54 protein-coding genes and 3 pseudogenes (2 of these 57 running past the window's edge) are annotated in these 57671 nt (G+C 37.9%); 53 read left to right on the forward strand and 4 right to left on the reverse strand.

All coding sequences use genetic code 11. From position 1 onward, the window contains the following. The 6 genes and pseudogenes from glmS to HMPREF3237_RS03940 form a co-directional block, all read left to right on the forward strand. A protein-coding gene (gene glmS / locus HMPREF3237_RS03910; RefSeq protein WP_070888906.1) for a glutamine--fructose-6-phosphate transaminase (isomerizing) crosses the window boundary here: on the forward strand, positions 1 to 1120 show its 3' portion. Its footprint begins 692 nt before the window's first position; 1120 of the gene's 1812 nt are visible here — the last part of the coding sequence; its start codon lies off the left edge, out of view; its stop codon occupies positions 1118 to 1120. A 243-nt stretch (positions 1121 to 1363) separates the two neighbouring features. Then, positions 1364 to 3133, forward strand: a complete 1770-nt coding sequence (locus tag HMPREF3237_RS03915) for a PTS mannitol transporter subunit IIBC (RefSeq protein WP_070888907.1) — start codon at positions 1364 to 1366, stop codon at positions 3131 to 3133. Between the two features lie 23 nt (positions 3134 to 3156). Further along, positions 3157 to 5112, forward strand: a complete 1956-nt coding sequence (locus tag HMPREF3237_RS03920) for a BglG family transcription antiterminator (protein WP_070888908.1) — start codon at positions 3157 to 3159, stop codon at positions 5110 to 5112. Between the two features lies 1 nt (position 5113). Further along, a complete protein-coding gene (locus HMPREF3237_RS03925; protein ID WP_070888909.1) occupies positions 5114 to 5551 on the forward strand; it encodes a PTS mannitol transporter subunit IIA in 438 nt (145 codons plus the stop codon). Between the two features lie 61 nt (positions 5552 to 5612). After that, positions 5613 to 6749 carry a mannitol-1-phosphate 5-dehydrogenase gene (locus tag HMPREF3237_RS03930; protein WP_070888910.1) on the forward strand — a complete coding sequence of 379 codons (1137 nt, stop codon included), beginning with the start codon at positions 5613 to 5615 and terminating at the stop codon, positions 6747 to 6749. 87 nt (positions 6750 to 6836) lie between these two features. Continuing rightward, positions 6837 to 7886, forward strand: a pseudogene (locus tag HMPREF3237_RS03940) (isomerizing glutamine--fructose-6-phosphate transaminase); the annotation flags it as partial. 30 nt (positions 7887 to 7916) lie between these two features. Here HMPREF3237_RS03940 and HMPREF3237_RS03945 read toward each other — a convergent pair. Together HMPREF3237_RS03945 and HMPREF3237_RS03950 are read right to left on the reverse strand one after the other, a co-directional pair. Beyond that, positions 7917 to 9392: an AcpB/EbpR/MafR family transcriptional regulator gene (locus HMPREF3237_RS03945; protein ID WP_070888912.1), complete on the reverse strand. Its 1476-nt coding sequence runs from the start codon at positions 9390 to 9392 to the stop codon at positions 7917 to 7919. Positions 9393 to 9552: 160 nt separating this feature from the next. Next, entirely contained in the window at positions 9553 to 11037 is a 1485-nt protein-coding gene (locus tag HMPREF3237_RS03950; RefSeq protein WP_070888913.1) for a DUF1846 domain-containing protein, read from the reverse strand. Between the two features lie 150 nt (positions 11038 to 11187). Here HMPREF3237_RS03950 and HMPREF3237_RS03955 point away from each other — a divergent pair, with 150 nt between their 5' ends. The 36 genes and pseudogenes from HMPREF3237_RS03955 to HMPREF3237_RS08795 all read left to right on the forward strand — a co-directional run bounded on the left by HMPREF3237_RS03955 (position 11188) and on the right by HMPREF3237_RS08795 (position 49388). Beyond that, positions 11188 to 12798: a glycoside hydrolase family 13 protein gene (locus HMPREF3237_RS03955; protein WP_070888914.1), complete on the forward strand. Its 1611-nt coding sequence runs from the start codon at positions 11188 to 11190 to the stop codon at positions 12796 to 12798. Between the two features lie 167 nt (positions 12799 to 12965). Next, positions 12966 to 14933, forward strand: coding sequence for a peptide ABC transporter substrate-binding protein (locus HMPREF3237_RS03960; protein WP_070888915.1), 1968 nt, complete (start codon positions 12966 to 12968; stop codon positions 14931 to 14933). A 566-nt stretch (positions 14934 to 15499) separates the two neighbouring features. Further along, positions 15500 to 16948, forward strand: coding sequence for an LCP family glycopolymer transferase CpsA (locus HMPREF3237_RS03965; protein WP_006146355.1), 1449 nt, complete (start codon positions 15500 to 15502; stop codon positions 16946 to 16948). A 1-nt stretch (position 16949) separates the two neighbouring features. After that, positions 16950 to 17681 (forward strand): capsular polysaccharide biosynthesis protein Cps4B, encoded by a 732-nt coding sequence (gene cps4B / locus HMPREF3237_RS03970; protein ID WP_070888916.1) that lies wholly within the window; start codon positions 16950 to 16952, stop codon positions 17679 to 17681. An 8-nt stretch (positions 17682 to 17689) separates the two neighbouring features. After that, complete coding sequence (locus tag HMPREF3237_RS03975) at positions 17690 to 18382, forward strand: Wzz/FepE/Etk N-terminal domain-containing protein (RefSeq protein ID WP_070888917.1); 693 nt, start codon at positions 17690 to 17692, stop codon at positions 18380 to 18382. A 10-nt stretch (positions 18383 to 18392) separates the two neighbouring features. Next, positions 18393 to 19085 carry a tyrosine-protein kinase gene (locus HMPREF3237_RS03980; protein ID WP_070888918.1) on the forward strand — a complete coding sequence of 231 codons (693 nt, stop codon included), beginning with the start codon at positions 18393 to 18395 and terminating at the stop codon, positions 19083 to 19085. Between the two features lie 15 nt (positions 19086 to 19100). Next, entirely contained in the window at positions 19101 to 20471 is a 1371-nt protein-coding gene (locus HMPREF3237_RS03985) for a sugar transferase (protein WP_070888919.1), read from the forward strand. 30 nt (positions 20472 to 20501) lie between these two features. Continuing rightward, the gene (cps2T, locus tag HMPREF3237_RS03990) at positions 20502 to 21674 is read left to right on the forward strand and encodes a beta 1-4 rhamnosyltransferase Cps2T (RefSeq protein ID WP_070888920.1); all 1173 of its coding nucleotides are present in this window, start codon (positions 20502 to 20504) and stop codon (positions 21672 to 21674) included. A 2-nt stretch (positions 21675 to 21676) separates the two neighbouring features. Then, positions 21677 to 22825: a glycosyltransferase family 4 protein gene (locus tag HMPREF3237_RS03995; protein ID WP_006146361.1), complete on the forward strand. Its 1149-nt coding sequence runs from the start codon at positions 21677 to 21679 to the stop codon at positions 22823 to 22825. Position 22826: 1 nt separating this feature from the next. Continuing rightward, positions 22827 to 23468: a DUF1919 domain-containing protein gene (locus HMPREF3237_RS04000; protein WP_006146362.1), complete on the forward strand. Its 642-nt coding sequence runs from the start codon at positions 22827 to 22829 to the stop codon at positions 23466 to 23468. Further along, complete coding sequence (locus HMPREF3237_RS04005; protein WP_070888921.1) at positions 23465 to 24430, forward strand: DUF6625 family protein; 966 nt, start codon at positions 23465 to 23467, stop codon at positions 24428 to 24430. The genes HMPREF3237_RS04000 and HMPREF3237_RS04005 overlap by 4 nt, the downstream gene beginning before the upstream one ends. Further along, positions 24430 to 25500, forward strand: a complete 1071-nt coding sequence (locus tag HMPREF3237_RS04010; protein ID WP_070888922.1) for a glycosyltransferase family 2 protein — start codon at positions 24430 to 24432, stop codon at positions 25498 to 25500. Before HMPREF3237_RS04005 ends, HMPREF3237_RS04010 begins: the two co-directional genes overlap by 1 nt. 33 nt (positions 25501 to 25533) lie before the next feature. After that, positions 25534 to 26688 (forward strand): polysaccharide polymerase, encoded by a 1155-nt coding sequence (locus HMPREF3237_RS04015; protein WP_070888923.1) that lies wholly within the window; start codon positions 25534 to 25536, stop codon positions 26686 to 26688. After that, positions 26685 to 28097: a flippase gene (locus tag HMPREF3237_RS04020; RefSeq protein ID WP_070888924.1), complete on the forward strand. Its 1413-nt coding sequence runs from the start codon at positions 26685 to 26687 to the stop codon at positions 28095 to 28097. Before HMPREF3237_RS04015 ends, HMPREF3237_RS04020 begins: the two co-directional genes overlap by 4 nt. A gap of 11 nt (positions 28098 to 28108) precedes the next feature. After that, positions 28109 to 29209, forward strand: coding sequence for a UDP-galactopyranose mutase (gene glf / locus HMPREF3237_RS04025; protein ID WP_070888925.1), 1101 nt, complete (start codon positions 28109 to 28111; stop codon positions 29207 to 29209). Then, a complete protein-coding gene (locus HMPREF3237_RS04030) occupies positions 29206 to 30201 on the forward strand; it encodes a stealth family protein (protein WP_070888926.1) in 996 nt (331 codons plus the stop codon). Before glf ends, HMPREF3237_RS04030 begins: the two co-directional genes overlap by 4 nt. A gap of 10 nt (positions 30202 to 30211) precedes the next feature. Next, entirely contained in the window at positions 30212 to 31264 is a 1053-nt protein-coding gene (locus tag HMPREF3237_RS04035) for a glycosyltransferase (RefSeq protein WP_070888927.1), read from the forward strand. 115 nt (positions 31265 to 31379) lie between these two features. Beyond that, positions 31380 to 32249, forward strand: a complete 870-nt coding sequence (gene rfbA, locus HMPREF3237_RS04040) for a glucose-1-phosphate thymidylyltransferase RfbA (protein ID WP_070888928.1) — start codon at positions 31380 to 31382, stop codon at positions 32247 to 32249. Next, positions 32249 to 32842: a dTDP-4-dehydrorhamnose 3,5-epimerase family protein gene (locus tag HMPREF3237_RS04045; protein WP_006146371.1), complete on the forward strand. Its 594-nt coding sequence runs from the start codon at positions 32249 to 32251 to the stop codon at positions 32840 to 32842. The genes rfbA and HMPREF3237_RS04045 overlap by 1 nt, the downstream gene beginning before the upstream one ends. Positions 32843 to 32854: 12 nt before the next feature. Further along, positions 32855 to 33904 (forward strand): dTDP-glucose 4,6-dehydratase, encoded by a 1050-nt coding sequence (gene rfbB, locus HMPREF3237_RS04050; RefSeq protein ID WP_006146372.1) that lies wholly within the window; start codon positions 32855 to 32857, stop codon positions 33902 to 33904. Between the two features lie 75 nt (positions 33905 to 33979). Next, positions 33980 to 34834, forward strand: coding sequence for a dTDP-4-dehydrorhamnose reductase (rfbD, locus tag HMPREF3237_RS04055; protein WP_070888929.1), 855 nt, complete (start codon positions 33980 to 33982; stop codon positions 34832 to 34834). A gap of 561 nt (positions 34835 to 35395) precedes the next feature. After that, positions 35396 to 35710 carry a YdcP family protein gene (locus tag HMPREF3237_RS04060; RefSeq protein ID WP_000420682.1) on the forward strand — a complete coding sequence of 105 codons (315 nt, stop codon included), beginning with the start codon at positions 35396 to 35398 and terminating at the stop codon, positions 35708 to 35710. 15 nt (positions 35711 to 35725) lie between these two features. Then, complete coding sequence (locus HMPREF3237_RS04065; RefSeq protein WP_000985015.1) at positions 35726 to 36112, forward strand: YdcP family protein; 387 nt, start codon at positions 35726 to 35728, stop codon at positions 36110 to 36112. A 28-nt stretch (positions 36113 to 36140) separates the two neighbouring features. Continuing rightward, the gene (locus HMPREF3237_RS04070) at positions 36141 to 37526 is read left to right on the forward strand and encodes an FtsK/SpoIIIE domain-containing protein (protein WP_000813488.1); all 1386 of its coding nucleotides are present in this window, start codon (positions 36141 to 36143) and stop codon (positions 37524 to 37526) included. Between the two features lie 2 nt (positions 37527 to 37528). Continuing rightward, the gene (locus HMPREF3237_RS08785; protein ID WP_000879507.1) at positions 37529 to 37681 is read left to right on the forward strand and encodes a hypothetical protein; all 153 of its coding nucleotides are present in this window, start codon (positions 37529 to 37531) and stop codon (positions 37679 to 37681) included. Positions 37682 to 37703: 22 nt separating this feature from the next. Continuing rightward, positions 37704 to 38909 (forward strand): MobT family relaxase, encoded by a 1206-nt coding sequence (gene mobT, locus HMPREF3237_RS04075; protein WP_070888930.1) that lies wholly within the window; start codon positions 37704 to 37706, stop codon positions 38907 to 38909. 42 nt (positions 38910 to 38951) lie between these two features. After that, positions 38952 to 39173 carry a hypothetical protein gene (locus HMPREF3237_RS04080; protein WP_001009056.1) on the forward strand — a complete coding sequence of 74 codons (222 nt, stop codon included), beginning with the start codon at positions 38952 to 38954 and terminating at the stop codon, positions 39171 to 39173. 116 nt (positions 39174 to 39289) lie between these two features. Then, positions 39290 to 39787, forward strand: a complete 498-nt coding sequence (locus tag HMPREF3237_RS04085) for an antirestriction protein ArdA (RefSeq protein WP_000342539.1) — start codon at positions 39290 to 39292, stop codon at positions 39785 to 39787. An 88-nt stretch (positions 39788 to 39875) separates the two neighbouring features. Further along, positions 39876 to 40268, forward strand: coding sequence for a conjugal transfer protein (locus HMPREF3237_RS04090; RefSeq protein ID WP_000723888.1), 393 nt, complete (start codon positions 39876 to 39878; stop codon positions 40266 to 40268). Next, positions 40252 to 42699 (forward strand): conjugal transfer ATPase TcpF, encoded by a 2448-nt coding sequence (locus tag HMPREF3237_RS04095; protein WP_000331160.1) that lies wholly within the window; start codon positions 40252 to 40254, stop codon positions 42697 to 42699. Before HMPREF3237_RS04090 ends, HMPREF3237_RS04095 begins: the two co-directional genes overlap by 17 nt. A 2-nt stretch (positions 42700 to 42701) precedes the next feature. Next, positions 42702 to 44879, forward strand: coding sequence for a CD3337/EF1877 family mobilome membrane protein (locus HMPREF3237_RS04100; RefSeq protein WP_000804748.1), 2178 nt, complete (start codon positions 42702 to 42704; stop codon positions 44877 to 44879). After that, positions 44876 to 45877 carry a bifunctional lytic transglycosylase/C40 family peptidase gene (locus HMPREF3237_RS04105; RefSeq protein WP_070659532.1) on the forward strand — a complete coding sequence of 334 codons (1002 nt, stop codon included), beginning with the start codon at positions 44876 to 44878 and terminating at the stop codon, positions 45875 to 45877. The genes HMPREF3237_RS04100 and HMPREF3237_RS04105 overlap by 4 nt, the downstream gene beginning before the upstream one ends. Continuing rightward, positions 45874 to 46806 carry a conjugal transfer protein gene (locus tag HMPREF3237_RS04110; protein ID WP_001224319.1) on the forward strand — a complete coding sequence of 311 codons (933 nt, stop codon included), beginning with the start codon at positions 45874 to 45876 and terminating at the stop codon, positions 46804 to 46806. The genes HMPREF3237_RS04105 and HMPREF3237_RS04110 overlap by 4 nt, the downstream gene beginning before the upstream one ends. A gap of 313 nt (positions 46807 to 47119) precedes the next feature. Next, positions 47120 to 47167 (forward strand): annotated as a pseudogene (locus HMPREF3237_RS09150) (hypothetical protein); the annotation flags it as partial. Positions 47168 to 47182: 15 nt separating this feature from the next. Continuing rightward, complete coding sequence (gene tet(M), locus HMPREF3237_RS04115) at positions 47183 to 49102, forward strand: tetracycline resistance ribosomal protection protein Tet(M) (RefSeq protein ID WP_000691727.1); 1920 nt, start codon at positions 47183 to 47185, stop codon at positions 49100 to 49102. A gap of 118 nt (positions 49103 to 49220) precedes the next feature. Further along, positions 49221 to 49388, forward strand: coding sequence for a cysteine-rich KTR domain-containing protein (locus HMPREF3237_RS08795; RefSeq protein WP_000336323.1), 168 nt, complete (start codon positions 49221 to 49223; stop codon positions 49386 to 49388). A gap of 59 nt (positions 49389 to 49447) precedes the next feature. Here the strand turns inward: HMPREF3237_RS08795 and HMPREF3237_RS04120 are convergent, their stop codons facing one another. After that, entirely contained in the window at positions 49448 to 49801 is a 354-nt protein-coding gene (locus tag HMPREF3237_RS04120) for a helix-turn-helix transcriptional regulator (protein WP_001227347.1), read from the reverse strand. 504 nt (positions 49802 to 50305) lie between these two features. On the opposite strand from HMPREF3237_RS04120, the gene HMPREF3237_RS04125 reads away from it, so the two are divergent. Both HMPREF3237_RS04125 and HMPREF3237_RS04130 read left to right on the forward strand, forming a co-directional pair. Continuing rightward, a complete protein-coding gene (locus HMPREF3237_RS04125) occupies positions 50306 to 50728 on the forward strand; it encodes a sigma-70 family RNA polymerase sigma factor (RefSeq protein ID WP_000804885.1) in 423 nt (140 codons plus the stop codon). After that, positions 50725 to 50955 carry a helix-turn-helix domain-containing protein gene (locus HMPREF3237_RS04130; RefSeq protein WP_000857133.1) on the forward strand — a complete coding sequence of 77 codons (231 nt, stop codon included), beginning with the start codon at positions 50725 to 50727 and terminating at the stop codon, positions 50953 to 50955. Before HMPREF3237_RS04125 ends, HMPREF3237_RS04130 begins: the two co-directional genes overlap by 4 nt. 225 nt (positions 50956 to 51180) lie before the next feature. Here HMPREF3237_RS04130 and HMPREF3237_RS09075 read toward each other — a convergent pair whose 3' ends face one another. Further along, positions 51181 to 51432, reverse strand: coding sequence for a hypothetical protein (locus HMPREF3237_RS09075; protein ID WP_001845478.1), 252 nt, complete (start codon positions 51430 to 51432; stop codon positions 51181 to 51183). Here HMPREF3237_RS09075 and HMPREF3237_RS04135 point away from each other — a divergent pair. The 9 genes and pseudogenes from HMPREF3237_RS04135 to HMPREF3237_RS04170 form a co-directional block, all read left to right on the forward strand. Continuing rightward, positions 51416 to 51619 carry an excisionase gene (locus HMPREF3237_RS04135; protein WP_000814511.1) on the forward strand — a complete coding sequence of 68 codons (204 nt, stop codon included), beginning with the start codon at positions 51416 to 51418 and terminating at the stop codon, positions 51617 to 51619. The two genes, HMPREF3237_RS09075 and HMPREF3237_RS04135, sit on opposite strands and share 17 nt — an antisense overlap. Positions 51620 to 51700: 81 nt before the next feature. After that, entirely contained in the window at positions 51701 to 52918 is a 1218-nt protein-coding gene (locus HMPREF3237_RS04140) for a tyrosine-type recombinase/integrase (RefSeq protein WP_001291561.1), read from the forward strand. Positions 52919 to 53284: 366 nt separating this feature from the next. After that, a pseudogene (gene ftsA, locus HMPREF3237_RS04145) lies at positions 53285 to 54476 on the forward strand (cell division protein FtsA); the annotation flags it as partial. Further along, entirely contained in the window at positions 54467 to 54652 is a 186-nt protein-coding gene (locus tag HMPREF3237_RS09155; protein ID WP_373879054.1) for a hypothetical protein, read from the forward strand. The pseudogene ftsA and the gene HMPREF3237_RS09155, both read left to right, overlap by 10 nt. 16 nt (positions 54653 to 54668) lie before the next feature. Then, entirely contained in the window at positions 54669 to 55922 is a 1254-nt protein-coding gene (gene ftsZ / locus HMPREF3237_RS04150) for a cell division protein FtsZ (RefSeq protein ID WP_006146382.1), read from the forward strand. Positions 55923 to 55931: 9 nt separating this feature from the next. Further along, a complete protein-coding gene (locus HMPREF3237_RS04155) occupies positions 55932 to 56603 on the forward strand; it encodes a YggS family pyridoxal phosphate-dependent enzyme (RefSeq protein WP_070888932.1) in 672 nt (223 codons plus the stop codon). A gap of 9 nt (positions 56604 to 56612) precedes the next feature. After that, positions 56613 to 57158: a cell division protein SepF gene (locus tag HMPREF3237_RS04160; RefSeq protein ID WP_070888933.1), complete on the forward strand. Its 546-nt coding sequence runs from the start codon at positions 56613 to 56615 to the stop codon at positions 57156 to 57158. After that, positions 57158 to 57418, forward strand: coding sequence for a YggT family protein (locus HMPREF3237_RS04165; RefSeq protein WP_006146385.1), 261 nt, complete (start codon positions 57158 to 57160; stop codon positions 57416 to 57418). Before HMPREF3237_RS04160 ends, HMPREF3237_RS04165 begins: the two co-directional genes overlap by 1 nt. Continuing rightward, positions 57415 to 57671: the 5' portion of a YlmH family RNA-binding protein gene (locus HMPREF3237_RS04170; protein WP_070888934.1), read on the forward strand. Its footprint extends 529 nt past the window's final position; the window shows 257 of its 786 coding nt (coding positions 1-257); its start codon is at positions 57415 to 57417; its stop codon lies off the right edge, out of view. Before HMPREF3237_RS04165 ends, HMPREF3237_RS04170 begins: the two co-directional genes overlap by 4 nt.

Here is a 57671-nt window from a genome sequence, read left to right on the forward strand (position 1 = left end):
TGAAAGCTATACTGCTGAGCTAGATCTGTCCGATATCGGTAAGGGGACTTATCCATACTATATGCTCAAAGAAATCGATGAACAGCCAACTGTGATGCGTAAGCTAATCAACACATACTCTGATGAGAATCAACAGATGGTTGTGGATCCTGAGATTGTTAAAGCGGTTCAGGAGGCAGATCGAATTTATATCATTGCAGCTGGAACTTCTTATAATGCAGGTTATGCTTCTAAAACGATGCTAGAAGAATTAACTGATACGCCTGTGGAATTGGGTATTGCATCTGAATGGGGTTATGCCATGCCGCTACTGAGCAAAAAACCAATGTTTATTTTGCTTAGTCAGTCAGGTGAAACTGCTGATAGTCGTCAAGTTTTAGTTAAAGCTAATGAAATGGGAATTCCAAGCTTGACTGTGACTAATGTTCCAGGTTCTACTCTTTCTCGTGAAGCAACTTATACTATGTTACTGCACGCTGGTCCAGAAATTGCTGTAGCTTCAACTAAGGCTTATACAGGACAAGTAGCGACTCTAGCATTTCTTGCTAAAGCAGTTGGGGAAGCCAATGGTAATGAAAAAGCAAAAAAATTTGATTTAGTGCGTGAACTTTCAATTGTAGCTCAGTCTATTGAGTCTACTCTTTCTGAAAAAGAGTTAATTGAAGAGAAGGTTCGTGGGCTCTTGGAGACGACACGTAATGCTTTCTATATCGGGCGCGGTCAAGACTATTATGTAGTTATGGAAGCTAGCCTTAAACTTAAGGAAATTTCTTATATTCAATGTGAAGGTTTTGCGGCTGGAGAGCTCAAACATGGAACTATCTCTTTAATAGAAGATGGTACACCTGTTATTGCGTTGATTTCTGATAACCCAACCATTGCTTCTCATACTCGTGGTAATGTTTCTGAAGTATTAGCACGTGGTGCTAATATTCTGACTATTGTAGAAGAAGGAATAGAAAAAGAAGGGGATGATATTATTGTCAACAAAGTTCATCCGTATCTATCTAGTATTTCTATGGTTATTCCTACTCAATTGATTGCTTACTATGCTTCTCTACACCGTGGATTAGATGTAGACAAGCCGCGTAATTTGGCTAAGGCCGTTACAGTTGAATAATAAATAGATGAATAATAGGCGTAAGACTGGGAGGATTATCTCTTAGACTTTACAGCCTATTTTTTATAACTCATAATTTGAATTTTTGATGCGATTTTCGGTACATTTTGTTTACAATATGGTATAAAAAGAGAGATTTGTGACAAAAGTTGATTTTTTGGCACAAAATCTGTGACAAAGATTTAGTTTTAAACGCTTTCATTTTTGTATATACTAGATTCAAAGAAAAGGAGGAAAATCCTAATGGAAAAAAAAGTATCTTTGAAAGTTAGAGTTCAAAAACTGGGAACATCACTTTCAAACATGGTTATGCCCAATATTGGGGCTTTTATTGCTTGGGGAGTGTTAACTGCCCTCTTTATTCCTGATGGCTATCTACCAAATGAGCAATTGGCTGCTATTGTTAGTCCTATGTTGACTTATCTATTGCCGACTCTAATTGGTTACACGGGCGGTTATGTAATTCATGGACAACGTGGTGCCGTCGTAGGGGCTATTGCTACTGTTGGTGCGATCACAGGTTCTAGTGTTCCTATGTTTGTCGGAGCTATGGTAATGGGACCACTGGGAGGTTGGGCTATCAAGAAATTTGATGAGAAGTTCCAGGAAAAAATTCGTCCTGGCTTTGAAATGTTAGTTAATAACTTTTCAGCTGGTCTAGTTGGTTTTGCATTACTGCTTTTGGCTTTCTACGCAATCGGTCCAGTGGTATCGACTCTTACTGGAGCTGTTGGAAATGGTGTTGAGGCTATTGTCAATGCTAAACTCCTACCTTTGGCAAACATTATCATCGAACCAGCAAAGGTACTTTTCCTTAACAATGCTCTTAATCATGGAATCTTTACACCTCTAGGAGCTGAGCAAGTATCTCAAGCTGGTAAATCTGTTCTCTTCCTCTTAGAGGCTAATCCTGGACCAGGTCTAGGTATCCTCTTGGCTTACGCCTTGTTTGGTAAAGGTTCTGCGAAATCTTCTTCTTGGGGAGCAATGGTTATCCATTTCTTCGGTGGTATCCATGAAATATACTTCCCTTATGTTATGATGAAGCCAGCTCTTTTCCTAGCTGCGATTGCTGGAGGTGTGTCAGGTACCTTTACATTCCAATTTTTAGATGCTGGTCTTAAATCTCCAGCTTCTCCAGGATCTATCATTGCGATTATGGCTATGGCTCCAAAAGGTGTGTGGCCTCATCTTAATGTCCTGCTTGGGGTATTAGTGGGAGCAATTGTCTCCTTCCTTGTAGCAGCTCTTATCCTACGTGCAGATAAGTCGACTGATGATTCGTTAGAAGCTGCTCAAGCTGCTACTCAAGCCGCTAAGGCTAAATCTAAGGGGCAAGTAGTTCCAGTTGCTGTAGATACAAATATTTCAAGAGATTCAGTAGAGAAAATTATTTTCGCCTGTGATGCTGGCATGGGGAGTTCTGCAATGGGAGCAAGTATTCTTCGTGATAAGGTTAAAAAAGCAGGTCTGGAAATTCCGGTGTCTAATCAGGCTATCTCAAACCTAGTTGATACACCGAAAACATTAATTGTTACTCAGGAAGAATTGACACCAAGAGCTAAAGGCAAGAGTCCAAGTGCTATTCATATTTCTGTTGATAATTTCTTAGCATCACCTCGTTATGATGAAATTGTAGCTTCATTAACAGGAGCTTCCCCAGTAGCAGATATTGAAGGAGATATACCAACTTTAGCACCAGTAGATAGTCAGGAAATTGACCTTAACCATATTGATGCTGTAGTAGTTGCTTATGATAAAGCACAGGGATCTGCAACTATGGGCTGTGAAACGATTCGGGCTATCTTTAGAAACAAGAATATTCGTATTCCAGTGTCTACGGCCAAAATATCAGAATTAGGTGAATTCAATTCTAAAAACATATTGATTGTAACAACCATTGCTTTACAAGCAGAAGTACAGCAAGAAGCACCGAATTCTCAATTTCTTATTGTGGATAGTTTAGTAACAACACCAGAATATGATAAAATGGTTACTAGAATGTACAAATAGAACTAGAGGTTTCTAAATTACGAATGCTATTAACCAAACGAGAAGAACAATTATTGAAGGCTTTCCTACATGTAGGGAAGCTTTCAATGCAAGACATGACTGAAATCTTACAGGTCTCATCTAGAACAATTTATCGGACTTTATCAGATTTGACAGATAGCATAGAGCAATATGGGATTGAAATAGCGAAGAGTGGGAAATACTATGTTTTGACTGGCGAACTGGACGATCTACCGACAGAACTTGAAGTGTTAGTTGAGTATAGTCCCCAAGAAAGACAAGAGTTGATTACCTATCGCCTTCTGACTGAGAATGGTTTTGTCACCAATGAAGCCTTGCAAGAGTGCACGAAAGTCAGTAATGTAACTATTATTCAGGATATTTCAGATATTGATAAGCGTCTTTTAGACTTTGATTTGAAAATTGAACGACAGAAGGGTTATCGGATTTCTGGTGATTCAGTTAGTAAGAGAAGATTTTTAGCTATTTTACTGACAAACTGTATCTCTGTAGCAGATTTTTCAACTGGCAATTTTGGAATCTTTGATATTTTAGAAGCAGATAGAACTCGGCTGGCCAGTCAGATTGTTAATAAGCAACTGTTAGGTTTTCCGGATATAGATGCTAGAATGAAGATGTTTTTTGCGATCTTGTTATCTCTTATAGGTCAGGAACAAAACATTGAAAATTTGCCTAATACTAGTAAGCAAGCTTTGGAGATTTCTCAAAAAATTTTTCAAGCATACTCTAAGCAGACTGAGCAATTTTACAGTATTCAGGAAATTATCTATTTTGCGAGTATCTTGGATGAATTAATCATTAGACGTCAGGAAAATCCGCTCTTTACGGAAAAATTTGATGGTGAATTTTTCTACAATATTTCAAATTTGATTGATACGGTTTCCATGTACACCAAGATTGACTTTTTTAAAGATAAGGTTCTATTCAATTTCCTTTTCCATCATATTCGGCTCAGTTTAGGTGTCCCTATCCTTTTTCAGAGTGAAAATTTACCAGAATCTATCCAGCTTTTAGTTGAAAGAAATAAATTTCTTTATACAGTCATCAGTCTTTTGGTGAACGATATTTTTCCGAAATATCTTCACACAGTGTATGAGTATGGTATGATTGCACTACATTTTATCTCTAGCTTAGGCCGTAGTCCAGAGATATATCCAGTCCGTATTTTGCTTTTAACGGACGAACGTCGGGTTACTAGAGATTTATTAGTCAGTAAAATTAAGAGTGTTGCTCCTTTCGTAGAGTGGATAGACATTCAGTCTCTAGTAGATTATCACAGTATAGATCACAGTCAATATGATTATATTTTATCTACCAAGCCGCTGGCTAATAAAGAAATCGATGTAATTTCTAGTTTTCCAACTGTCAAAGAATTGCTTGAACTGCAGGAACAGCTTCAGTATGTACAGGCACATCGTACGATTGTCGCGCGTGATGCCATCGCTCCAGAGAAAAGTTATGACTTGCAAGATTATTTGATATCTAGCAGTCAGCTTTTGAGTCAATTTGAGCTTGTAAAATTAGAGAATGAGCAGTCATTTGAGCGTACGGTAGAACAAATCATCCAGTATCAGAAGAATGTGAGTGACTGTGATTATCTAACAAGAAAATTATTATCACACTTCCATAATAGTCCTATGGCTATTCCTAATACTGGTCTGGTGCTTTTACATAGTCAGTCTAGCAAGGTAACAACAAATAGTTTTACAATGTTTGAACTCAAACTACCTATCTCTGCATTGTCAATGAAACGAGAGCAAGAAGAGGTCAAAAGGTGTCTGCTGATGCTTATGTCTAAGGAGGCTAGCGAGGAAGTGAGAGATTTAATGACAGCTATCAGTCAGTCGATTATTGAAAATCATCTTTATACAGAGATTTACAAGACGGGAAATCAATCTATTATTTATCAGATGCTAAATACTATTTTTAACGAAAAAATTAAGAAATTGGAGGACTAATATGAAACTTGAAAAAAATTTGATTAAGCTTAATAAACAATTTTCTAACAAGGAGGAAGCTATCCGTTATTGTGGGGAAGTTCTTTATGAGGGTGGATATGTTAATGAAGACTATATTGAGGCCATGATAGAACGTGATAAAGAGCTATCTGTTTACATGGGTAACTTTATCGCCATACCGCATGGAACAGATGCAGCAAAAAAGGATGTCCTCAAGTCTGGTATTACAGTCGTTCAAGTCCCAAGAGGAGTTGATTTTGGGAATGAATCTAATCCTCAAGTAGCAACGGTTCTTTTTGGTATTGCTGGTATTGGTAATGAACACTTAGAAATCATTCAGAAAATTTCTATCTTCTGTGCAGATGTAGATAATGTTCTTAAATTAGCAGATGCTCAATCAGAAGAGGAAGTATTGCGCTTGCTTGATGATGTTGAATAATCAAATTTTTTCATTTGTCATCTAGTATATATGTCTCTCAAATAAGAAAAGGAGAAATTCAATGAAACATGCTGTTCATTTTGGTGCCGGAAATATCGGTCGAGGTTTTATAGGCGAAATTCTATTCAAAAATGGTTTTCATATTGACTTTGTGGATGTCAATAATCAGATAATTCATGCTCTAAATGAAAAGAGCAAGTATGAAATTGAAATTGCACAGGAAGGACAGCCCCGCATAGAGATAGCTAATGTGGCTGGCATTAATAGTAAGGAACATCCTGAGCAAGTTATTGAAGCAATTCAAAAGGCGGATATCATTACTACTGCAATCGGGCCTAATATACTCCCTTTTATTGCTGAACTTCTAGCTAAAGGAATCGAAGCTCGTCGGGTTGCAGGAAATACGCAAGCATTGGATGTTATGGCCTGTGAAAATATGATCGGTGGATCTCAATTTCTCTATCAAGAAGTTAAGAAATATTTAAGTCCTGAAGGTTTGACATTTGCTGAGAACTATATAGGCTTTCCAAATGCTGCAGTAGACAGGATTGTTCCAGCACAAAGTCACGAAGATCCTCTTTTTGTGGTGGTCGAGCCATTTAATGAATGGGTCGTGGAAACCAAGCGTCTTAAAAATCCAGATTTACGTTTAGAATATGTGCATTATGAAGAAGATTTAGAACCTTTTATTGAGCGAAAACTTTTTTCAGTTAATTCTGGACATGCAACTTCAGCTTACATTGGTGCACATTATGGTGCCAAGACAATATTGGAAGCTCTTCAGAATCCGGATATCAAGTCTCAGATTGAAGCCGTTTTGGCTGAAATTCGTAATCTCTTGATTGCCAAATGGAACTTTGATAAAAAAGAATTGGAGAATTATCACAAAGTTATTATAGAACGGTTTGAAAATCCTTTCATAGTGGATGATGTTAGTCGGGTAGCTCGTACTCCAATCCGAAAATTAGGTTATAATGAACGATTCATCCGGCCGATTCGTGAATTGAAAGAACGCGATTTGTCTTATGAAAACCTACTTAGAACAGTTGGCTATGTCTTTAACTATCGCGATGTAAATGATGAAGAAAGTGTTCGATTAGGTGAATTGCTGGCTAAACAATCAGTTAAAGATGTTGTTATACAAGTTACAGGTTTAGACGACCAAGAATTGATTGATCAAATTGTAGAGTATATTTAATCTTTTTCGAAAATCTCTTCAAACCACGTCAGCTTCACCTTGCTGTAAGTATGGTTACTGACTTCGTCAGTTCTATCCACAACCTCAAAACACTGTTTCGAGCAACCAACGGTGATGCGTAAGTTGATCCAAGCCTACACAGATGAAGCTGGTCAAGTTGTCGTAGATCCAGCTATCATCAAGGCTGTTCAAGACGCAGACCGCATCTACATCCTTGCAGCTGGAACATCTTACCACGCAGGATTTGCTTCTAAGAAGATGCTAGAAGAATTGACTGATACACCAGTTGAACTTGGAATCTCCTCTGAGTGGGGATATGATATACCACTTCTCAGCAAGAAACCTCTTTTCATCTTTATCAGTCAGTCTGGTGAAACAGCTGATAGCCGTCAAGTTTTGGTTAAGGCTAATGAAATGGGAATTCCAAGCTTGACAGTGACAAACGTGCCAGGATCAACCCTTTCACGTGAAGCCAACCATACTATGTTGCTTCACGCAGGTCCTGAAATTGCCGTAGCATCAACTAAGGCTTATACTGCCCAAATCGCAGCCCTTGCCTTCCTCACAAAAGCGGTTGGTGAAGCAAATGGCAATGAAAAAGCCAAAGCCTTTGACTTGGTTCATGAGTTATCTATCGTGGCTCAGTCTATCGAATCAACTCTTTCAGAAAAAGAATTGATTGATGCTAAAGTTCGTGACCTCCTTGAAACAACACGCAACGCCTTTTACATCGGACGTGGTCAAGACTACTACGTAGCCATGGAAGCAAGTCTCAAACTCAAAGAGATTTCTTACATTCAATGTGAAGGTTTTGCGGCTGGAGAACTCAAGCACGGAACGATTGCCTTGATTGAAGATGGGACACCTGTTTTAGCCCTCTTGTCAGACCCAATTCTTGCCAACCACACTCGCGGAAATATCCAAGAAGTGGCAGCGCGTGGTGCTAAGGTCCTTACTATCGCTGAGGAAAATGTTGCAAAAGATACAGACGATATCGTTCTTACGACCGTACACCCTTACCTCTCACCAATCTCAATGGTCGTACCAACGCAATTAGTCGCTTACTTTGCAACCCTTCACCGTGGACTTGATGTGGACAAACCACGTAACCTTGCTAAGTCTGTAACGGTAGAATAAAAAAAAGTCTAGTTAAACTAGACTTTTTTATTATAAATCTTGCATAGAAATCTTATTGAGTTCATTGACTACTTGCAGGATAGATAGTCTACTGATATTGATGACGAGCATGTCTTCGAGACCTTTGATATCAAAATTAGTGATGATAGCATCATACTCACAATCTAAAATTTCTTCAATATTTAGAGTTTCCTTATCCCAAGTTTCATACTGGATGTTGTTAGAAGTATGGAATTCGTAGAGGGATATCAAGAACTGTGGATGGGCAAAATCATACTCGCTGAGGACTAAGACTCTGACTTTCTTTTTATGTTCAAATAATTGATCTGTAAGGCCCTCGGCATGAGTAAATAGGGTGTAGATCAGGTGAGAAAGAGCAGGTGTCTTCTCCTTTTGTCCCATGATACTCTTGTATCGCACCATTTCAAAGGTAGCTGCTTCATAAAATTTGGGGAAGAATCTTTTAATCTTTCCAAGTGTATAATCCTTATTTTGTGAAATAATGGATTCGAAGTTGATTTCTCTTCGCTCAAGTAAAGCAGTGTTATGCAAGTTCCAAATTAAGGTGTCTGTGTTTGCAAATTGAACGCCAAATTTTCGAGTTAAGTTGTCTAGGATGTCTCTTGCGGCATGGTAGGAACGATCCACTTGTTCGTAAGATTGACGTGCAGTTAGGAAATCTTCAACTGTAAAGAAGATAGTAGGTTCTGCAAAGGGGCTAAAAATCTGATTGAGATTTTCAGGAGTAATTTCAATATTGAGCCCTTGAGCCAAATCTTGTAACTGTCGTTGGAAATAAGAAAGTTGGTCGTAGATTGGACTTAACCAAGAAGAACTTTGTTTTGGTAAACGAACAAGATAGCCTCTTTTCATTCGGTATAAATCGACCGTAGCCTGCGTTCTAATTTGGTAGAGATTTTGATATTTTGCAGGGAATTTTGCCAGACTAATAAAGAAGGAAACGAAGTTATCGATGTCTTTTTCTTTGACTTCTGTGAAAGGCCAGTCCAGAAAATTATATGTTTCGTGGAAATATTGGGAGAAGAAAAATCGAATATCTTTTTCGTCTCCAATGATAGAGATAGGTGTTACCTTCAGTTTAAAGCGGTAGGTTCCATCAAGTGTCTTATTGATATCCGCGACCTTTTTGCGTAAAGACGGAAGAGAGATATCCAGAGTTTCAGAAAGATGTTCATAGGTGAAGGGCCTATCCAAAAGGAAAAATGCCTTCAAAATTTGAAAATAATCAGATGTCTGTAAAAAATATTGGTAGATTCGCTCGATGCCATTATTTTGAACATTCACCATCATGATTCCTGCAGTTGAGTGCCTGATATCAAAGTCAGGAAAGACTTCGCGTAATTCTTTGATATCACTCTTGATGATTCGAGCATTGTAGCCAATGATTTTAGATAAGTCATCCAGATAAATCCAGTTAGGATTTTCAAATAAATATTCTAAAATCTTTAATTGCCTTTGCTCTTTTTGGCTGAGTAATTCTCTCATTATAAATAAACTCCTAAAGTACTATTTATTGGTATGATTAGAAAAAAGATAATTGGAGATTGTCAGAATGATTGAATAAAATACAGTCACCCCTTAAGAGAAATTTGAAATCTTTCGATGACGGATGATGTTTGACAAGAAGTTCCTACTAGCCTTTGATCTACTTACGATATAAACGATCGTATTGGTAGTATGGATCAAAGGTTACGTTAATTCCCAGTTTACGGAGGACGTTCTTATCTTCATCCGTTAAGATAATCGTAGAATGAGCTTCACTACCTTTAAGATTTCCGAGTTCTTTCATGGCACGAGCAGCATCAGGATTTTCCATAGCTGTGATTGCAAGAGCGATGAGAATCTCATTTGAATGAAGACGAGGATTGCGACTACCCAAGTGATTGATTTTCAAACCTTGGATTGGTTTCACCACTTCTGGTTCAATTAATTTTGTTTCGGCATCGATGTTAGCTGATTTCTTGATTGCATTGATCAAGGCAGCAGCTGTTGGACCAAAGAGTTCTGAGTTTTTACCGGTTACGATTTGGCCAGACGGCAATTCAAGGGCTAGAGCAGGTCCGCCTGTTTCTTCTGCTTTTTGACGTGCAGCAACAGCAACCTTACGGTCAGCTGGTGTGATGCCGAGGTCATTCATGAGAAGCTCGATTTTCTTGACAGCAGATTCAGCAACTTTTTCAGCCTTAAAGTCGAGTACGGTTTGATAGTAGCGACGGATAATTTCTTGTTTGGAAGCTTCTTTTGCAGCCTCGTCATCGATGATGGCAAAACCAACCATGTTAACACCCATATCTGTAGGCGAAGCATACGGAGACTCTCCCAAGATACGTTCAAGCATACGTTTGAGAACAGGGAAAATTTCGATATCACGGTTGTAATTGACAGTCGTTTTTTCGTACGTTTCCAAGTGGAATGGGTCAATCATATTGACATCATCAAGGTCCGCAGTAGCAGCTTCATAGGCCAAATTGACTGGGTGATGAAGTGGCAAATTCCAAACTGGGAAGGTTTCAAACTTAGCGTAACCAGACTTGATACCATTTAGTTGGTCGTGGTACATGTTAGACATACAGGTTGCCAACTTACCTGAACCAGGTCCAGGAGCAGTTACGACAATCAAGTTGCGACTCGTTTTGATATAGTCGTTTTTCCCCATACCTTGAGGAGAGATGATGTGGTCCATATCTGTCGGATATCCCTTGATTGGATAGTGGAGATAAGAATCAATCCCATTTTTTTCTAATTGGTTACGGAAGGCATCTGCTGCAGGCTGACCAGCATATTGAGTGATAACAACAGAACCAACAAAGATACCAAGTTCGTTAAATTTATCAATCAAACGAAACACTTCTTGGTCGTAAGAAATACCCAAGTCACCACGAGCCTTGGAGTGTTCGATATTGCTAGCGTTAATGGCAATAACAACCTCAACCTGTTCTTTCAACTCTTGCAAGAGTTTGATTTTGTTATCCGGCTCATATCCAGGAAGTACACGGGCGGCGTGGAAATCTTCCAACATCTTGCCCCCAAACTCCAAGTAGAGTTTACCATCAAATTGGTTGATACGCTCCAAAATATGGTCGCGTTGTAAATTTAGATATTTTTCAGAACTGAAAGCTTGTTTTTTCATTTTTTTACCTCTGTTTTCTATTATATAAAAAAAATAGAAGATAAGAAACTAGAGAGTCACAAAAGTAAGAAAAAAAGATAACGCAAACGCTTGCATAAATCATAAAAAAAGTCTATGATGGAGTAAAGTGAATTTAAAAGAGGTGAAAATATGCAAGAAAAATGGTGGCATAATGCAGTTGTCTATCAAGTCTACCCTAAAAGCTTCAAGGATAGTAATGGAGATGGAATTGGTGATTTACCTGGAATTACTAGCAAGTTAGACTATCTAGCTAAGCTAGGAATTACGGCAGTTTGGCTTTCTCCAGTTTATGATAGCCCTATGGATGACAATGGTTATGATATTGCCAATTATCAAGACATCGCTTCTATCTTTGGAACTATGGAAGATATGGATGAGCTCATTGCTGAAGCCAAAAAACGAGATATTCGAATCATTATGGATTTGGTGGTCAATCATACATCAGATGAGCACGCTTGGTTTATCGAAGCTTGTGAAAATCCTGATAGTCCTGAGCGAGACTACTATATCTGGCGGGATGAACCTAACGAACTTGAGTCTATTTTTAGTGGTTCTGCCTGGCAATATGACGAAAAGTCTGGTCAATACTATCTCCACTTTTTCAGTAAGAAGCAGCCAGACCTCAACTGGGAAAATGAAGAACTCCGACAAAAAATCTATGAGATGATGAACTTCTGGATTGATAGGGGAATCGGTGGTTTCCGTATGGACGTAATCGATATGATCGGAAAGATTCCGGATGAGAAAGTTGTAAATAATGGTCCCATGTTGCACCCTTATCTCAAGGAAATGAATCAAGCTACTTTCGGCGACAAAGACCTTTTGACAGTAGGGGAGACTTGGGGGGCAAATCCAGAAGAGGCCAAGAAATATTCGAATCCAGAAGGTCAAGAGTTGTCTATGGTCTTCCAGTTTGAACATATCTGTCTTCAGTATCAGGAAGGACAACCTAAGTGGCACTACCAAAAAGATCTGGATGTCTCTAAGTTGAAGACTATTTTTAATAAATGGCAAACAGAACTCGGAGTGGAAGATGGTTGGAATTCCCTCTTCTGGAACAACCATGACCTTCCACGCATTGTTTCCATTTGGGGGGATGAGGAGCAATACCGTGAAAAATCTGCCAAAGCGTATGCCATCTTGCTTCATCTCATGAGAGGGACGCCTTATATCTACCAAGGGGAAGAAATCGGGATGACCAATTTCCCGTTTGAAAGCTTGGATCAAGTAGAGGATATTGAATCCCTCAACTATGCGCGTGAAGCTCTTGAAAAAGGTGTTCCAATGGAAGCAATCATGGATAGCATTCGTGTGATTGGACGAGACAATGCCCGTACCCCAATGCAGTGGAATGGGACAAAAAATGCTGGTTTCTCAGATGGTCAACCTTGGCTTGCAGTCAATCCAAACTATACAAAGATAAATGTAGAAGAAGCTTTAGCAAATCCAGAATCAATCTTTTACACTTATCAAAAACTGGTAGAAATTCGTAAGGAAAATAGCTGGTTGATTCGTGCTGACTTTGAACTTCTTGATACGGCTGAAAAAGTCTTTGCTTATATCCGTAAGGATGGAGACCGTCGTTTCCTAGTTGTGGCCAATTTGTCCAACCAAAAGCAAGAGTTTGCAGTAGAAGAGTCTGTCAAGTCTAACTTGATTGAAAATACCTCAGTAGAAAAAGTTTTAGCTACACAGACCTTGGCTCCATGGGATGCCTTCTGTGTCGAACTAGCTGATTAAAACCAGAAACTCAAGTATCTAAGATGCTTGAGTTTTTTCTAAAATAAGTGTAGAAATTTCTTTAAAAAATATTAGTTTGAATTTTCTAAAAAATTCCATGAAAACCCTTGCTTTTATATAAAAATAGGGTATAATGGTGAAAAATAGTATTTTAAAGGAGAATACCGATGAAATCGAAAAAGTGGCTTGCAATAGCAGGGATAACGATGAGCGCAGCTCTACTTTTAGCGGCTTGTAACAAGGCTGAGAAAAAAGCAGATGCTCCGACAACATTTTCATACGTATATGCCATCGATCCGACAACATTGGACTATAGCATTACTAGTAAAAGTTCAACATCAGACGTCATCGCCAACTTGGTCGACGGACTCTTGGAAAATGACAAATACGGAAACTTGATTCCATCTCTTGCTGAAGACTGGTCGGTTTCACAAGACGGTTTGACCTACACTTACAAGCTACGTAAAGGTGTCAAATGGTATACTTCTGAAGGAGAAGAGTACGCTGAAGTCAAGGCCCAAGACTTTGTGACTGGCTTGAAGCATGCTGCAGATGGGAAATCAGATGGTTTAACACTTATCCAAGACTCTATCAAAGGTTTGGCAGAGTATGTTAGCGGTGAGACAAATGACTTCTCAACAGTTGGTGTCAAGGCAGTCGATGACTATACAGTTCAATACACCTTGAACAAGCCAGAAAGTTTTTGGAATTCTAAGGTAACAACAGCGACTATGCTCCCTGTTAATGAAGATTTCTTAAATTCTAAAGGGAAAGATTACGGTACGGTATCGCCATCAGGTATTCTCTATAATGGCCCATACATCTTGAAGAACTTTACTTCAAAATCAGTAATTGAGTACGAAAAGAACCCAAATTATTGGGATAAAGACAATGTTAAAATTGACCACGTCAAACTGACATTCTATGATGGATCTGACCAAGAATCATTGATTCGTAGCTTCGCATCAGGAGCATATACGACTGCACGTCTCTTCCCAACTAGCTCAAGCTTTGATTCAACCAAGAAAGAATACGGCGATAAAATTGTCTATAGCCCACAAGAAGCAACAAGCTATTACTTGACAGTAAACGTCAATCGTCAATCTTACAATAAAACGGCTAAGACAGACGAAACTCAAAAAACATCTACTAAAGAAGCACTTCTCAACAAAAACTTCCGTCAAGCCATCAATTTTGCTCTAGATCGTCATTCTTACTCTGCACAGATGAATGGTGAAGAAGGTGCGGATAAGATTATCCGTACTAGCCTTGTGCCTTATGACTATGTTCAAGTCGGAGAAAAAACCTTCGGTGAGCTGGCGCAAGAACAACTTGTGACTTACGGAGATCAGTGGAAAGATGTAGCCTTGACGGATGGCAAAGACACTCTTTATAACCCTACAAAAGCAAAAGCTGCCTTGGAAAAAGCGAAGTCAGAATTGCAAAGCAAGGGTGTAACCTTCCCAATTCATTTGGATGTTCCTGTAGAACAAACAGATGTGATTGCTGTCCAACAAACGAATTCATTGAAACAGTCTATCGAATCAGCATTAGGAACTGATAATGTGGTGATTGATGTTCTTCAGATGACAGATAATGAAAAGGAAAATATCACTTCTCAAGCCAAAGTTCCTTCCCAAAAAGACTATGACCTGAATGGAACTGGTTGGGGGCCTGACTATCAAGACCCGGCAACCTATCTCAATATCCTAGATGCTAAGAAGGGTTCTGCTCTTAAACACTTGGGTATTACAAAAGGTAAAGATCCAGAAGTCATGGCCAAAGTTGGGCTTGATGAGTACAAGAAACTCTTGGATGATGCCGCTTCAGAAACAAGCGACCTCAACAAACGCTATGAAAAATATGCCAAAGCACAGGCTTGGGTTTCAGATAGTTCACTTCTTATCCCAGTAGCTTCTTCAGGTGGTTCTCCGACTGTTAGTCGTACAGTGCCATTCTCAAAAGCATACTCTCAAGTTGGGATTAAGGGAGATCCATTTGTGTTCAAAGGATTAGAGTTGCAAAATGATGTCGTAACAACTAAAGAATACGAAGAAGCTCTTAAGAAATGGCAAAAAGAAAAATTAGAATCAAATGCCAAATACCAAAAAGAGTTAGCTGATCACGTTAAATAGTCTTTTATAATGAGTAAAGAAATCCTGCTTTTAAGTGGGATTTCTTTTTTTTAAGGTTACAAATAAGATTGCTAATATAAGGTTGGTCCAATATACTCAAAATTAAAAAAATCAAATGTATATGCATGGTTGGGTGATGGTTCCCGTCTGAATTGTGCCAAATGGTGATAAAGTTTCGATGACACGTATGGATACTGTTTACACATGCCTCCTCACTAATTTGGGTCAAAGAGGCTAAAAACAACTACAAGTAGATGATATTATAGATAGATGTCGTTACAAATTCTCAAGTTGCTGAGGTGAAAGTTAGATGGGAACAAGAACGTAAAAATTCTGTTGAGAAGAGTCAAAAAGAAATGGAAAGTTACGTTCGTTAAAAATAGAGCTTGCTAGGCTCTATTTTTAGTTGTTTTTTGTTTCAAATAAACAGAAAATAGGGAAAAATCGAGATAAATTTCTTATCCTTACATACATATTTAATAGTAAGCGCTTCCGTAGTAGATGTATATAGCCTTCGAGTATGGTTTGTGATATAATTAAATTAAAATATTTTATAGAGGTGTTCCGTGAGTAATAGGCGATTAAAAAAAAGTAAATCTGGTCAAATTCAGCAGAACTTGAACCTAGGTTTATTAGTTATTTATGTTGTTCTTGCTTCTTTTTTATTGTTTTTGATTTTTAGATATCAGATTTTATCGGTTAGTTATCTTAATATCATTTTGTCAGTAGTTTTAGTGCTTGTCGCTTTCTTGTCTCTGTTGCTAATTGTAAAGCGCAAGGCCAAGGTTTTCACTCTAATAATTCTACTACTCTCAGTCTTATTCAGTTCGGTAGCATTGATAGCCGTTAATCGATTTGTTAGTCTTGCAAACCAATTTAATGCAACCTCTAATTATTCAAGTTACACTATGAGTGTTGCGGTTCTAGCGGATAGTGAGATTAATAATGTTTCTCAACTTTCAAGTGTAACAGCTCCAACAGGAACAGATAATGAAAATATCCAAAAATTGCTCGATGATATTAAAACTACGCAAAGCAAGGAGTTGGCTGTAGAGCAGAGCTCGTCTTATTTAGCAGCCTACAAGAGTTTATTAGCTGGTGAGACTAAGGGCATTGTTTTGAATAGTGTCTTTGAAAATCTCATCGAGCAAGAATATCCGGATTATGCTAAAAAGATAAAAAAGATCTATACTAAAGATTTAACAAAGGCAGTTGAAGCACCTAAGACAACGACAGGTACTAGTTTTAATGTTTATATAAGCGGAATTGACACCTACGGTCCAATAAGTTCTGTATCGCGTTCAGATGTCAATATGATCATGACCGTTAATCAAGATACCAAGAAAATTCTCTTAACGACCACCCCTCGAGATGCATATGTTCCGATAGCTGATGGAGGAAATAATCAAAACGATAAGTTGACACACGCAGGTATTTACGGTGTAGATGCTTCTATCCATACTTTGGAAAATCTCTATGATATTGATTTGAATTACTATGCCCGCCTTAATTTCACCTCTTTCTTGAAATTGATTGACCTTCTTGGAGGTGTTGATGTTTATAATGACCAAGATTTCACCTCTCTACATGGTCAATATCATTTCCCTGTAGGGAATGTTCATCTAGATTCAGAACAGGCTTTAGGATTTGTTCGTGAACGTTACTCCTTGACAAATGGAGATGGGGACCGTGGCCGTAACCAACAAAAAGTGATAGCTGCTGTGATTCAAAAATTAACTTCTACAGAAGCTTTAAAGAATTTTGATAGTATCATCCAAAATTTACAGGATTCAATTCAGACCAATATGCCACCAGAAACAATGGTTAGTCTTGTTAATACCCAGTTGACAAGCGGAGGGAAGTATACCGTTACGAATCAAGACCTAAAAGGAACTGGGCGTATGGGACTTCCGTCCTATGCTATGCCAGATAGCAATCTTTATATGCTAGAAATTGATCCAACAAGTCTAGAAGCAGTTAAAACAGCCATAAGAAATACCTTAGAAGGAAAATAAGATGATTGACATCCATTCACACATAGTTTTTGATGTCGATGATGGGCCTAAAAGTTTAGAAGATAGTCGAGCGTTACTAAAAGAAGCTTATGCACAGGGAACTCGGACTATCGTTTCAACCTCTCATCGACGCAAGGGAATGTTTGAGACACCGGAAGATAAAATCGCTACTAATTTTAAAATTGTTCAGGAATTGTCTAAAGAAATAGCTCCTGACCTAACAATCTTATATGGTGCTGAAATTTATTTTACCAGTGATATTTTAGATAAATTAGAAAATCATATCATTCCAAAATTAAACGATACGCGTTATGCCTTGATTGAATTCAGTATGAGTACGCCTTATCGTGAAATCCACAGTGCTCTATCAAAAGTTCTCATGTTAGGCATCACTCCTGTGATAGCTCATATTGAACGCTATCATGCTTTGGAAAATGACGAAAAAAAAGTGAGAGAACTTATCAATATGGGTTGCTATACACAAATCAACAGTTCTAGTATTTTAAAGCCAAAACTGTTTGGGGATACCTATAAGTTTATGAAGAAACGTGCTCGTTACTTTTTAGATAGAGATTTAGTTCATGTCGTAGCGAGTGATATGCACAACTTAGAGGATAGACGACCTTATATGAAGGAAGCTTATGATTTGATAAGCAAAAATTATGGGAAAGAAAAAGCTCAGGAGCTTTTTGAGATAAATCCTTCAAAAATTATAGAAGATAAAATGATTTAGGAGAAATGATGAAAGAACAAGATAAAATTGAAATCGATGTAGTGCAGGTGTTAAAAGTTTTATGGAAACGTAAATTAATGATAGCATTGGTTGCGATCGCTACAGGCGTACTTGCTTTTGGATTTAGTTCCTTTATAGTAAAACCTCAGTTTACAAGTACGACAAGAATTTATGTAGTCAATCGCAACCAAGGAGATAAGCCAGGGTTATCTAATCAAGATTTGCAGGCTGGTTCTTACCTTGTAAAAGACTATCGAGAAATTATTCTATCCCAAGACGTTTTGGAAAAAGTAGTAACAGAGCAGAATTTAAAGTTTGATGCAAAAGCTCTTGCCAAAAAAATTCAGGTGACAGTTCCAGCAGATACTCGTATCGTGTCCATTTCAGTAAAAGATGGGAACCCTGAAGAAGCTAGTCGTATAGCGAATGGTCTTAGAGAAGTGGCTGCTCAAAAAATTATTTCTGTAACGAAAGTATCTGATGTAACTACATTGGAAGAAGCACGCCCTGCTCTATCACCTTCTTCTCCAAACATTCGTCGCAATACCATTTTGGGTGTTGGAGTTGGAGCGGGTATTGTCATTCTTTTAGCAATATCCGTCGAAGTTTTAGATGACCGAGTAAAACGTCCGGAAGATATTGAAGAAGTGATGCATATCTCGCTTTTGGGTGTGATTCCGAATTTAGAGAAATTAAAATAGAGGAGTAGATATGGCAAAGTTAGAATTATCAGTAAAACGCCAAGCATTTGTCAAAAAAGCAGAGGAATATTATAATGCTTTGCGTACGAATATCCAATTAAGTGGAGATAAGTTAAAAGTGATTGCAATTTCTTCAGTTAGACCTGGAGAAGGGAAGTCTACAACTTCAATCAATATTGCATGGGCTTTTGCGCGTGCTGGCTATAAAACACTCCTTGTTGATGCAGATATTCGAAATTCTGTTATGTCCGGAGATTTTATGTCAAGGGAAAAAATTACCGGATTAACTGACTACTTGTCGGGGACAAAGGACTTATCTCAGGGGTTGTGTGAAACAAATGTAGAAAATTTGTTTGTAATCCAATCTGGAGCCATTTCTCCTAATCCAACGGCTCTTCTTCAAAGTGATAAATTCGAAACAATGATAGAAACATTACGCAAATATTTTGATTATATTATCGTAGATACTGCTCCTATCGGAGTCGTTATTGATGCTGCAATCATTGCGCAAAAATGTGATGCTTCTATTTTAGTGACAGAAGCTTCAGTAACAAAACGTAGAGAAGTTCAAAAGGCTAAAACTCAATTAGAACAAACAGGAACACCATTCCTAGGTGTTATTCTGAATAAGTTCAATATTCATCTTGAAAAATATGGCTCCTATGGTTCCTATGGTTCTTATGGTGCTTATGGAAAAAAATAAGTTAGGGAGTAAAATATGGAAGGAAGGGGTTTCTATAACGTAACTCTTGCGTTTTTGCAGAGTATACTTGTGAGCGTATTAGCTTATATATTAATTTCTGTATCAGAAACAGAAATTGTAGCAAAAACTGTTTTTGTCCTGTATTTTCTTCATTTTGCAGCTTTTTTCCTCAGCGGTTATGGCGAAGATTTTTTCAAACGTAGTCAATCAGCAGAATTGATTGAAATTGTTAAGTACAATATTTTCTTTGCCCTGCTAATTAGTTTTTCTAGTTTCTTTTTAAAAGATCAATTTGTTATTTCAAGAAGAGGAATGATTTATTTCCTTTCTCTATATGGGGTGTTTAATTATATCCTCAGTTTTGTTATCAAAAAATATTGGGTACAATTTAACCATAATTTAAAAGGGAGCCGTAAAATTCTGCTGATAACAGCTACAACACGGATTGAAAAAGTGATTGATCGCCTCTTAAACGCAAATGATTTTTCTGGGAAACTTGTTGCAGTAATCGTTTTAGATGATCCAAGTTTTAAACACGATAAAGTTACTGTCGTCCCACGAGAGCAACTCATTCATTATGCGACTCATGAGGTGGTAGATGAAGTTTTTGTGAATCTACCTAGTGAGGATTATGACATCGGTGGTATTATTTCTCAGTTTGAAACTATGGGAATTGATGTAACGGTAAATCTAAATGCTTTTGATAAAAATTTAGGCAGAAATAAACGAATTCACGAGATGGCTGGTTTGAATGTAGTAACTTTTTCAACAAAAATCTACAAACCAAGTCATGTGATTGGGAAACGCATTCTTGATATTTGTGGGGCAATTGTAGGACTTATTATTTTCGGACTAGTAAGTATAGTACTTGTTCCTATAATTCGAAAAGATGGAGGCCTAGCGATTTTTTCTCAAACTCGCATTGGTAAAAATGGCCGTCATTTCACCTTTTATAAATTTAGGTCTATGAGAATAGATGCAGAAGAAATAAAACAACAATTGATGGATCAAAACACCATGCAAGGTGGTATGTTTAAAATGGACAATGATCCACGGGTGACAGAAATTGGTCGTTTTATTCGTAAGACAAGTATTGATGAGTTGCCACAATTTTGGAATGTTTTAATTGGAGATATGAGTTTGGTAGGAACTCGTCCTCCAACCGTTGATGAATACGAAAAATACACACCAGAACAAAAACGTCGTTTGAGTTTTAAGCCGGGAATCACAGGACTGTGGCAAATTAGTGGCCGCAGTGAGATTACTAACTTTGACGATGTTGTTAAACTAGATGTGGCTTATATTGATGGTTGGACAATCTGGAAAGATTTCGAAATTTTATTAAAAACAATTAAAGTAGTATTGATGAGAGATGGAGCAAAATGATTTCTTTTGCTCTATACAAATAGGAGCAAAATGAAGCAGTCAGTGTATATCATTGGTTCAAAAGGGATTCCTGCCAAATATGGTGGATTTGAAACTTTTGTCGAAAAATTAACAAAAAATCAGAAAGATACTAGCATTCAATACTATGTTGCTTGTATGCGGGAAAATTCAGCTAAGTCTGGAATTACGGATGACGAGTTTGAGTACAATGGGGCAATTTGTTTTAACATTGCTGTGCCCAATATTGGGCCCGCGCGTGCCATTGCATATGATATCGCGGCTCTCAATAAAGCCATTAAAATAGCCAAAGAAAACAAGGATCAATCTCCTATTTTTTATGTATTGGCTTGTCGGATTGGTCCTTTTATCTCAGGAATCAAAAAGGAAATCAAAACTATCGGCGGCACTCTCATGGTTAATCCGGATGGGCATGAATGGCTTCGTGCGAAGTGGAGTCTTCCAGTTCGTAAATACTGGAAGTTTTCTGAGCAACTGATGGTTAAACATGCTGATCTGTTGATCTGCGATAGCAAGAATATCGAGACTTATATTCAGAAGGATTACGCTAAGTATCAGCCGCAAACGACCTATATCGCCTATGGAACAGATACCAGCAAGTCTAGCTTGAATAAAGAAGACGAGAAGGTACGGACCTGGTATGCGGACAAGCAAGTCTCCGAAGGAGATTACTATCTTGTCGTGGGACGTTTTGTACCCGAAAATAACTATGAGGCCATGATTCGTGGATTTATGCAGTCAAACTCCAAAAAAGATTTTGTCCTGATCACCAATGTAGAGCACAACAAGTTTTATGAACAGTTGCGTAAAGATACTGGTTTTGACAAGGACCCTCGTGTGAAGTTTGTTGGAACTGTCTACGATCAAGAATTGCTCAAATACATCCGTGAGAATGCCTTTGCTTACTTCCACGGTCATGAAGTAGGTGGTACGAATCCGTCCCTTCTTGAGGCTCTTGAGTCTACTAAGCTCAATCTCTTGCTGGATGTCGGTTTTAACCGTGAAGTCGGTGAAGATGGTGCTCTTTATTGGGAAAAAGACCAACTGGCATCAGTCATTGATCAGGCTGAACAATTAGACACTCAAGCAATCGAAGCTCTTAATCAAAAATCTAGTCAACGTATTGCCCAAGCTTTCACATGGGAAAAAATTGTCACAGACTACGAAAAAGTATTTAAAGGATAGAAATGCAGAAAATTTTATATCTCCATGCGGGTGCTGAAATGTATGGCGCTGACAAGGTTTTGTTGGAGCTCATTAAGGGCTTGGATAAAGATGCCTTTGAAGCGCATGTTATTTTACCAAATGATGGTGTTTTAGTGGCTGCTTTAGAAAATGTCGGTGCCAAAGTGAAAGTCATCGACTATCCAATCTTGCGACGGAAGTATTTTAATCCTAAGGGAATCCTGGAGTATTTTGGCTCCTATAACCGTTACTCCAAACAAATTGCTCAGTATGCTAAGGAGAATGGCATTAGCCTTATTCACAACAACACGACTGCTGTGCTTGAGGGAATTTATCTCAAACGGAAGTTGAAACTTCCTTTGATTTGGCATGTCCATGAGATTATTGTCAAACCAAAAGCAATTTCTGATTTCATCAACTTTTTAATGGGGCGCTATGCGGATACAATTGTGACAGTTTCAAATGCTGTGGCTAACCACGTCAAGCAGTCTCGCTTTGTAAAAAATGAACAAGTTCAAGTCATCTATAATGGTGTTGATAATGCTGTCTATCATGAGATAGATGCTGGCGCGGTCCGTGAGCAGTTTGGAGTTGCTCAGGATGTCTTGGTGATCGGTATGGTTGGTCGAGTGAATGCCTGGAAAGGTCAAGGCGACTTTTTAGAAGCTGTGACGCCAATTTTACAAGCCAATCCAAAAGCAGTAGCCTTTCTAGCAGGTAGTGCTTTTGAGGGGGAAGAGTGGCGCGTGGATGAGTTGGAAAAAGCTATTTCAGACTCACTAGTAGCTGGACAGATTAAGCGAATCGACTATTATAGCCAGACGACAGAACTCTATAATATGTTTGACATCTTTGTCTTGCCGAGTACCAACCCAGACCCACTGCCAACAGTCGTCCTAGAAGCCATGGCTTGTGGCAAACCCGTAGTTGGCTACCGTCATGGTGGTGTTTGTGAAATGGTGCAGGAAGGTGAAAATGGCCTTCTCGCTACTCCAAACCAGCCTGCAGAATTGTCGAAAGCGATTCAAGAATTGGCTGATAACACCGAGAAGCGAGAAAAATTTGGCACGGCCTCTGTCAAACGTCAAAAAGAACTCTTTTCATTACAAAGTTATATTCGGAATTTCTCGGAGTTATATAAGAAGTACTAATATGAACAGTGAAACACTAAAGAATAAACTAAAACCAATCGTTTATCCAATTATTAATTTTATCCCAAGACGACGACTCAAGAATAAGAATTTCACAATTATTTGTGATAATTGCTGGGCTGGAAAGGTTTATCAGGAGTTGGGCTTGCCTTATCAGACACCGTTTGTTGGGCTGTTTGTCTTTTCACCTGATTACATCAAAATGCTCAAGAATTTAAAATATTATTTGAGTGGAGATATCCCCTTAAAATTTGTTAAGGAATCAAAATATATCGAGGACTTTGATAATGCCTATCCACTTGCCCTTCTTGATGATATTGAACTTCATTTCTTGCATTATGCAGATGAAGAAGAAGCAAGCCAGAAATGGCATCGTCGTTTGGCACGCATTCACTGGGATAATCTATATTTCAAATTCAATGATAACGATGCTTGTACTTATGAGTTGATGAAAGAATTTGAAGGACTTCCATACAAGAGTAAGGTGATTTTCTCTTCGAAGAATTATAGTGACTTACCTTCCTTAGTTCATTTTAAATCAGCTGAGAAGCAAGGATACGTTGGCGTCGATTTAAAAACGTACCACCGCTATTTTAATGCTGTAACTTGGTTGAATAAGGGTGGAGAGGATCTAACTAAATGAAAAGAATAAGACTTATTATTCCATATTTTGGAAGACTTCCAAAATTTTTCCCTTATTTTTTGTTGACCGCTAAACGTAATCAAAAAATTGATTTCTTAATTTATACGGATCAAAAGGTTGACCAATTCGAAATTTTAAATGCTAAAAATATAGAATTTGTAACTCTTTCTTTTGATGATTTAAGAGAAAAAATCCAGTCTAAATTTGATTTTAAAATTTCTCTCAAAACACCTTACAAATTATGTGACTATAGGGTTGCTTACGGGCTCATTTTTGAAGAAGAATTAAAAGAGTATGATTACTGGGGATTTTGTGATACAGATGTCTTACTTGGTGATATTTATCAATTTCTGGGAAAGCATAGCTTTTTTGAGAATGATTATGCTCGATATGGTCTTTTTGGGCACCTACAAATATTTAAAAATTCACAAGAGGTTAACTATATATTTATGTCTGGCCAAGGTTCAAACTATCGATTGGATTATCAAAATGTCTTCACTAATGAGCAAACTTTTATTTTTGATGAGGCAGACGGTATCCAAAAGATTTTTGAAAAAACTAATTTCAAACAACTGCAAGATAAATTTTTTGATGATATCGATATTAGTCATTTCTCATTTCGAGAATATGGTGAAAATGAACCTAGACGTTATTATTTTTGGTCAGAGGAAAATGGTTTGGAATCGATAAATTTAATCGATAGTGATATAGTGGTTAAGCGTCCTCTGTATGCACATTTCCAAAAGAGGATGATTAAATGTCCTGAGTTTAAATTAGTCGATTCATTTTATGTTATACCAAATCAATTAGTTATTGGAGAGAAAATTTCTAAGGAAGAACTTTTAGAAGTAACAAGAAATAAATTCTATTGGGAATATGTAAAATCAACAATATTAAAGAAATTTAAAAAAGAAAAATGGACACTAGAGTTTATTCGTCATAAATTAAGGATGAAGAGTTAATGGATAATATAGATTTGAGCATTATTGTTCCAGTATTTAATGTTGAAGGTTATTTAAAAAGAGCCCTAGATTCAATTCTTTTGCAACTGTCATCCATCACATATGAAATTCTGCTAATTGATGATGGTTCAAGTGATAAAAGTGGTGCAATTTGTGATGAGTATCAAAGTCATTTTCCGAATGTTTTTGTTAGTCACATTGAAAATAACGGAGTGGCAGAAGCTAGGAATTTAGGTATTTCTTTATCGAGGGGAAATTATTTATACTTTATGGACCCAGATGATTTCTTATCAGATGATTTCTTTGAACAAATATGCCCTAATCTTAATGGTAAATGGAATGTTCTTTGTTTTGGTTACAATGAAATTAAAGAAAACAATAACACTATTTTGTCTTGTCGTTCTCATTCTTATCAGCACCTAGGACTTCTTAAAAAGGAAGAATTTAGGAATGACTTTATAGATCTGTTCAAAACTGATATGATGTATAATGTTTGGTCGAGAATTTATAACAAAGAATTCATTCTAAAAAATAATATTAAGTTTCCTAGTAGACCAATAGGAGAAGATACTCTATTTAATTTCCAAGTTTATCAACATTTAGATAACATCCTTTTTATTGATTCGACTCTTTATAATTATATTGCTGGTAGAAGTGGCTCTGCCTTAACCGAGTTCAATCCTAGGAGAATCGAGATTCAATTAGATGAACTCCAAGCTCTACAAAAATTACTTGATCAATTTCAAATTGAAGATGATACACTAATTCAGGAAATTAAGACTAAAATTGTTGTCAGTGCAGCTTTTCAAATTTCAAATTTAAGTTTGAGAGTACAAGAAAAAATAGAATTATTACAATCTTTAGTTGATAATCAAGCATTTGAAAGTATTTTTTTGGGAAATAGGAATCAAATAATTGGGTCTTACAAGATGTTATTAAGACGGAAAGATATCTCCTCATATTTACGGAGATTGTGTATTGATCTTCTTGCATCAAAAAAATTTCGTACCGTTATATTTGTCGAAAAATTAAAAATGAATCCAATCTTACGTAAGATTGTTTTTAAATAGATACGGTTATTTTATTAAGAGTAAAAAGGTATTATGTTAAAAATTAAGTTTGAGAACCTGTTGGTTATTCTGGTATTGTCCCTAATTGTTGGGTACGATACACTTATGACAACAATGTTAAACAGAGTGATACCAAACCTTCCGGTTGTTTTATTAATCTGTTTTTCATTATTATTATGTTTTAGATTTATATATATAAAAAAATTTACTTTCTTTTATATCTTAACAGCGATTTTGCTATTATTAACTAGCTTAATTGTATTCATGCACACGGGTGGGACCAATTTTCTGCTTTATTCATTATTAATTTTGTTGTTATATAATGCCGAAATAGACGTTATCTTAAGAACATATGTTATTGTATCAGGGACGATAGTATTAGTAATTTTCTTATTCTCAAATCTAGGAGTTATTCCCAATTTACAGTTTGCCCAGATCCGCTCGTCTGGATTAGTAATTAGAAACTCCTTTGGTTTCATTTATCCAACTGATTTTGCGTCCCATTGCTTTTATTTATTTATTGCTTGGGGATATTTACTTCGTGAAAAATTTATTGTATTGAGAACGTTAGTGGGTATAAGTTTGGCATTTTTCATCATCAAGTTTTGTGACGCTAGGTTGAATGCACTTTCCATACTTGTAGCGACAATTATTTTTATTGTAATGTATCTTACTAAAGAAAGGAAATTTATAATTTATCGAATTCTACCTTATTTTGCGGCTATTTTTTCTTTGTTAATGTTTTACCTATCATATTTCTTCACATGGTCTTCTTCACTATTTGTGAGTTTAAACAACTTATTCAGTATGAGGTTGTTTTTAGGAAAAAATGCAATAAATACCTATGGCTTACATTTATTTGGAGCAACAGGGGTTAAGTTCATTGGATATGGTGGTACCACAGAATCAGTTTATAGTTACAATTATGTAGACTCTTCTTATATTCAAATGTTATTCTACTATGGGGTTGTTCCTGTCGTATTGCTGGTATTTATTTATGTGCTTGCATCAATAAAAATTTATAAACAGGGTAAGTTTTTATTTTTGGCTTTATTATCTCTTATTACAATTAATTGTATGATTGAAGCTTTTTGGATAAGACCTGGTTATAATATTTTTATATTTACACTTTTTGCTAGCCTTCTTCCAGTTCAATACAAAACAAAAAATAGAATAGAATTATCATGAAAGTACTTAAAAACTACGCCTACAATCTCTCTTATCAATTGTTGGTGATTATACTCCCAATCATTACGACCCCCTATGTGACGCGAATCTTTTCATCGGATGATCTAGGGATCTATGGTTACTTTAACTCCATCGTTACTTATTTTATTCTTTTAGCGACTTTAGGAGTTGCTAATTATGGGACTAAGGTAATCTCAGGACATCGAGAGGAAATTGGGGAAAATTTTTGGGGGATTTATTCTCTGCAAATAGGTGCTACAGCTTTTTCTCTATTCTTGTACGCCATTCTTTGTTTTTTGCTCCCTTTTATGCAAAATCCCGTCGCCTATATTCTAGGTTTAAGTCTGGTTTCGAAGGGATTAGACATTTCCTGGCTCTTTCAAGGGTTGGAGGATTTTCGAAAGATTACTGTTCGAAATATCACAGTCAAACTCCTTGGCGTCCTCTCCATCTTCCTTTTTGTCAAATCGGCAAATGATCTTGATCTCTATGTCTTTTTGCTAACCATATTTGAACTATTGGGGCAACTCAGCATGTGGTTACCTGCTCGAGAATTTATTGGCAGACCCCATGTTGATTTAGAATATGCAAAACGCCATTTTAAACCGATTATTTTATTGTTCCTACCTCAAGTTGCGATTTCTTTGTATGTTACGCTAGACCGTACCATGCTTGGGGCTTTGGCTTCTACAAAAGATGTAGGAATTTATGACCAAGCTCTAAAATTAGTAAATATCCTTCTAACCTTGGTTACGTCTTTAGGAAGTGTGATGTTGCCCCGTGTATCAAGCCTCTTGTCTTCAGGGGACCACAAGGCTGTTAACAAGATGCATGAAATGTCCTTCTTAATTTATAATTTGGTCATTTTCCCAATGATGGCAGGAATTTTAATCGTCAATGATGATTTTGTTCGATTTTTTCTGGGACAGGATTTTCAAGATGCACGTTATGCAATTGCCATCATGATTTTCCGGATGTTCTTTATCGGTTGGACTAATATTATGGGAATTCAAATCTTAATTCCTCATAACCGAAATAAAGAATTCATGATTTCAACAACAGCTCCCGCAATAATCAGTGTAGGTTTGAACTTGCTATTCCTTCCTAAACTCGGTTATATAGGAGCAGCTATTGTCTCTGTTTTAACAGAAGCGCTTGTATGGGCAATTCAATTGTTCTTTACTCGCAAATACTTAAAAGATGTTCCAATTATTGGAACAATGTTGAAAATTATTCTAGCATCAGCCATCATGTATGGTCTCTTGCTAGTTTCAAAAACAGTTATACATTTTACACCAACTATAAATGTCGCAATATTTGCAGTACTTGGTGGAATCGTTTACCTTTTTGCAATCCTATCTCTGAAAGTGATGGATGTGAAAGAATTAAAACAACTAATAAAAAAATAATGGAGTAAACTATGTACGATTATCTTATCGTTGGTGCAGGTTTATCTGGAGCAATCTTCGCACACGAAGCTACAAAACGTGGTAAAAAAGTAAAAGTGATTGACAAGCGTGATCACATCGGTGGAAATATCTACTGTGAGAATGTTGAAGGGATCAATGTTCACAAGTATGGAGCACACATTTTCCATACGTCCAACAAAAAGGTTTGGGATTATGTCAACCAATTTGCTGAATTTAACAACTATATCAATTCACCAGTGGCTAACTACAAGGGAAGCCTCTACAATCTTCCCTTCAATATGAATACCTTCTATGCTATGTGGGGGACCAAAACTCCTCAAGAAGTCAAGGACAAGATTGCTCAGCAAACGGCGGATATGAAGGATGTTGAGCCCAAGAACCTGGAAGAACAAGCGATCAAGTTGATTGGTCCAGATATCTATCAAAAGTTGATCAAAGGATACACTGAAAAACAATGGGGACGCTCTGCCACAGACCTTCCACCGTTCATCATCAAACGCCTTCCAGTTCGTTTGACCTTTGATAACAACTACTTTAACGACCGTTACCAAGGAATTCCAATCGGTGGTTACAATGTCATCATTGAAAACATGCTGGGCGATGTAGAAGTAGAGCTTGGGGTTGATTTCTTTGCCAATCGTGAAGAGTTAGAGGCGTCTGCTGATAAAGTTGTCTTTACAGGGATGATTGACCAATACTTTGACTACAAGCACGGAGAGTTAGAATACCGCAGCCTGCGTTTTGAACACGAAGTCCTAGATGAGGAAAACCATCAAGGTAACGCAGTAGTTAACTATACAGAGCGTGAGATCCCTTATACTCGTATCATTGAGCACAAACACTTCGAGTATGGTACGCAGCCTAAGACAGTCATCACCCGTGAATACCCAGCTGATTGGCAACGCGGCGATGAGCCATACTACCCCATCAATGATGAAAAAAACAATGCCATGTTTGCTAAGTACCAAGAAGAAGCAGCCAAAAATGACAAGGTCATCTTCTGTGGACGCCTAGCAGACTATAAATACTACGATATGCACGTGGTGATCGAGCGTGCCTTAGAAGTCGTAGAGAAAGAATTTAGTAAATGACAGAAGAAAAAATTGACATCGTGGTTCTTTGGGTAGATGGAAGTGACCCGGAGTTTATCCGTAAGAAACAGGCTGTTACTGGTCAGGTTTCTCCCGTAAATCATGATATTGATGGAGATCAAAGATACCGTGATTACGGGACCTTTCATTTTTGGTTTCGTATGATCGAAAAGCATGCTCCTTGGGTAAATCATATTTATTTAGTCACAAATGGGCAAAAGCCTGACTGGTTAAATTTGGATCATCCTAAATTAAAATTAGTTACGCATCAAGACTTTATGCCGAAAGCTTACCTTCCTTCCTATAATTCGTCAGCAATCGAGCTGAATATTCATCGGATTGAGGGCTTATCAGAACATTTTATCTATTTCAATGATGATATGTTCATGATAAAGGATACTCAACCTTCAGACTTCTATAAAAATGGTCAACCGAAACTTTTAGCTGTGTATGATGCTTTAGTTCCTTGGTCGTCATTTACCAAAATTTATCGCAATGATGTTGAATTGATTTATCGTCATTTTCCTCATAAGGAGGCCATGAAATCTTCACCTTGGAAGTTCTTTAACTACCGTTATGGGTTTTTCTTGACTCTGAAGAATTTGCTACTCTTTCCGTGGGGACCGACGGGATACGTGAACCAGCATTTACCTGTTCCGATGAAAAAGAGTACCTTGGCACATTTATGGGACATTGAAGGTGAAATTTTGGATAGAACATCCAGAAATCAGATTAGAGATTATGGAGTGGATGTCAATCAATACATCTGTCAACATTGGCAAATTGAAAGTAATCAGTTTTATCCGATGTCAAAGAATTTTGGTGAATATATTGATATTAATCAAGTAAGCCAACTAGATCGAATTTTTAATAATAAAAAAAGAAAATTACTGTGTGTGAATGATGATGAAAATTTCAATGAAAAAAATCTCCTATGCTTCATTGAAAAATTAGAAAAAAATTACCCTGAAAAATCATCTTTTGAGAAATGAGAAGTAAATTATGAAATACTATCTAAAAGAAGAATTTTTACATGATGCTAATGTAAAAAATGCGGGCAATAAGGCACGTAATGATGTTGAAACGGTTCTAAAAGATTTAGGATATACCCCGTTGAAGGTGTTAGTAAATAACTGGTATCAAATGAATCTCCTTCATGCTCAAATTCATAAATATAGAGTTCTACTGCAATCCTTCAAATTCTTAAAGAAAAATGATGAAATTGTCATTCAATTTCCTTTGTTGCATCATTCTATATTTCTTAGCCGTTTATTAAAATCTCTTAAAAAGAGGGGGATTCAGGTTTATTTTTTAGTTCATGATTTGGAAACACTACGCTTTGTAAATGATAAAACTCTTCCATTTAGAAGAAAGTTACGGATGAAATTAACGGAAAGTGATACATTTCATTATGTGACTGGTATCATTGCCCATAATCCTATTATGAAGTCAGTTTTGGTGGATAAAGGAGTGACGGAAGATAAGATTGTCAGTCTTGGGATTTTTGACTATTTGATTCCAAATTTCCAGGAAAAGAGTAGTCTGACAAAAGATAATCCCATTATTGTGGCTGGTAATTTGGCACATGAAAAAGCTGGCTATCTATACTCACTTCCTGCAGAACCTGCTTATAATCTTTATGGAGTTGGCTTCGATGAGAGTAGAGCACTTGAAAATGAGACCTACTTTGGTTCTTTCTTACCTGATGAACTTCCTGCAGCCTTAAAGGGTGGTTTTGGTCTGGTCTGGGATGGAGATAGTTCTGAGACCTGTAGTGGTTTTTTTGGCGAATACCTCCGTTATAACAACTCCCACAAAGCTTCACTTTATCTGGCTTCAGGCTTCCCACTTGTAGTTTGGAAACAGTCGGCCTTGTCACATTTTGTGCTTGAAAACGGCTGTGGAATTGCGGTAGACTCTTTATCTGAACTAGCTGAAAAAATCAAATCTTTATCGGATGAAGAATATCAAAAATTAGTGAGCTGTTCTCAAGAAATAGGAAAAAATATTCGAGCAGGATATTACTTAAAAACGGCATTAAAAAAATTTGATTGATTTTTTTATATTTCTACTATAGCAATTCGGTTAACTGTAATTTTCAGTATTTTTTGAAATAATGTATAATCTTTTGTGAGGTTATAATAAGGAGTATCTAGAAAGGTAGTCTATAATGAAAGGTATTATTCTCGCAGGTGGTTCGGGGACCCGTCTATATCCTTTGACTCGAGCTGCATCAAAACAGCTGATGCCGGTATATGATAAACCGATGATTTATTATCCTCTTTCAACACTGATGTTAGCTGGAATTAGAGATATTTTGATTATCTCAACTCCACAAGATTTACCCCGCTTTAAAGAACTACTCCAAGATGGTTCTGAGTTTGGGATTAGGCTTTCATACGAGGAGCAACCGAGTCCAGACGGTTTGGCACAAGCCTTTATCATTGGCGAGGAGTTTATTGGTGATGACAGTGTTGCTCTAATTTTAGGAGACAATATCTATCATGGACCTGGTCTTTCTAAGATGCTACAAAAGGCAACAAGTAAGGAGTCAGGAGCGACTGTTTTTGGCTACCATGTTAAAGATCCAGAACGGTTTGGTGTTGTTGAGTTTGATCAAGATATGAACGCTATCTCTATCGAAGAAAAACCAGAACACCCTCGCTCAAATTATGCCGTTACGGGACTCTATTTCTATGATAATGATGTAGTAGAGATTGCTAAAAGTATTAAACCAAGTTCTCGTGGTGAATTGGAAATTACAGACGTTAACAAGGCTTACCTAGAACGTGGAGCTTTGTCTGTTGAACTTTTAGGACGTGGTTTTGCATGGTTAGATACAGGGACACATGAGAGCTTATTAGAAGCTTCTCAGTATATTGAGACAGTTCAACGGATGCAAAATGTTCAGGTTGCTAACTTGGAAGAGATCGCTTATCGCATGGGTTATATCAGTCGCGAAGATGTATTGGCCCTTGCTCAACCTCTTAAGAAGAATGAATACGGGCAATATTTGCTCCGTTTAATTGGAGAATCATAATGACGAAACAATTTTTTGATAAAGAATTAGCGGTACGCGAGATTGAAACGATTCCAGGTCTGCTCGAGTTTGATATTCCAGTACATGGGGATAACCGTGGCTGGTTTAAAGAAAATTTTCAGAAAGAAAAAATGCTTCCTCTTGGTTTTCCTGAATCTTTTTTTAGAGATGGGAAATTGCAAAACAATATATCCTTCTCTCGAAAGAATGTTCTTCGTGGTTTACACGCAGAACCCTGGGATAAGTACATCTCTGTAGCAGATGGTGGGAAAGTTCTGGGCGCATGGGTTGATCTACGTGAGGGTGAAACCTTCGGAAACACCTATCAAACAGTAATTGACGCAAGTAAGGGAATCTTTGTTCCTCGAGGTGTGGCCAATGGTTTCCAAGTTTTATCAGATACAGTTTCATATAGTTATCTGGTCAATGATTACTGGGCACTAGAACTCAAATCTAAGTACGTCTTTGTAAACTATGCTGATCCAGCTCTTGGTATCGAATGGGAAAATCTTGCAGAAGCAGAGGTTTCAGAAGCAGATAAAAATCATCCATTACTTAAGGATGTGAAACCTTTGAAAAAAGAGGATTTATAAGAAGGAAAGAATATGACTGAATACAAAAATATCATAGTGACGGGTGGAGCTGGTTTTATCGGTTCCAACTTTGTCCACTATGTTTATAAACATTTTCCAGATGTTCACGTGACAGTCCTAGACAAGTTGACTTATGCTGGGAATCGCGCTAATATTGAGGATATCTTAGGGAATCGTGTTGAGTTGGTTGTGGGTGATATTGCGGATGTGGGATTGGTAGACAAGTTGGCATCTCAAGCAGATGCCATTGTGCACTATGCGGCGGAAAGCCATAATGATAATTCACTGAATGATCCATCACCATTTATTTATACTAACTTTATCGGAACATACACACTTTTGGAAGCAGCGCGTAAATATGATCTTCGTTTTCACCATGTATCAACAGATGAAGTCTATGGGGATCTCCCTTTACGCGAAGATTTACCAGGTCATGGTGAAGGTCCAGGTGAGAAATTTACTGCTGAAACAAAATACAATCCAAGTTCGCCTTACTCATCAACTAAGGCAGCTTCAGATTTGATTGTCAAAGCTTGGGTACGATCATTTGGTGTCAAGGCAACGATTTCTAACTGTTCAAATAACTACGGTCCTTACCAGCATATCGAAAAATTCATTCCTCGCCAAATTACCAACATCCTAAGTGGAATTAAGCCAAAGCTGTACGGTGAAGGTAAGAACGTTCGTGACTGGATTCATACCAATGACCATTCTTCAGGTGTTTGGACAATCTTAACAAAAGGTCAAATTGGTGAGACCTACTTGATTGGGGCTGATGGTGAGAAAAACAACAAGGAAGTTTTGGAACTTATCCTTAAGGAAATGGGACAACCTGCCGATGCCTATGATCATGTGACTGACCGTGCAGGACACGACCTGCGCTATGCAATTGATGCAAGCAAGCTCCGTGATGAGTTGGGGTGGAAACCAGAATTTACCAACTTCGAACAAGGTCTTAGAGAAACCATCCAATGGTATAAAGATAATCAAGAGTGGTGGCAGGGAGAAAAAGAGGCTGTTGAAGCCAACTATGCGAAGACACAAGAGGTTCTTGAAAAATAAAATTGAGGTCGATATCTTTTGTCTCAACCTCTATTGCTATACTGAAGAATCGAGAACTCGTTGAAAGGAAGCAAAATGATATTAATTACAGGGGCAAATGGCCAATTAGGAACTGAACTTCGCTATTTATTGGATGAACGTAATGAAGAATACGTTGCTGTAGATGTGGCTGAGATGGACATTACCAATGCAGAGATAGTTGAGAAAGTTTTTGAAGAAGTTAAACCGACTTTAGTCTATCACTGTGCAGCCTACACAGCTGTTGATGCTGCAGAGGATGAAGGAAAAGAATTGGATTTTGCCATCAATGTTACAGGGACAGAAAATGTTGCTAAAACATCCGAAAAGTACGGTGCGACTCTTGTCTATATTTCTACTGACTATGTCTTTGATGGTAAGAAGCCAGTCGAACAAGAGTGGGAAGTAGATGACAAACCAGATCCGCAAACTGAATACGGTCGTACTAAGCGCATGGGTGAGGAGCTTGTAGAAAAACACGTTTCAAACTTCTATATTATCCGTACTGCCTGGGTTTTTGGAAATTACGGCAAAAACTTCGTCTTCACGATGCAAAACCTAGCAAAAACCCATAACACCTTGACAGTTGTAAATGATCAACATGGTCGACCAACCTGGACGCGTACCTTGGCCGAGTTTATGACTTTCCTAGCTGAGAATCGCAAGGAATTTGGTTATTATCATTTGTCAAATGATGCGACGGAAGATACAACTTGGTATGATTTTGCAATTGAGATTTTGAAGGATACAGATGTCGAAGTTAAGCCAGTAGATTCGAGCCAATTCCCTGCTAAGGCTAAACGTCCGCTAAACTCAACAATGAGTCTGGTCAAAGCCAAAGCAACAGGATTTGTCATTCCAACTTGGAAAGATGCCTTAAAAGAATTTTATAAACAAGAAGTGAGGAAATGAATAATAAATACTTAGGAGCTAGTTTTTAGCTTCTTTTTGTTTGTAAAAAATAAAAGTGAATTACTTATGAACTGGAATTAATAGTTGTGTGTAGAACTAAAAATCAAAACTAGCTGTAAAGCTGAATAGGATATTTATACAATTAAGTGAAAATTCTTTGTAAATGTTACGGATTTTCAGGATAACTTTCTGTATTTTTGATAACTTTTCACTATTTTTATGGTTAAAAATAGCATAAAAATCTAGTTATCCGCATAAAAACTGGACTTATCACACTTTATCAAGGTCAAAACCACTCAATTTACTACTAATTTACTACTTATGAATGTGCTTTGATACGACGATTTATCCTTGAAAAGTGAAGATATAAAGATACTTCCAATAAAATTTGAATATTTAATAGGTAGACACTTCAAAAAATGAGGTGTCTATTTTTTTACCCGATTTTGAAAGGAAGTGAACTTATGAAAACAAAAAATCAAGAATCAAAAGGTCGTTCCCCACTCTTTAAGACCATCAAACATTCATTCAGCCAATAAAAAAGAAAGGATAGGTAAAAATATGGAACTTAAATTTGTGATTCCCAACATGGAAAAAACATTCGGCAATTTAGAATTTGCTGGCGAGGATAAAGTCGTTCAGCGAAGAATCAACGGACGGCTAACTGTCTTATCAAGAAGCTATAATCTCTATTCTGATGTTCAAAGAGCAGATGATATTGTGGTGGTGCTTCCTGCTGAAGCTGGCGAAAAACATTTCGGCTTTGAGGAACGTGTGAAGTTAGTCAATCCACGTATTACCGCAGAGGGCTACAAAATCGGCACTCGTGGTTTTACAAATTACCTTTTACATGCTGACGACATGATAAAAGAATAAAGAAAGAGAGGAAAAATGATGAGATTAGCAAATGGCATTGTATTAGATAAAGACACGACTTTTGGAGAATTGAAATTCTCTGCTCTACGTCGTGAAGTGAGAATCCAAAATGAAGACGGGTCGGTTTCAGATGAAATCAAGGAACGTACCTATGACTTAAAATCCAAAGGACAAGGACGCATGATTCAAGTAAGTATTCCTGCCAGCGTGCCTTTGAAAGAGTTTGATTATAACGCACGGGTGGAACTTATCAATCCCATTGCGGACACCGTTGCTACTGCCACCTATCAAGGAGCAGATGTTGACTGGTATATCAAGGCAGACGATATTGTGCTGACAAAGGATTCTAGTTCATTCAAAGCTCAACCACAAGCAAAGAAAGAACCGACACAAGACAAATAGTCGCTAGGTAGAAAGGAGACTTTTTCGCATGAAACAGCGTGGTAAAAGGATTCGCCCATCTGGTAAAGATTTAGTCTTTCATTTTACGATAGCGTCACTCCTGCCTGTTTTCCTGCTGGTTGTCGGACTGTTTCATGTGAAGACAATCCAGCAGATCAACTGGCAGGATTTTAACCTATCACAAGCAGATAAGATTGACATTCCCTATTTAATTATCAGTTTCAGTGTCGCAATTCTTATCTGCTTGCTGGTAGCGTTTGTATTCAAACGGGTTCGCTATGATACGGTTAAACAACTTTACCACCGTCAAAAACTGGCAAAGATGATACTTGAAAACAAGTGGTATGAATCTGAACAGGTCAAAACAGAGGGTTTCTTTAAAGATAGTGCTGGTCGTACAAAGGAAAAGATAACCTACTTCCCTAAAATGTATTATCGACTTAAAAATGGCTTGATACAGATACGGGTGGAAATCACGCTGGGAAAATATCAAGACCAACTCTTACACTTGGAAAAGAAATTAGAGAGTGGCTTGTACTGTGAGCTGACGGATAAAGAGTTAAAGGATTCCTATGTGGAATATACTTTGCTCTATGACACCATAGCCAGTCGTATTTCTATTGATGAAGTAGAAGCTAAAGATGGTAAACTTCGCTTAATGAAAAACGTATGGTGGGAATATGATAAGCTCCCTCATATGTTGATTGCTGGTGGTACAGGTGGCGGTAAAACTTACTTTATACTGACACTGATTGAAGCCTTGCTTCATACAGATTCAAAACTGTATATTCTTGACCCGAAAAATGCTGATCTTGCGGACTTAGGTTCTGTGATGGCAAATGTCTACTATAGAAAAGAAGACTTGCTTTCTTGCATTGAAACATTCTATGAAGAAATGATGAAACGTAGTGAGGAAATGAAGCAGATGAAGAACTATAAGACTGGCAAAAATTATGCTTACTTAGGTCTCCCGGCACACTTCTTAATCTTTGATGAATACGTCGCTTTCATGGAAATGCTGGGAACAAAAGAAAACACCGCAGTTATGAATAAGCTGAAACAGATTGTCATGTTAGGTCGTCAAGCTGGCTTCTTTCTAATACTGGCTTGTCAACGTCCAGACGCAAAATATTTAGGCGACGGAATCCGTGATCAGTTTAATTTCAGAGTGGCTTTAGGTCGTATGTCTGAAATGGGCTATGGCATGATGTTTGGCAGTGACGTACAAAAGGATTTCTTCTTAAAGCGAATCAAAGGTCGTGGCTATGTTGATGTAGGAACAAGTGTCATATCAGAGTTTTATACTCCCCTTGTACCAAAAGGATATGATTTCTTGGAGGAAATTAAAAAGTTATCCAACAGCAGACAGTCCACGCAGGCGACGTGCGAAGCGGAAGTCGCAGGTGTGGACTGATCTTGCTGGCTGGTGTGGCAATAGCCACGCCAGCACTTAACCCCCCGTATCTAACAGGGGGGTACAAATCGACAGGAAACAGTCAAAAAAACATTAGAAAATCCTTTGGTTACAAGGGATTTACAAAATTTCAGCGTATGTCAAATGGGCTTTAAAAGTTGACATACGCCTTTTTGATTGGAGGGATTTTTACTGAATGAACAAACTTGGTTACAGCATTTAAAAGAAAAACGCTTGGCTTATGGACTATCTCAAAACCGTTTAGCTGTTGCGACTGGTATTACAAGGCAGTATCTAAGCGATATTGAAACAGGAAAAGTCAAGCTATCAGAGGATTTACAGCAGTCCCTTTGGGAAGCTCTGGAACGCTTCAATCCCGACGCTCCCCTTGAAATGCTGTTTGATTATGTAAGAATTCGCTTTCCGACAACAGACGTACAGCAGGTGGTCGAAAACATCTTACAACTGAAACTGTCCTATTTTCTTCATGAGGACTATGGTTTCTATTCTTATTCAGAGCATTATGCTTTAGGCGACATATTCGTCCTTTGCTCCCATGAACTGGACAAAGGAGTTCTGGTGGAATTGAAAGGTCGTGGGTGCAGACAATTTGAAAGCTATCTTCTGGCACAACAAAGAAGCTGGTATGAGTTCTTTATGGACGTTTTGGTGGCTGGCGGTGTGATGAAACGCCTTGACCTTGCCATTAACGATAAGACAGGGATTTTAAATATCCCTGTACTCACTGAAAAGTGCCAACAGGAAGAATGTATCTCCGTCTTCCGCAGTTTTAAAAGCTATCGCAGTGGCGAACTGGTACGCAAAGAGGAAAAGGAATGTATGGGAAACACCCTCTATATCGGTTCATTACAAAGTGAAGTTTATTTCTGTATCTATGAAAAGGACTACGAGCAGTACAAGAAAAATGATATTCCCATTGAAGACGCAGAAGTAAAAAACCGTTTTGAGATTCGATTGAAAAATGAGCGTGCCTATTATGCAGTCCGTGATTTACTCGTCTATGACAATCCAGAGCATACCGCCTTTAAAATTATCAATCGGTATATCCGTTTTGTAGATAAAGACGATTCCAAACCTCGTTCTGATTGGAAACTGAATGAAGAATGGGCTTGGTTTATTGGGAACAATCGTGAACGATTAAAACTAACCACAAAACCAGAGCCTTACTCCTTCCAAAGGACGCTGAACTGGCTATCTCATCAAGTTGCCCCGACCTTAAAGGTTGCGATTAAACTTGATGAAATCAACCAGACGCAGGTTGTAAAAGACATTCTCGACCATGCGAAACTGACAGACCGACACAAGCAGATTTTGAAGCAACAGTCAGTAAAAGAACAGGACGTGATAACAACAAAAAAATAACTCAAATACAAATTCATTGAATATAGAGAGGAGAACATTTTTATGAATTTTGGACAAAACCTTTATAACTGGTTTCTATCAAACGCTCAATCACTGGTGCTTTTAGCAATCGTTGTGATTGGCTTGTATCTTGGCTTCAAGCGTGAGTTTAGCAAACTGATTGGCTTTTTAATTATTGCGATTATTGCGGTTGGCTTAGTCTTCAACGCTGCTGGAGTAAAAGACATTTTACTAGAGCTATTCAATCGCATTATTGGTGCTTAAATAAAACCGTTCTTTTGTGGAATATAAGTGGTTTTCTTATGTTCCGCAAAGGAATGGTACACCAAACGAAGTGCGGTAGGGATTTTTGAATCTCTACAAAGAAAGGACGTGAATATATGGACGATATGCAAGTCTATATTGCGAATTTAGGCAAATACAATGAGGGTGAATTGGTCGGTGCGTGGTTTACCTTTCCCATTGACTTTGAGGAAGTCAAAGAGAAAATCGGCTTGAATGATGAATATGAGGAATACGCCATTCATGACTACGAGTTACCCTTTACGGTTGACGAATACACTTCCATTGGCGAACTCAATCGACTATGGGAAATGGTATCGGAATTACCCGAAGAATTACAATCGGAGCTATCTGCTCTGCTCACTCATTTTTCAAGCATTGAAGAACTAAGCGAACATCAAGAGGATATTATCATTCATTCCGATTGTGATGATATGTATGACGTGGCACGCTACTACATTGAAGAAACGGGTGCTTTAGGCGAAGTACCAGCTAGTCTTCAAAACTATATTGATTATCAAGCCTATGGTCGGGATTTAGACCTTTCAGGAACGTTTATCTCAACCAATCATGGGATTTTTGAAATCGTCTATTAAATCTGTCGGTACATTACTACTGGCAGATTTTCTATTTTACGGGGTGGCTCAATCAGCTACCCCTATTTTTTATGAAAGGATTGATTACATGAAGAAAATACGAAGCTATACCAGTATCTGGTCTGTGGAAAAGGTACTGTATTCTATCAATGATTTTAGACTTCCGTTTCCCATAACCTTTACGCAAATGACATGGTTTGTCGTGTCACTCTTTGCAGTGATGATACTTGGCAACTTGCCCCCTCTTTCCATGATAGAGGGAGCATTTCTCAAATACTTTGGGATTCCTGTGGCTTTCACATGGTTTATGTCTACAAAAACTTTTGATGGTAAAAAGCCTTATGGATTTTTGAAGTCTGTCATTGCTTATGCACTGCGACCAAAGCTGACCTATGCAGGAAAAAAAGTAACGCTTGGCAGAAACCAGCCACAAGAAGCCATTACAGCAGTTAGGAGTGAATTTTATGGCATATCCAATTAAATACATTGAAAACAATCTCGTCTGGAATAAAGACGGGGAATGTTATGCTTACTATGAGCTTGTTCCTTACAATTACTCATTTCTAAGTCCAGAACAGAAAATACAAGTGCATGATTCTTTCAGACAGCTTATCGCACAAAATCGTGATGGCAAAATTCATGCTTTACAAATCAGTACAGAATCCAGCATACGTTCTGCACAAGAGCGTTCCAAAAATGAAGTCACTGGCAAGCTCAAAGCGGTTGCCTATGACAAAATCGACCAACAGACAGACGCTTTAATATCCATGATTGGCGAAAATCAAGTGAACTACCGTTTCTTTATCGGCTTTAAGTTGCTTCTCAACGATCAGGAGTTTTCTATGAAAAGTCTTACCGTTGAAGCAAAAAATGCTTTGTCTGATTTTGTCTATGATGTGAACCATAAGCTGATGGGCGATTTTGTTAGTATGAGTAATGATGAAATCCTGCGTTTTCAGAAGATGGAAAAGCTCTTAGAAAATAAAATCTCTCGTCGTTTCAAAATCCGCAGGTTAGATAAGGACGACTTCGGCTATCTGATTGAACACCTTTACGGACAGACAGGCACTGCCTATGAAGAGTATGAGTACCATCTATCAAAGAAAAAGCTGGATAATGAAACGCTGATTAAATACTATGACTTGATTAAGCCTACTCGCTGTTTGGTGGAAGAAAAACAGCGATATTTGAAAATCCAGCAGGAAGATGAAACCGTCTATGTAGCTTACTTTACCATTAACAGCATTGTCGGAGAACTGGACTTCCCGTCCTCTGAAATCTTCTACTACCAGCAACAGCAATTTACATTCCCGATTGATACGTCAATGAATGTGGAAATTGTAGCGAATCGTAAAGCCCTATCTACTGTCCGCAATAAAAAGAAAGAACTGAAAGACTTGGATAACCACGCTTGGCAAAGTGATAATGAAACCAGCTCCAATGTGGCGGAAGCTCTGGAAAGTGTGAATGAGCTGGAAACCAATTTAGACCAAAGCAAGGAATCTATGTACAAGCTGTCTTATGTGGTAAGGGTATCAGCAAATGATCTTGACGAACTCAAACGTCGTTGTAATGAAGTGAAAGATTTTTATGACGATTTAAGCGTAAAACTGGTACGACCATTTGGGGATATGCTCGGCTTACATGAAGAATTTTTACCTGCCAGCAAGCGTTATATGAATGATTATATTCAATACGTGACCTCTGATTTCCTCGCTGGTTTAGGTTTTGGTGCTACTCAAATGCTGGGGGAAAATGAGGGGATTTATGTTGGCTACAGCTTAGATACTGGACGCAATGTCTATCTGAAACCTGCTCTTGCCAGTCAAGGGGTTAAGGGTTCAGTAACCAATGCGTTAGCGTCGGCTTTTGTTGGTTCGCTGGGTGGTGGTAAATCCTTTGCGAATAACCTTATCGTCTATTATGCGGTGCTTTATGGGGCACAAGCAGTGATTGTAGACCCAAAAGCAGAACGTGGCAGATGGAAAGAAACCTTGCCAGAGATTTCCCATGAAATCAATATCGTCACTCTGACTTCTGATGAGAAAAACAAAGGCTTACTTGACCCTTATGTGATTATGAAAAATCCCAAAGATTCTGAATCACTGGCTATTGATATTCTGACATTCCTTACGGGGATTTCCTCTCGTGATGGGGAACGCTTCCCAATCCTTAGAAAAGCCATTCGTGCAGTAACCAATAGTGAAGTACGAGGGTTGATGAAAGTGATTGAGGAATTACGGGTTGAGAATACGCCACTAAGTACCAGTATAGCCGACCATATCGAAAGTTTTACAGACTATGACTTTGCACATTTATTATTCAGTAATGGTTATGTGGAGCAGTCTATCAGCTTAGAAAAACAACTGAACATTATACAGGTTGCGGACTTGGTACTTCCCGACAAGGAAACTTCCTTTGAGGAATATACCACTATGGAGCTTTTATCCGTTGCTATGCTGATTGTCATTAGTACCTTTGCTTTAGACTTTATCCATACAGACCGAAGCATTTTCAAGATTGTAGATTTAGACGAAGCATGGAGCTTTTTACAGGTAGCACAAGGAAAAACACTATCTATGAAGCTGGTTCGGGCTGGTCGTGCTATGAACGCTGGGGTATATTTCGTGACCCAAAATACAGACGACCTCTTAGATGAAAAACTGAAAAATAACCTCGGCTTAAAATTTGCATTTCGTTCCACTGACCTTAACGAGATTAAAAAGACCTTAGCCTTTTTTGGTGTAGACCCAGAGGACGAAAACAATCAGAAGCGATTGCGTGATTTGGAAAACGGGCAATGCCTTATCAGTGATTTATATGGTCGTGTCGGTGTGATACAGTTCCACCCTGTATTTGAAGAACTGCTCCATGCCTTTGATACCAGACCACCTGTGCGAAAAGAGGTGTAAATGTGAAACCATCAATAGTAAACAGAATAAAATCAAACTGGACGCTGAAACGTCTAGGTAAAGTGGCAATGACAGTGGCTTTCACACTTGTGATTGCCATTTTTCTTTTAGCCATGCTGGGAACGGTGGTTCAAGCTGCGGGCTTGGTAGATGATACGGTCAATGTGGCAAATGAATACAGCCGATACCCACTTGAAAACTATCAACTGGATTTTTATGTGGATAATAGCTGGGGCTGGCTTCCGTGGAACTGGTCGGACGGGATTGGAAAACAGGTCATGTATGGACTATATGCCATTACCAATTTTATTTGGACAATCAGTTTGTATGTTTCCAATGCGACAGGTTACTTAGTACAGGAAGCCTATTCCTTAGACTTCATTTCCGCTACAGCAGATTCCATTGGTAAGAATATGCAGACCTTAGCTGGTGTGAGTGCAAACGGATTTTCAACAGAGGGTTTCTATGTTGGATTCCTCTTACTCTTGATTTTGGTTCTTGGGGTTTATGTTGCCTATACGGGACTGATAAAGAGAGAAACCACAAAGGCAATTCATGCCATTATGAATTTTGTGCTGGTGTTTATCCTATCGGCTTCCTTTATTGCCTACGCTCCCGACTACATTAAAAAAATCAATGACTTTTCATCAGACATCAGTAATGCCAGTTTATCACTTGGCACGAAGATTGTCATGCCCCATTCCGATAGTCAAGGCAAGGACAGCGTGGACTTAATCAGAGATAGCCTGTTTTCCATACAGGTTCAGCAACCGTGGCTACTGCTTCAATACAACAGTTCAGACATTGAAAGTATCGGTATTGACCGTGTGGAAAGCCTGCTCTCCACCAGCCCAGATTCCAACAATGGCGAAGACAGAGAAAAAATTGTTGCGGAAGAAATTGAAGACAGAAGCAATACCAATCTAACCATTACAAAGACCATTAACCGTTTAGGTACAGTCTTCTTCCTATTTGTCTTCAATATTGGGATTTCCATATTTGTATTCCTATTAACAGGAATCATGATTTTCTCGCAGGTACTTTTTATCATCTATGCTATGTTTCTGCCTGTGAGCTTTATTTTAAGCATGATTCCATCATTTGATGGTATGTCAAAACGAGCCATAACAAAGCTCTTTAATACCATTTTGACACGAGCTGGAATCACATTGATTATTACGACAGCATTTAGTATTTCAACCATGCTCTATACCTTATCGGCTGGTTATCCGTTCTTTTTGATTGCTTTTCTACAGATTGTGACCTTTGCAGGAATCTACTTCAAGCTGGGCGATTTAATGAGTATGTTTTCTCTACAGAGTAACGATTCTCAAAGTGTGGGAAGTCGTGTGATGAGAAAACCTCGTATGCTTATGCACGCTCACATGCACCGTCTACAGCGGAAACTTGGACGTTCCATGACTACTCTAGGGGCTGGGTCTGCCATTGTTACAGGTAAAAAAGGACAGTCGGGTTCGGGGAGTTCTGCAAGGACACAAGCAGATCACTCCCGACCAGACGGAAAGGAAAAATCAACACTTGGAAAACGTATCGGTCAAACCATCGGTACAGTAGCTGATACCAAAGACAGAATGGTAGACACTGCTAGTGGTTTGAAAGAACAGGTTAAAGATTTGCCGACCAATGCAAGATATGCAGTATATCAAGGAAAATCCAAAGTAAAAGAGAATGTCCGTGATTTAACCAGTAGTATTTCTCAAACCAAAGCGGACAGAGCCAGTGGACGCAAGGAACAGCAGGAACAAAGGCGAAAAACCATTGCGAAGCGTCGCTCTGAAATGGAACAGGTCAAACAGAAAAAACAGCCTGCTTCTTCTGTTCATGAAAGACCGACTACAAGACAAGAACAATATCATGATGAACAGACCTCAAAACAGTCTAATATTCAGACTTCATATAAGGAATCTCAACAAGCCAAACAAGAGCGTCCAGCAGTTAAGTCCGATTTTTCAAGTCCAAAAGTGGAACGCCAAGGCAATACCGTTCAAGAAAAAACCGTTCAAAAGCCAGCAACTTCAACCACTACAGCAGATAGAACTTCACAACGTCCAATCACAAAAGAACGTCCGTCTACTGTTCAAAGAGTACCACTACAAAATACAAGAAGTAGACCACCAATCAAAACCGCCACCATTAAGAAAGTCGGTAAGAAACCATGAAGTTGAAAACTTTAGTGATTGGTGGTTCTGGATTATTCTTGATGGTCTTCTCACTGCTTCTGTTTGTTGCCATTTTATTTTCAGATGAACAGGACAGCGGAATTTCCAATATTCATTATGGAGGTGTGAATGTTTCCGCAGAAGTGCTGGCTCATAAGCCTATGGTAGAAAAATATGCCAAAGAATATGGCGTTGAAGAATATGTCAACATACTTCTTGCGATTATACAGGTGGAATCGGGCGGTACTGCGGAAGATGTTATGCAGTCCTCGGAATCCCTCGGTCTTCCACCTAATTCATTGAGTACAGAAGAATCCATTAAGCAAGGTGTGAAGTATTTCAGTGAATTATTAGCCAGTAGCGAAAGGCTCAGTGTAGATTTAGAATCGGTTATCCAGTCCTACAATTATGGTGGTGGTTTCTTAGGGTATGTGGCTAATCGTGGAAATAAATATACCTTTGAACTGGCTCAAAGTTTCTCAAAAGAGTATTCAGGTGGCGAAAAAGTGTCTTACCCCAATCCCATAGCCATACCTATCAATGGGGGCTGGCGATACAACTATGGCAATATGTTTTATGTGCAACTGGTAACGCAGTATCTTGTCACAACAGAGTTTGATGATGATACGGTACAAGCCATCATGGACGAAGCACTGAAATATGAGGGCTGGCGATACGTTTACGGTGGAGCTTCCCCGACTACTTCTTTTGATTGTAGCGGATTGACACAATGGACGTATGGAAAAGCTGGAATTAACTTACCACGAACCGCACAACAGCAATATGATGTGACCCAGCATATCCCACTATCGGAAGCACAAGCTGGCGATTTGGTTTTCTTTCATTCTACCTATAACGCTGGCTCTTATATTACTCATGTTGGGATATACCTTGGCAATAACCGTATGTTTCATGCAGGCGACCCAATCGGTTATGCCGACTTAACAAGCCCCTACTGGCAACAGCATTTAGTGGAAGCAGGACGAATCAAACAATGAGAAAGGAAGATTTAATGATGAAATTTAGAAAAAATCAGAATAAAGAAAAACAGATACCAAAGGAAAAGAAACCTCGTGTCTATAAGGTCAATCCTCATAAAAAGGTTGTGATTGCCTTGTGGGTACTTTTAGGGCTTAGTTTCAGCTTTGCGATATTCAAGCACTTTACAGCTATAGATACTCATACTATTCACGAAACAACTATCATAGAAAAGGAATACGTTGATACTCATCATGTAGAAAATTTTGTAGAGAACTTTGCGAAAGTCTACTATTCATGGGAGCAATCCGATAAGTCCATTGATAATCGAATGGAAAGTCTAAAAGGCTATCTGACAGATGAACTTCAAGCTCTCAATGTTGATACAGTACGCAAAGATATTCCTGTATCGTCTTCTGTAAGAGGATTTCAGATATGGACGGTAGAGCCAACTGGCGACAATGAGTTTAATGTAACCTACAGTGTAGACCAGCTCATTACAGAGGGAGAAAATACAAAGACCGTCCACTCTGCTTATATAGTGAGTGTCTATGTAGATGGTTCTGGAAATATGGTACTGGTTAAGAATCCGACCATTACCAACATACCTAAGAAATCAAGTTATAAACCAAAAGCCATTGAAAGTGAGGGGACGGTTGATTCCATTACAACCAATGAAATCAATGAGTTTTTAACGACGTTCTTCAAGCTCTATCCTACAGCGACAGCCAGTGAACTTTCCTACTATGTGAATGACGGGATATTAAAACCAATCGGAAAAGAGTACATCTTTCAAGAACTGGTAAATCCTATTCACAATCGTAAGGATAATCAAGTCACGGTATCGCTGACAGTGGAGTATATCGACCAGCAGACCAAAGCAACGCAGGTATCTCAATTTGATTTGGTACTTGAAAAGAACGGGAGTAATTGGAAGATTGTAAAATAACAAATATTGGTACATGATTACAGATACTTTGTAATCATGTACTCTTTTTGATAAAAAATTGGAGATTCCTTTACAAATATGCTCTTACGTGCTATTATTTAAGTGACTATTTAAAAGGAGTTAATAAATATGCGGCAAGGTATTCTTAAATAAACTGTCAATTTGATAGCGGGAACAAATAATTAGATGTCCTTTTTTAGGAGGGCTTAGTTTTTTGTACCCAGTTTAAGAATACCTTTATCATGTGATTCTAAAGTATCCAGAGAATATCTGTATGCTTTGTATACCTATGGTTATGCATAAAAATCCCAGTGATAAAAGTATTTATCACTGGGATTTTTATGCCCTTTTGGGTTTTTGAATGGAGGAAAATCACATGAAAATTATTAATATTGGAGTTTTAGCTCATGTTGATGCAGGAAAAACTACCTTAACAGAAAGCTTATTATATAACAGTGGAGCGATTACAGAATTAGGAAGCGTGGACAAAGGTACAACGAGGACGGATAATACGCTTTTAGAACGTCAGAGAGGAATTACAATTCAGACAGGAATAACCTCTTTTCAGTGGGAAAATACGAAGGTGAACATCATAGACACGCCAGGACATATGGATTTCTTAGCAGAAGTATATCGTTCATTATCAGTTTTAGATGGGGCAATTCTACTGATTTCTGCAAAAGATGGCGTACAAGCACAAACTCGTATATTATTTCATGCACTTAGGAAAATGGGGATTCCCACAATCTTTTTTATCAATAAGATTGACCAAAATGGAATTGATTTATCAACGGTTTATCAGGATATTAAAGAGAAACTTTCTGCCGAAATTGTAATCAAACAGAAGGTAGAACTGTATCCTAATATGTGTGTGACGAACTTTACCGAATCTGAACAATGGGATACGGTAATAGAGGGAAACGATGACCTTTTAGAGAAATATATGTCCGGTAAATCATTAGAAGCATTGGAACTCGAACAAGAGGAAAGCATAAGATTTCATAATTGTTCCCTGTTCCCTGTTTATCACGGAAGTGCAAAAAACAATATAGGGATTGATAACCTTATAGAAGTGATTACGAATAAATTTTATTCATCAACACATCGAGGTCCGTCTGAACTTTGCGGAAATGTTTTCAAAATTGAATATACAAAAAAAAGACAACGTCTTGCATATATACGCCTTTATAGTGGAGTACTACATTTACGAGATTCGGTTAGAGTATCAGAAAAAGAAAAAATAAAAGTTACAGAAATGTATACTTCAATAAATGGTGAATTATGTAAGATTGATAGAGCTTATTCTGGAGAAATTGTTATTTTGCAAAATGAGTTTTTGAAGTTAAATAGTGTTCTTGGAGATACAAAACTATTGCCACAGAGAAAAAAGATTGAAAATCCGCACCCTCTACTACAAACAACTGTTGAACCGAGTAAACCTGAACAGAGAGAAATGTTGCTTGATGCCCTTTTGGAAATCTCAGATAGTGATCCGCTTCTACGATATTACGTGGATTCTACGACACATGAAATTATACTTTCTTTCTTAGGGAAAGTACAAATGGAAGTGATTAGTGCACTGTTGCAAGAAAAGTATCATGTGGAGATAGAACTAAAAGAGCCTACAGTCATTTATATGGAGAGACCGTTAAAAAATGCAGAATATACCATTCACATCGAAGTGCCGCCAAATCCTTTCTGGGCTTCCATTGGTTTATCTGTATCACCGCTTCCGTTGGGAAGTGGAATGCAGTATGAGAGCTCGGTTTCTCTTGGATACTTAAATCAATCATTTCAAAATGCAGTTATGGAAGGGATACGCTATGGTTGCGAACAAGGATTATATGGTTGGAATGTGACGGATTGTAAAATCTGTTTTAAGTATGGCTTATACTATAGCCCTGTTAGTACCCCAGCAGATTTTCGGATGCTTGCTCCTATTGTATTGGAACAAGTCTTAAAAAAAGCTGGAACAGAATTGTTAGAGCCATATCTTAGTTTTAAAATTTATGCGCCACAGGAATATCTTTCACGAGCATACAACGATGCTCCTAAATATTGTGCGAACATCGTAGACACTCAATTGAAAAATAATGAGGTCATTCTTAGTGGAGAAATCCCTGCTCGGTGTATTCAAGAATATCGTAGTGATTTAACTTTCTTTACAAATGGACGTAGTGTTTGTTTAACAGAGTTAAAAGGGTACCATGTTACTACCGGTGAACCTGTTTGCCAGCCCCGTCGTCCAAATAGTCGGATAGATAAAGTACGATATATGTTCAATAAAATAACTTAGTGTATTTTATGTTGTTATATAAATATGGTTTCTTGTTAAATAAGATGAAATATTTTTTAATAAAGATTTGAATTAAAGTGTAAAGGAGGAGATAGTTATTATAAACTACAAGTGGATATTGTGTCCTGTATGTGGAAATAAAACACGATTAAAGATAAGGGAAGATACTGAATTAAAAAAATTCCCCCTCTATTGTCCGAAATGCAGACAAGAAAATTTAATTGAAATAAAGCAGTTCAAAGTAACTGTGATTACAGAGCCAGACGCAAAGACGCAGAGCCGATAAAATGAGATTAATACAATCTCATTTTATCGGCTCTTTCCGTTATGTATGGATTCTTTTAATTAGTCTTCGATGTTTCTTGCTTCGTTGATACCGCTGGCTAAAGATTCCATTAAGGATAGTTCTTTGTCTGTAAAGCTATCCATGTATTTCTCTATCTGTAATCGTCGGGTGCTTTTTACCAAGTTATTAGCAGGTAAGAAAAATTCATCAACGGAAACATGAAGTAACGATACAAGGTCATAAAGAACTTGTATGCTGGGGTGTTGCCCTTTATTTTCAATATTAGTTAAGTACCGTGGGTCAATTTCAATCAATGCTCCCACTTGTTCACGAGTTAAACCTCGTTTCAATCGAGCTTCTTTAATGGCTAAACCAAAGGCTCTAAAATCATATTTATCTTCTTTTTTACGCATAGTAGACCACCTCTATACATTTTATTGTTCCTACTGAATTAAAAACAGGTATAGAAAAACGTGTTATATGGTTTATAGGTTTATATTTAATAAAAAGCACTACTAAACGCCAATAAAAAAAACCGTTATATGGTAGTGCTATTTACGCTGTTAAAATATTGTATATTACTTCCAAATGGCGGTTTGTTGGAGGTCAACGTCGCCATGAAGTACATCATATACAATAAATTTCCTTACATTGGGTTCTTGTCAAAAAAAGTCGTCTATCTGCAATAGATAAGTACGTCCACCAATGTGGTTTTATAAATCATATAGATAGAATAACAGAAGCATGTAAACAGAGAAATAAATCTGTTTATATGCTTTTTTGGCTATTCAGAACTTTTTTACAAAGTTTATTTATCAGTAATGCAACAAATCCCCCTTTCACATTGGGACTAAGAGTGAAAGGAGATAAACGAGCAAGGCTCACTTCCTTTCCTAGACAGAAAGGGGGTGAGAAACATGAAACCATCTTCTTTTCAGACCACAATAGAAAATCAGTTTGACTATATCTGTAAACGTGCTATGGAAGACGAGCGAAAGAATTATATGCTTTATCTTTCAAGGATTGCAAAGCGTGAGGTGTCCTTTTCGGATGTTGGCGATTATCTTGTTAGCCAGTTTGCGACAACAGATAACTATTCAACTGACTTTCAGATTTTTACACTCAATGGGTTATCAGTAGGCGTTGAAAATGATTTGTTGAGTGAAGCATTACGTGAGTTGCCAGACAAGAAACGTGAAATTCTACTGCTGTTTTACTTTATGGACATGAGCGATTCAGAAATTGCAGACCTGTTGAAATTGAACCGTTCTACTGTCTATCGGCATAGAACCAGTGGACTAGCCTTAATTAAAAAGTTTATGGAGGAATTTGAAGAATGAAAACACAATATCCTATGATTCCCTTTCCTCTCATTGTAAAGGCAACAGATGGCGATACCGAAGCGATTAACCAGATTCTACATCATTACAGAGGGTACATAACGAAGCGTTCCCTACGACTTATGAAAGATGAATATGGCAATCAAAGTATGGTCGTTGATGAAGTCTTACGTGGAAGAATGGAAACCAGACTGATTACAAAGATTTTGTCATTTGAAATTAAGTAATATCCTCTCTCCTTTCGTGGAAGCGTGCTAAACCATTCCACGCTTCCCGAACAGGGAGGTTTGTTATTCCACCAAAGCATATTGAGCTTTCAATGTGTTTTGATAGGCTAACGAGCCATTGTTCTTTGAAAACTGAATAAAAGTAATCGAATACGTTTCGATAAGAAAAGAGCCAACGGAACTAACCGCCATGACCTATCTTATAAAGATAGCGAGCGATTCATGTTAGTGATCCGAGAAGCAATCTTTAGCAGGATTGCCTGCAACGACATTCTTATCGTGATAATGATACTCCCATACAGTCAATAGTCCGAGCGTGATAAAACCGTCGCAGGCAATGAGTATGGCTACATGAGAACCATGCAGGGGTGGAACTCCCGTGAGCTTTGCTAAAGCTGTTCGATTGCTGGTAAAACAACTTTTATGAAATCCAAATAAGTGATTTGGAAAGGAGGATTTTATGAAGCAGACTGACATTCCTATTTGGGAACGTTATACCCTAACCATTGAAGAAGCGTCAAAATATTTTCGTATTGGCGAAAACAAGCTACGACGCTTGGCAGAGGAAAATAAAAATGCAAATTGGCTGATTATGAATGGCAATCGTATTCAGATTAAACGAAAACAATTTGAAAAAATTATAGATACATTGGACGCAATCTAGCGTCGCCAAAGGGTCTTGTATATGATAAAATAGTATTAAGTCGTATCAAGGCTCTTTCCATAAAGGAAAGGAGCAAATGCCATGTCAGAAAAAAGACGTGACAATAAAGGTCGAATCTTAAAGACTGGAGAGAGCCAACGAAAAGACGGAAGATACTTATACAAATATATAGATTCATTTGGAGAACCGCAATTTGTTTACTCGTGGAAACTTGTGGCTACAGACCGAGTACCAGCAGGAAAGCGTGATTGTATCTCACTTAGAGAGAAAATCGCAGAGTTACAGAAAGACATTCATGATGGTATTGATGTTGTAGGAAAGAAAATGACACTCTGCCAGCTTTACGCAAAACAGAACGCTCAAAGACCAAAGGTTAGAAAAAACACTGAAACTGGACGCAAATATCTTATGGATATTTTGAAGAAAGACAAGTTAGGTGTAAGAAGTATTGACAGTATTAAGCCATCAGACGCTAAAGAATGGGCTATTAGAATGAGTGAAAATGGTTATGCTTATCAAACCATCAATAACTACAAACGTTCTTTAAAGGCTTCATTCTATATTGCTATACAAGATGATTGTGTTCGGAAGAATCCATTTGACTTTCAACTGAAAGCAGTTCTTGATGATGATACTGTCCCTAAGACCGTACTAACAGAAGAACAGGAAGAAAAACTGTTAGCCTTTGCAAAAGCTGATAAAACCTACAGCAAAAATTATGATGAAATTCTGATACTCTTAAAAACAGGTCTTCGTATTTCAGAGTTTGGTGGTTTGACACTTCCAGATTTAGATTTTGAGAATCGTCTTGTCAATATAGACCATCAGCTATTGAGAGATACTGAAATTGGGTACTACATTGAAACACCAAAGACCAAAAGTGGCGAACGTCAAGTTCCTATGGTTGAAGAAGCCTATCAAGCATTTAAGCGAGTGTTAGCGAATCGAAAGAATGATAAGCGTGTTGAGATTGATGGATATAGTGATTTCCTCTTTCTTAATAGAAAGAACTATCCAAAAGTGGCAAGTGATTACAACGGCATGATGAAAGGTCTTGTTAAGAAATACAATAAGTATAACGAGGATAAATTGCCACACATCACTCCACATAGTTTGCGACATACATTCTGTACCAACTATGCAAATGCAGGAATGAATCCAAAGGCATTACAGTACATTATGGGACATGCTAATATAGCCATGACGCTGAACTATTACGCACATGCAACATTCGATTCTGCAATGGCAGAAATGAAACGCTTGAATAAAGAGAAGCAACAGGAGCGTCTTGTTGCTTAGTAGTACAAATGAATTTACTACTTATTTACCACTTCTGACAGCTAAGACATGAGGAAATATGCAAAGAAACGTGAAGTATCTTCCTACAGTAAAAATACTCGAAAGCACATAGAATAAGGCTTTACGAGCATTTAAGAAAATATAAAAAGATAATTAGAAATTTATACTTTGTTTTAGAGAAAAATAGTGAAACCAGCACTCGAAATGGAATGATAAAATAAATTTTATGAAAAACCTTCGATAAAATCATAAAAAATTAGGCACGAATTGGATTTTTGTGATATAATATTCTGTGAATAGCTATGCCTTCTTGTAGCTGTTAAAAATCAAAGTGTGAAACTTGGAGGACAGAGAGGACGCGATGTAATGACTAGAAATGGTTTCTTTACAGGCTTAGATATCGGGACAAGCTCTATTAAAGTGTTAGTTGCTGAGCTTGTAGATGGTGAAGTAAATGTAATCGGCGTTAGCAACGCCAAAAGTAAAGGTGTCAAGGATGGAATTATCGTTGACATCGAAGCCGCAGCGACGGCTATCAAATCTGCTATTTCTCAAGCGGAAGAAAAAGCAGGAATTTCAATCAAGTCTGTAAACGTTGGGCTTCCAGCGAACTTGTTGCAGGTTGAGCCGACTCAAGGAATGATTCCTGTAACATCAGACACAAAAGAAATTACAGATCAAGACGTTGGAAATGTTGTTAAATCTGCTTTGACAAAGAGCATGACGCCAGATCGCGAAGTAATCACTTTTGTGCCAGAAGAATTTGTGGTTGACGGTTTCCAAGGTATTCGTGATCCTCGTGGTATGATGGGTGTTCGTTTGGAAATGCGTGGACTACTCTACACAGGTCCAAGAACTATTTTGCACAATCTTCGTAAGACTGTTGAACGTGTTGGAATTCAAGTTGAAAATGTGATTATTTCACCGCTTGCTATCGTTCAATCTGTTTTGAATGAAGGTGAACGTGAATTTGGAGCGACTGTTATCGATATGGGTGGTGGTCAAACAAGTGTTGCGACAATCCGTAACCAAGAGCTTCAATACACAAATGTATACCAAGAAGGTGGCGATTACGTCACAAAAGACATCTCAAAAGTTCTTAAAACTTCTAAGAAGATTGCAGAAGGCTTGAAACTCAATTATGGTGAAGCTTATCCACAACTTGCAAGCAAAGAAACATTCCAAGTTGAAGTTATTGGGGAAGTAGAACCTGTTGAAGTTACAGAAGAGTACTTGGCTCAAATCATCTCAGCTAGATTAAAACATATTTTTGAACAAATTAAACAAGATTTGGAAAGAAGACATTTGTTAGACTTGCCAGGTGGTATCGCTCTGATTGGTGGGAATGCCATTCTTCCAGGCGTTGTTGAACTTGCCCAAGAAGTGCTTGGAGTACGTGTGAAACTTTACGTGCCAAACCAAGTAGGTATCCGCAATCCTGCATTTGCGCATGTGATTAGTTTGTCTGAATATGCTGGAAGCCTTACAGAAGTTAATATTTTGGCTCAACAAGCAATCAGTGGAGATCAAATTTTACGTCAACAACCAATTGACTTTAGGACTCCAAGTCAGGAGAAACCTGCAGCTTCTCAACGTTCAGTATTTGGGACGACATCAACTGATTCAGTTGAACCAACTTATGCTGTTGACTCAACACTTCCAAATCAATCAGAAGAAAAACCAAAATTGACTGAACGATTCCGTAGCTTAATCGGAAGCATGTTTGATGAATAGGATAGAGGAATAAAATATGACATTTTCATTTGATACAGCAGCAGCACAAGGTGCAGTAATTAAAGTAATTGGTGTCGGTGGTGGTGGAGGAAACGCCATCAACCGCATGGTTGACGAAGGTGTTTCAGGTGTTGAATTCATCGCGGCCAACACAGATGTACAGGCCTTGAGCAGTACAAAAGCTGAAACAGTTATCCAACTTGGTCCAAAATTAACTCGTGGACTTGGTGCTGGAGGACAGCCTGAAGTTGGTCGTAAGGCTGCTGAAGAAAGCGAAGAAGTAATTACTGAAGCTATCAGTGGTGCAGATATGGTCTTCATCACTGCTGGTATGGGTGGTGGTTCTGGTACAGGTGCTGCACCAGTTATCGCTCGTATTGCAAAAGGTCTAGGCGCTTTGACTGTCGGTGTAGTGACACGCCCATTCGGTTTCGAAGGAAGCAAACGTGGTCAATTCGCAGTCGAAGGGATCAACGAACTTCGCGAACACGTTGATACTCTCTTGATTATTTCAAACAATAACTTGTTAGAAATCGTTGATAAGAAGACTCCGCTTCTTGAAGCTTTGTCTGAAGCAGATAATGTTCTTCGTCAAGGTGTTCAAGGAATTACAGATTTGATTACAAATCCTGGTTTGATCAACTTAGACTTTGCAGACGTGAAGACAGTAATGGCAAACAAAGGAAATGCTCTTATGGGTATCGGTATCGGTAGTGGAGAAGAGCGCGTTATTGAAGCAGCTCGTAAAGCTATCTACTCACCACTTCTTGAAACAACAATCGATGGAGCAGAAGATGTCATTGTTAACGTAACTGGTGGTTTGGATATGACTTTGATTGAAGCGGAAGAAGCTTCAGAAATCGTAAACCAAGCTGCTGGCCATGGTGTAAATATCTGGCTCGGTACTTCAATCGACGAATCAATGAAAGATGAAATCCGTGTGACTGTTGTTGCAACTGGAGTTCGTCAAGATGCAGTCGAAAAAGTGGTAGCACCACAACCAAGACAAGCGTCATTCCGTGAACCAGTAAGAACTGGTCACACTCATGCTTATGACCGCAATTTTGATTTAGCAGAGACAGCTGAGCTTCCAACTCCTTCACAACGTCAAACTGAAGCACCAAAAGCATCTGCTTTTGGTGATTGGGACTTAAGACGTGACTCAATTGTTCGTCAAGGGGAATCAGTCGTATCTCCAGTTGAACGTTTTGAAACACCAAGTTCTGACGATGATGAGTTGGAAACACCACCATTTTTTAAAAACCGTTAATTAATTGAGATGGATTTAAAAGAAAATACGAATCAAGTGTTTCAACAGGTTACCAAAGCAATTCAAGAAACCGGCCGTGAAGATGGTTCGGTTTCTGTAATTGCTGTAACAAAATATGTTGATATTGCAACTGCGGCTAATTTGATTGACCAAGGAGTCAAGCACATCGGTGAAAATCGTGTCGACAAATTTCTTGAAAAGTATCATGCTTTAAGTGATAAAAATATTACTTGGCATTTGATTGGTAGTTTACAAAGAAGAAAAGTGAAGGATATTATTCCGTATGTTGATTATTTTCACGCTTTAGATTCTTTGAAATTAGCTCAAGAAATTCAAAAACGCGCCAATCGTAAGGTTAAATGTTTTTTGCAGGTCAATATTTCTGGAGAGGAAAGCAAGCACGGTTTTTCAAAAGAAGAATTATTGACAGTCTTACAAGATCTGTCTAGCTTAGATCAAATAGAGTATGTTGGTCTCATGACCATGGCTCCGTTTGACGCTCAAACAGAAGAGTTGCAAAAAATCTTTAAAGAAACGCAAGAGTTGCAACAATATATTCGTGAACAAGAACTCCCCAATATGCCAATGACAGAATTAAGTATGGGAATGAGTCGTGATTTTAAAGAAGCGATTCAGTGTGGCTCAACTTTTGTTCGAATTGGTACAGCATTTTTTAAATAGGAAATAGTCATGTCATTAAAAGATAAATTTGATAAATTTATAGATTACTTTATAGAAGATGGAGATGAAACTAGTTCAGCTATTGTAGCTGCACAACCTGAACGTTCCCTAGCTTCAGTTCCTTCTAGAAGAGATTTGCCACAAAAGGAAACTCAAGAATCTTCTTCAGTTGATGCAAAAGAGAAAAACATTACAAAACTTCATGCTCGTCAGCAACAATTAGCTATTGAAAGTCATCGTAGTACCGAAAAAGTAACAATTGATGTTCGTTACCCACGCCGTTACGAAGATGCAACAGATATTGTTGATATGTTAGCTGGCAATGAAAGTATCTTGATTGACTTCCAATATATGACTGAAGTTCAAGCGCGTCGTTGTTTAGATTACTTGGATGGAGCTCGTCATGTTCTTGCTGGTGAGTTGCGAAAAGTTGCAAATACAATGTATCTTTTGACACCGGTTGGTGTAGTGGTTAACATTGAAGACATTCGCTTGCCAGAAGAAAGTTCAAGCGAAGAGTTCGATTTTGACATGAAGAGAAATAGAGTACGTTAATGTTTCTAATAATTCGTTTTATCCAAAATGCTACAGATATCTATTCGATGATACTTGTAGCTTTTGCTCTATTATCATGGTTTCCAAATGCTTATAACACCCAGTTAGGTAAGTTTTTAGAGACTTTGTGTAAACCTATTCTTGAACCTCTGAAACGCCTGCCCCTTCAAATTGCAGGTTTGGATTTCTCGGTTTGGATAGCTCTAATTCTCTTGCGCATGATAAGTCGCTATCTCATCAATTTGTTGGTTGTCTTATGAGTAAAGATCTTTACCAACATTTTGCAACTGAGGATATTCCTTTTATTGATAAGAGCCTAGAATGGATGAGGCAAGTAGAAGAACATTACGCACCAATCCTAACTCCTTTTATAAACCCTCATCAAGTTTATATCTTGGAAACACTTGGGAATAATAGAGAAATAAAGACTTTCTCTAGTACCAGTTATGTACCTTCGGAATACGCAAGGGTTCTTCTAGCGCCAGATTATTTCGCACCGAGTTTAGAAAATTT

This window comes from Streptococcus sp. HMSC34B10 (assembly GCF_001839505.1).
GTDB lineage: Bacteria > Bacillota > Bacilli > Lactobacillales > Streptococcaceae > Streptococcus > Streptococcus peroris.

Bases quoted from the DNA above. Each gene is read 5' to 3' on its own strand.
- HMPREF3237_RS03915 (WP_070888907.1), top strand. From the start codon at position 1,364: ATGGAAAAAAAAGTATCTTTGAAAGTTAGAGTTCAAAAACTGGGAACA.
- HMPREF3237_RS03920 (WP_070888908.1), top strand. From the start codon at position 3,157: ATGCTATTAACCAAACGAGAAGAACAATTATTGAAGGCTTTCCTACAT.
- HMPREF3237_RS03925 (WP_070888909.1), top strand. From the start codon at position 5,114: ATGAAACTTGAAAAAAATTTGATTAAGCTTAATAAACAATTTTCTAAC.
- HMPREF3237_RS03930 (WP_070888910.1), top strand. From the start codon at position 5,613: ATGAAACATGCTGTTCATTTTGGTGCCGGAAATATCGGTCGAGGTTTT.
- HMPREF3237_RS03945 (WP_070888912.1), bottom strand. From the start codon at position 9,392: ATGAGAGAATTACTCAGCCAAAAAGAGCAAAGGCAATTAAAGATTTTA.
- HMPREF3237_RS03950 (WP_070888913.1), bottom strand. From the start codon at position 11,037: ATGAAAAAACAAGCTTTCAGTTCTGAAAAATATCTAAATTTACAACGC.
- HMPREF3237_RS03955 (WP_070888914.1), top strand. From the start codon at position 11,188: ATGCAAGAAAAATGGTGGCATAATGCAGTTGTCTATCAAGTCTACCCT.
- HMPREF3237_RS03960 (WP_070888915.1), top strand. From the start codon at position 12,966: ATGAAATCGAAAAAGTGGCTTGCAATAGCAGGGATAACGATGAGCGCA.
- cps4B (WP_070888916.1), top strand. From the start codon at position 16,950: ATGATTGACATCCATTCACACATAGTTTTTGATGTCGATGATGGGCCT.
- HMPREF3237_RS03975 (WP_070888917.1), top strand. From the start codon at position 17,690: ATGAAAGAACAAGATAAAATTGAAATCGATGTAGTGCAGGTGTTAAAA.
- HMPREF3237_RS03980 (WP_070888918.1), top strand. From the start codon at position 18,393: ATGGCAAAGTTAGAATTATCAGTAAAACGCCAAGCATTTGTCAAAAAA.
- HMPREF3237_RS03985 (WP_070888919.1), top strand. From the start codon at position 19,101: ATGGAAGGAAGGGGTTTCTATAACGTAACTCTTGCGTTTTTGCAGAGT.
- cps2T (WP_070888920.1), top strand. From the start codon at position 20,502: ATGAAGCAGTCAGTGTATATCATTGGTTCAAAAGGGATTCCTGCCAAA.
- HMPREF3237_RS03995 (WP_006146361.1), top strand. From the start codon at position 21,677: ATGCAGAAAATTTTATATCTCCATGCGGGTGCTGAAATGTATGGCGCT.
- HMPREF3237_RS04000 (WP_006146362.1), top strand. From the start codon at position 22,827: ATGAACAGTGAAACACTAAAGAATAAACTAAAACCAATCGTTTATCCA.
- HMPREF3237_RS04005 (WP_070888921.1), top strand. From the start codon at position 23,465: ATGAAAAGAATAAGACTTATTATTCCATATTTTGGAAGACTTCCAAAA.
- HMPREF3237_RS04010 (WP_070888922.1), top strand. From the start codon at position 24,430: ATGGATAATATAGATTTGAGCATTATTGTTCCAGTATTTAATGTTGAA.
- HMPREF3237_RS04015 (WP_070888923.1), top strand. From the start codon at position 25,534: ATGTTAAAAATTAAGTTTGAGAACCTGTTGGTTATTCTGGTATTGTCC.
- HMPREF3237_RS04020 (WP_070888924.1), top strand. From the start codon at position 26,685: ATGAAAGTACTTAAAAACTACGCCTACAATCTCTCTTATCAATTGTTG.
- glf (WP_070888925.1), top strand. From the start codon at position 28,109: ATGTACGATTATCTTATCGTTGGTGCAGGTTTATCTGGAGCAATCTTC.
- HMPREF3237_RS04030 (WP_070888926.1), top strand. From the start codon at position 29,206: ATGACAGAAGAAAAAATTGACATCGTGGTTCTTTGGGTAGATGGAAGT.
- HMPREF3237_RS04035 (WP_070888927.1), top strand. From the start codon at position 30,212: ATGAAATACTATCTAAAAGAAGAATTTTTACATGATGCTAATGTAAAA.
- rfbA (WP_070888928.1), top strand. From the start codon at position 31,380: ATGAAAGGTATTATTCTCGCAGGTGGTTCGGGGACCCGTCTATATCCT.
- HMPREF3237_RS04045 (WP_006146371.1), top strand. From the start codon at position 32,249: ATGACGAAACAATTTTTTGATAAAGAATTAGCGGTACGCGAGATTGAA.
- rfbB (WP_006146372.1), top strand. From the start codon at position 32,855: ATGACTGAATACAAAAATATCATAGTGACGGGTGGAGCTGGTTTTATC.
- rfbD (WP_070888929.1), top strand. From the start codon at position 33,980: ATGATATTAATTACAGGGGCAAATGGCCAATTAGGAACTGAACTTCGC.
- HMPREF3237_RS04060 (WP_000420682.1), top strand. From the start codon at position 35,396: ATGGAACTTAAATTTGTGATTCCCAACATGGAAAAAACATTCGGCAAT.
- HMPREF3237_RS04065 (WP_000985015.1), top strand. From the start codon at position 35,726: ATGATGAGATTAGCAAATGGCATTGTATTAGATAAAGACACGACTTTT.
- HMPREF3237_RS04070 (WP_000813488.1), top strand. From the start codon at position 36,141: ATGAAACAGCGTGGTAAAAGGATTCGCCCATCTGGTAAAGATTTAGTC.
- HMPREF3237_RS04080 (WP_001009056.1), top strand. From the start codon at position 38,952: ATGAATTTTGGACAAAACCTTTATAACTGGTTTCTATCAAACGCTCAA.
- HMPREF3237_RS04085 (WP_000342539.1), top strand. From the start codon at position 39,290: ATGGACGATATGCAAGTCTATATTGCGAATTTAGGCAAATACAATGAG.
- HMPREF3237_RS04090 (WP_000723888.1), top strand. From the start codon at position 39,876: ATGAAGAAAATACGAAGCTATACCAGTATCTGGTCTGTGGAAAAGGTA.
- HMPREF3237_RS04095 (WP_000331160.1), top strand. From the start codon at position 40,252: ATGGCATATCCAATTAAATACATTGAAAACAATCTCGTCTGGAATAAA.
- HMPREF3237_RS04105 (WP_070659532.1), top strand. From the start codon at position 44,876: ATGAAGTTGAAAACTTTAGTGATTGGTGGTTCTGGATTATTCTTGATG.
- HMPREF3237_RS04110 (WP_001224319.1), top strand. From the start codon at position 45,874: ATGAGAAAGGAAGATTTAATGATGAAATTTAGAAAAAATCAGAATAAA.
- HMPREF3237_RS04120 (WP_001227347.1), bottom strand. From the start codon at position 49,801: ATGCGTAAAAAAGAAGATAAATATGATTTTAGAGCCTTTGGTTTAGCC.
- HMPREF3237_RS04125 (WP_000804885.1), top strand. From the start codon at position 50,306: ATGAAACCATCTTCTTTTCAGACCACAATAGAAAATCAGTTTGACTAT.
- HMPREF3237_RS04130 (WP_000857133.1), top strand. From the start codon at position 50,725: ATGAAAACACAATATCCTATGATTCCCTTTCCTCTCATTGTAAAGGCA.
- HMPREF3237_RS04135 (WP_000814511.1), top strand. From the start codon at position 51,416: ATGAAGCAGACTGACATTCCTATTTGGGAACGTTATACCCTAACCATT.
- HMPREF3237_RS09075 (WP_001845478.1), bottom strand. From the start codon at position 51,432: ATGTCAGTCTGCTTCATAAAATCCTCCTTTCCAAATCACTTATTTGGA.
- HMPREF3237_RS04140 (WP_001291561.1), top strand. From the start codon at position 51,701: ATGTCAGAAAAAAGACGTGACAATAAAGGTCGAATCTTAAAGACTGGA.
- ftsZ (WP_006146382.1), top strand. From the start codon at position 54,669: ATGACATTTTCATTTGATACAGCAGCAGCACAAGGTGCAGTAATTAAA.
- HMPREF3237_RS04155 (WP_070888932.1), top strand. From the start codon at position 55,932: ATGGATTTAAAAGAAAATACGAATCAAGTGTTTCAACAGGTTACCAAA.
- HMPREF3237_RS04160 (WP_070888933.1), top strand. From the start codon at position 56,613: ATGTCATTAAAAGATAAATTTGATAAATTTATAGATTACTTTATAGAA.
- HMPREF3237_RS04165 (WP_006146385.1), top strand. From the start codon at position 57,158: ATGTTTCTAATAATTCGTTTTATCCAAAATGCTACAGATATCTATTCG.